49 protein-coding genes and 1 tRNA gene (2 of these 50 cut by a window edge) are annotated in these 57,671 nt (G+C 73.8%); 22 read left to right on the forward strand and 28 right to left on the reverse strand.

The genetic code is table 11. From position 1 onward, the window contains the following. Positions 1-1,237, reverse strand: the 5' portion of a protein-coding gene (locus GA0070214_RS28225; RefSeq protein WP_091269554.1) for a HAMP domain-containing sensor histidine kinase. Its footprint begins 50 nt before the window's first position; 1,237 of the gene's 1,287 nt are visible here — the first part of the coding sequence; its start codon is at positions 1,235-1,237; its stop codon lies off the left edge, out of view. Further along, positions 1,234-1,926, reverse strand: a complete 693-nt coding sequence (locus tag GA0070214_RS28230) for a response regulator transcription factor (protein ID WP_091269555.1) — start codon at positions 1,924-1,926, stop codon at positions 1,234-1,236. The genes GA0070214_RS28225 and GA0070214_RS28230 overlap by 4 nt, the downstream gene beginning before the upstream one ends. Before the next feature lie 103 nt (positions 1,927-2,029). Between GA0070214_RS28230 and GA0070214_RS28235 the strand changes: the two genes are divergently transcribed. From GA0070214_RS28235 to GA0070214_RS28250, 4 genes are all read left to right on the forward strand, one after another. Further along, complete coding sequence (locus GA0070214_RS28235) at positions 2,030-2,503, forward strand: septum formation initiator (RefSeq protein ID WP_091269556.1); 474 nt, start codon at positions 2,030-2,032, stop codon at positions 2,501-2,503. A 118-nt stretch (positions 2,504-2,621) separates the two neighbouring features. Then, the gene (locus GA0070214_RS28240; RefSeq protein WP_091269557.1) at positions 2,622-3,203 is read left to right on the forward strand and encodes a hypothetical protein; all 582 of its coding nucleotides are present in this window, start codon (positions 2,622-2,624) and stop codon (positions 3,201-3,203) included. Positions 3,204-3,405: 202 nt separating this feature from the next. Continuing rightward, positions 3,406-3,798 carry a cupin domain-containing protein gene (locus GA0070214_RS28245; protein WP_091269558.1) on the forward strand — a complete coding sequence of 131 codons (393 nt, stop codon included), beginning with the start codon at positions 3,406-3,408 and terminating at the stop codon, positions 3,796-3,798. A gap of 216 nt (positions 3,799-4,014) precedes the next feature. Beyond that, positions 4,015-5,382: a pectate lyase gene (locus GA0070214_RS28250; RefSeq protein ID WP_091269559.1), complete on the forward strand. Its 1,368-nt coding sequence runs from the start codon at positions 4,015-4,017 to the stop codon at positions 5,380-5,382. 38 nt (positions 5,383-5,420) lie between these two features. Here GA0070214_RS28250 and GA0070214_RS28255 read toward each other — a convergent pair whose 3' ends face one another. Next, positions 5,421-6,608 (reverse strand): threonine synthase, encoded by a 1,188-nt coding sequence (locus tag GA0070214_RS28255; RefSeq protein ID WP_091269560.1) that lies wholly within the window; start codon positions 6,606-6,608, stop codon positions 5,421-5,423. Positions 6,609-6,616: 8 nt separating this feature from the next. Beyond that, positions 6,617-7,651 (reverse strand): DNA polymerase ligase N-terminal domain-containing protein, encoded by a 1,035-nt coding sequence (locus GA0070214_RS28260; RefSeq protein WP_091269627.1) that lies wholly within the window; start codon positions 7,649-7,651, stop codon positions 6,617-6,619. A gap of 118 nt (positions 7,652-7,769) precedes the next feature. Between GA0070214_RS28260 and GA0070214_RS28265 the strand changes: the two genes are divergently transcribed. Then, positions 7,770-8,552, forward strand: coding sequence for an aldo/keto reductase (locus GA0070214_RS28265; protein WP_091269561.1), 783 nt, complete (start codon positions 7,770-7,772; stop codon positions 8,550-8,552). 46 nt (positions 8,553-8,598) lie between these two features. Here GA0070214_RS28265 and GA0070214_RS28270 read toward each other — a convergent pair whose 3' ends face one another. Continuing rightward, positions 8,599-9,738: a glycoside hydrolase family 12 protein gene (locus GA0070214_RS28270; RefSeq protein ID WP_091269562.1), complete on the reverse strand. Its 1,140-nt coding sequence runs from the start codon at positions 9,736-9,738 to the stop codon at positions 8,599-8,601. Between the two features lie 320 nt (positions 9,739-10,058). Between GA0070214_RS28270 and GA0070214_RS28275 the strand changes: the two genes are divergently transcribed. Continuing rightward, positions 10,059-11,165 carry an FAD-dependent monooxygenase gene (locus GA0070214_RS28275; RefSeq protein WP_091269563.1) on the forward strand — a complete coding sequence of 369 codons (1,107 nt, stop codon included), beginning with the start codon at positions 10,059-10,061 and terminating at the stop codon, positions 11,163-11,165. Between the two features lie 127 nt (positions 11,166-11,292). Then, complete coding sequence (gene ctaD, locus GA0070214_RS28280; RefSeq protein ID WP_091269564.1) at positions 11,293-13,050, forward strand: aa3-type cytochrome oxidase subunit I; 1,758 nt, start codon at positions 11,293-11,295, stop codon at positions 13,048-13,050. 364 nt (positions 13,051-13,414) lie between these two features. Here ctaD and GA0070214_RS28285 read toward each other — a convergent pair whose 3' ends face one another. The 4 genes from GA0070214_RS28285 to GA0070214_RS28300 form a co-directional block, all read right to left on the reverse strand. Beyond that, positions 13,415-14,632 carry an MFS transporter gene (locus GA0070214_RS28285; protein WP_091269565.1) on the reverse strand — a complete coding sequence of 406 codons (1,218 nt, stop codon included), beginning with the start codon at positions 14,630-14,632 and terminating at the stop codon, positions 13,415-13,417. Positions 14,633-14,696: 64 nt separating this feature from the next. Then, the gene (locus tag GA0070214_RS28290; RefSeq protein ID WP_091269566.1) at positions 14,697-15,278 is read right to left on the reverse strand and encodes an isochorismatase family protein; all 582 of its coding nucleotides are present in this window, start codon (positions 15,276-15,278) and stop codon (positions 14,697-14,699) included. A 13-nt stretch (positions 15,279-15,291) separates the two neighbouring features. Continuing rightward, positions 15,292-16,578 carry a nicotinate phosphoribosyltransferase gene (locus tag GA0070214_RS28295; protein ID WP_091269567.1) on the reverse strand — a complete coding sequence of 429 codons (1,287 nt, stop codon included), beginning with the start codon at positions 16,576-16,578 and terminating at the stop codon, positions 15,292-15,294. Between the two features lie 16 nt (positions 16,579-16,594). Further along, positions 16,595-19,273 carry a LuxR C-terminal-related transcriptional regulator gene (locus GA0070214_RS28300; protein ID WP_091269568.1) on the reverse strand — a complete coding sequence of 893 codons (2,679 nt, stop codon included), beginning with the start codon at positions 19,271-19,273 and terminating at the stop codon, positions 16,595-16,597. 193 nt (positions 19,274-19,466) lie between these two features. Here GA0070214_RS28300 and GA0070214_RS28305 point away from each other — a divergent pair, with 193 nt between their 5' ends. The 7 genes from GA0070214_RS28305 to GA0070214_RS28335 all read left to right on the forward strand — a co-directional run bounded on the left by GA0070214_RS28305 (position 19,467) and on the right by GA0070214_RS28335 (position 24,838). Continuing rightward, complete coding sequence (locus GA0070214_RS28305; RefSeq protein ID WP_091269569.1) at positions 19,467-21,032, forward strand: hypothetical protein; 1,566 nt, start codon at positions 19,467-19,469, stop codon at positions 21,030-21,032. 115 nt (positions 21,033-21,147) lie between these two features. Beyond that, positions 21,148-21,438 (forward strand): ATP-dependent Clp protease adapter ClpS, encoded by a 291-nt coding sequence (gene clpS / locus GA0070214_RS28310; RefSeq protein ID WP_091269570.1) that lies wholly within the window; start codon positions 21,148-21,150, stop codon positions 21,436-21,438. Further along, a complete protein-coding gene (locus tag GA0070214_RS28315) occupies positions 21,435-21,938 on the forward strand; it encodes a DUF2017 domain-containing protein (protein WP_091269571.1) in 504 nt (167 codons plus the stop codon). Before clpS ends, GA0070214_RS28315 begins: the two co-directional genes overlap by 4 nt. Before the next feature lie 55 nt (positions 21,939-21,993). Continuing rightward, complete coding sequence (locus GA0070214_RS28320; protein WP_091269572.1) at positions 21,994-22,479, forward strand: M67 family metallopeptidase; 486 nt, start codon at positions 21,994-21,996, stop codon at positions 22,477-22,479. A 71-nt stretch (positions 22,480-22,550) separates the two neighbouring features. Further along, positions 22,551-22,886: a MoaD family protein gene (locus tag GA0070214_RS28325; protein ID WP_091269573.1), complete on the forward strand. Its 336-nt coding sequence runs from the start codon at positions 22,551-22,553 to the stop codon at positions 22,884-22,886. Between the two features lie 14 nt (positions 22,887-22,900). Next, a complete protein-coding gene (locus GA0070214_RS28330; protein ID WP_091269574.1) occupies positions 22,901-23,866 on the forward strand; it encodes a PLP-dependent cysteine synthase family protein in 966 nt (321 codons plus the stop codon). A gap of 225 nt (positions 23,867-24,091) precedes the next feature. Beyond that, the gene (locus tag GA0070214_RS28335; protein WP_091269575.1) at positions 24,092-24,838 is read left to right on the forward strand and encodes an MBL fold metallo-hydrolase; all 747 of its coding nucleotides are present in this window, start codon (positions 24,092-24,094) and stop codon (positions 24,836-24,838) included. Between the two features lie 68 nt (positions 24,839-24,906). Here the strand turns inward: GA0070214_RS28335 and GA0070214_RS28340 are convergent, their stop codons facing one another. Continuing rightward, positions 24,907-27,738, reverse strand: coding sequence for a M36 family metallopeptidase (locus GA0070214_RS28340; RefSeq protein ID WP_244167889.1), 2,832 nt, complete (start codon positions 27,736-27,738; stop codon positions 24,907-24,909). Between the two features lie 348 nt (positions 27,739-28,086). On the opposite strand from GA0070214_RS28340, the gene GA0070214_RS28345 reads away from it, so the two are divergent. Continuing rightward, positions 28,087-29,856, forward strand: coding sequence for an LVIVD repeat-containing protein (locus tag GA0070214_RS28345; protein ID WP_091269577.1), 1,770 nt, complete (start codon positions 28,087-28,089; stop codon positions 29,854-29,856). Between the two features lie 55 nt (positions 29,857-29,911). On the opposite strand, the gene GA0070214_RS28350 is transcribed toward GA0070214_RS28345, so the two are convergent. Then, positions 29,912-30,583: a DUF305 domain-containing protein gene (locus GA0070214_RS28350; RefSeq protein ID WP_091269578.1), complete on the reverse strand. Its 672-nt coding sequence runs from the start codon at positions 30,581-30,583 to the stop codon at positions 29,912-29,914. 146 nt (positions 30,584-30,729) lie between these two features. On the opposite strand from GA0070214_RS28350, the gene rph reads away from it, so the two are divergent. Next, positions 30,730-31,458: a ribonuclease PH gene (gene rph / locus GA0070214_RS28355; RefSeq protein WP_091269579.1), complete on the forward strand. Its 729-nt coding sequence runs from the start codon at positions 30,730-30,732 to the stop codon at positions 31,456-31,458. Further along, the gene (rdgB, locus tag GA0070214_RS28360) at positions 31,455-32,072 is read left to right on the forward strand and encodes an RdgB/HAM1 family non-canonical purine NTP pyrophosphatase (protein ID WP_091269580.1); all 618 of its coding nucleotides are present in this window, start codon (positions 31,455-31,457) and stop codon (positions 32,070-32,072) included. The genes rph and rdgB overlap by 4 nt, the downstream gene beginning before the upstream one ends. A gap of 44 nt (positions 32,073-32,116) precedes the next feature. On the opposite strand, the gene hutH is transcribed toward rdgB, so the two are convergent. Genes hutH through GA0070214_RS28390 form a run of 6 tightly spaced genes read right to left on the reverse strand, consistent with a single transcriptional unit; the run spans position 32,117 to position 40,040 of the window. Beyond that, a complete protein-coding gene (hutH, locus tag GA0070214_RS28365; protein ID WP_091269581.1) occupies positions 32,117-33,655 on the reverse strand; it encodes a histidine ammonia-lyase in 1,539 nt (512 codons plus the stop codon). Next, positions 33,643-34,875 (reverse strand): imidazolonepropionase, encoded by a 1,233-nt coding sequence (hutI, locus tag GA0070214_RS28370; protein WP_091269628.1) that lies wholly within the window; start codon positions 34,873-34,875, stop codon positions 33,643-33,645. Before hutI ends, hutH begins: the two co-directional genes overlap by 13 nt. A gap of 44 nt (positions 34,876-34,919) precedes the next feature. After that, positions 34,920-36,272 (reverse strand): formimidoylglutamate deiminase, encoded by a 1,353-nt coding sequence (locus GA0070214_RS28375; protein ID WP_091269629.1) that lies wholly within the window; start codon positions 36,270-36,272, stop codon positions 34,920-34,922. Continuing rightward, the gene (locus tag GA0070214_RS28380; RefSeq protein ID WP_091269582.1) at positions 36,269-37,468 is read right to left on the reverse strand and encodes an allantoate amidohydrolase; all 1,200 of its coding nucleotides are present in this window, start codon (positions 37,466-37,468) and stop codon (positions 36,269-36,271) included. The genes GA0070214_RS28375 and GA0070214_RS28380 overlap by 4 nt, the downstream gene beginning before the upstream one ends. A 55-nt stretch (positions 37,469-37,523) precedes the next feature. After that, complete coding sequence (gene hutU, locus GA0070214_RS28385) at positions 37,524-39,179, reverse strand: urocanate hydratase (RefSeq protein WP_091269583.1); 1,656 nt, start codon at positions 39,177-39,179, stop codon at positions 37,524-37,526. 12 nt (positions 39,180-39,191) lie between these two features. After that, on the reverse strand, positions 39,192-40,040 hold the full coding sequence (locus tag GA0070214_RS28390) for a MurR/RpiR family transcriptional regulator (RefSeq protein WP_091269584.1): 849 nt from the start codon (positions 40,038-40,040) through the stop codon (positions 39,192-39,194). 267 nt (positions 40,041-40,307) lie between these two features. On the opposite strand from GA0070214_RS28390, the gene GA0070214_RS28395 reads away from it, so the two are divergent. Further along, a complete protein-coding gene (locus GA0070214_RS28395) occupies positions 40,308-42,251 on the forward strand; it encodes a trypsin-like peptidase domain-containing protein (RefSeq protein WP_139141922.1) in 1,944 nt (647 codons plus the stop codon). A gap of 24 nt (positions 42,252-42,275) precedes the next feature. On the opposite strand, the gene GA0070214_RS28400 is transcribed toward GA0070214_RS28395, so the two are convergent. Continuing rightward, entirely contained in the window at positions 42,276-43,253 is a 978-nt protein-coding gene (locus GA0070214_RS28400) for an acyltransferase family protein (RefSeq protein WP_167364347.1), read from the reverse strand. 150 nt (positions 43,254-43,403) lie between these two features. Here GA0070214_RS28400 and GA0070214_RS28405 point away from each other — a divergent pair, with 150 nt between their 5' ends. Then, a complete protein-coding gene (locus GA0070214_RS28405; protein ID WP_139141923.1) occupies positions 43,404-45,563 on the forward strand; it encodes a sialate O-acetylesterase in 2,160 nt (719 codons plus the stop codon). An 8-nt stretch (positions 45,564-45,571) separates the two neighbouring features. On the opposite strand, the gene GA0070214_RS28410 is transcribed toward GA0070214_RS28405, so the two are convergent. The 6 genes from GA0070214_RS28410 to GA0070214_RS28435 form a co-directional block, all read right to left on the reverse strand. Continuing rightward, a complete protein-coding gene (locus GA0070214_RS28410) occupies positions 45,572-46,918 on the reverse strand; it encodes an O-antigen ligase family protein (protein WP_091269588.1) in 1,347 nt (448 codons plus the stop codon). Position 46,919: 1 nt separating this feature from the next. Continuing rightward, on the reverse strand, positions 46,920-48,275 hold the full coding sequence (locus GA0070214_RS28415; RefSeq protein WP_139141925.1) for a lipopolysaccharide biosynthesis protein: 1,356 nt from the start codon (positions 48,273-48,275) through the stop codon (positions 46,920-46,922). Next, positions 48,251-49,315, reverse strand: coding sequence for a glycosyltransferase (locus GA0070214_RS28420; protein WP_091269590.1), 1,065 nt, complete (start codon positions 49,313-49,315; stop codon positions 48,251-48,253). The genes GA0070214_RS28415 and GA0070214_RS28420 overlap by 25 nt, the downstream gene beginning before the upstream one ends. Continuing rightward, the gene (locus GA0070214_RS28425) at positions 49,315-50,280 is read right to left on the reverse strand and encodes a glycosyltransferase (protein ID WP_167364348.1); all 966 of its coding nucleotides are present in this window, start codon (positions 50,278-50,280) and stop codon (positions 49,315-49,317) included. The genes GA0070214_RS28420 and GA0070214_RS28425 overlap by 1 nt, the downstream gene beginning before the upstream one ends. Before the next feature lie 57 nt (positions 50,281-50,337). Next, entirely contained in the window at positions 50,338-51,798 is a 1,461-nt protein-coding gene (locus GA0070214_RS28430) for a sugar transferase (protein WP_091269592.1), read from the reverse strand. 190 nt (positions 51,799-51,988) lie between these two features. Beyond that, positions 51,989-53,059 carry an LCP family protein gene (locus GA0070214_RS28435; protein WP_091269593.1) on the reverse strand — a complete coding sequence of 357 codons (1,071 nt, stop codon included), beginning with the start codon at positions 53,057-53,059 and terminating at the stop codon, positions 51,989-51,991. 120 nt (positions 53,060-53,179) lie between these two features. On the opposite strand from GA0070214_RS28435, the gene GA0070214_RS28440 reads away from it, so the two are divergent. The 3 genes from GA0070214_RS28440 (at position 53,180) to GA0070214_RS28450 (ending at position 55,495) form a co-directional block, all read left to right on the forward strand. Then, a complete protein-coding gene (locus GA0070214_RS28440; RefSeq protein ID WP_091269594.1) occupies positions 53,180-54,013 on the forward strand; it encodes an O-methyltransferase in 834 nt (277 codons plus the stop codon). 67 nt (positions 54,014-54,080) lie between these two features. Next, the gene (locus GA0070214_RS28445) at positions 54,081-54,389 is read left to right on the forward strand and encodes a hypothetical protein (protein WP_091269595.1); all 309 of its coding nucleotides are present in this window, start codon (positions 54,081-54,083) and stop codon (positions 54,387-54,389) included. Between the two features lie 65 nt (positions 54,390-54,454). Next, positions 54,455-55,495, forward strand: coding sequence for an expansin EXLX1 family cellulose-binding protein (locus GA0070214_RS28450; RefSeq protein WP_091269596.1), 1,041 nt, complete (start codon positions 54,455-54,457; stop codon positions 55,493-55,495). A 422-nt stretch (positions 55,496-55,917) separates the two neighbouring features. Here GA0070214_RS28450 and GA0070214_RS28460 read toward each other — a convergent pair whose 3' ends face one another. The 4 genes from GA0070214_RS28460 to bcp all read right to left on the reverse strand — a co-directional run. Further along, complete coding sequence (locus tag GA0070214_RS28460) at positions 55,918-56,448, reverse strand: GNAT family N-acetyltransferase (RefSeq protein ID WP_091269597.1); 531 nt, start codon at positions 56,446-56,448, stop codon at positions 55,918-55,920. Positions 56,449-56,516: 68 nt separating this feature from the next. Continuing rightward, positions 56,517-56,600: transfer RNA gene (locus tag GA0070214_RS28465), tRNA-Leu, on the reverse strand. Continuing rightward, complete coding sequence (locus tag GA0070214_RS31605) at positions 56,586-57,485, reverse strand: HNH endonuclease (RefSeq protein ID WP_139141926.1); 900 nt, start codon at positions 57,483-57,485, stop codon at positions 56,586-56,588. Before GA0070214_RS31605 ends, GA0070214_RS28465 begins: the two co-directional genes overlap by 15 nt. Positions 57,486-57,516: 31 nt before the next feature. Next, on the reverse strand, positions 57,517-57,671 hold the 3' end of the coding sequence (gene bcp / locus GA0070214_RS28475) for a thioredoxin-dependent thiol peroxidase (protein ID WP_091269598.1). It continues 316 nt past the right edge of the window; only the last 155 of its 471 coding nucleotides appear in the window; the start codon falls outside the window, past its right edge — the gene reads right to left on this strand; its stop codon occupies positions 57,517-57,519.

Raw genomic sequence — 57,671 nt, forward strand, 5'->3', positions numbered from 1 at the left:
CACCGCCGCCGGGTCCACGGCCCAGCTCCAGCCGGCCGCCGCCGGCCCGGGCGGCCCGGTCGGCGATGTCCAGGCCCAGCCCGGTCGATCCGGCCCCGCTGGCCCCCCGCCGGACCGACCCGGCCGGCAGGCCCGGGCCGGCGTCCGCCACGGTCAGCGCCACCTGCCCGGCGTCCGGCGCGAGCCGGACCGTGAAGGGAGTGCCGTCCGGTGTGTGCGCGAAGACGTTGCCCAGCAGCGCGTCCACGGCGGCGGCCAGCTCGTCGCCGGTCACGCGCACCGGCAACGGTCCGGGCGCGAGGTCGAGCGTCACCCTCCGCCCGGTGTCCTCGGCGAGCACCGACCAGAACGCCACCCGGTCGGCGACCACCGCCGCGGCGTCGCAACCGCCGCCCTCGGCCGCCGTACTGCGCCAGCGCGCCTGCCGGATCACGCCGGTCACCGCCCGTTCCAGTCCGTCCACGGCGGTGGTCAGCCGCGCCGCGTCGTCCGGGTCGCGCAGCGACTCGGCCTCCAGCCGCAGCGCGGTCAGCGGCGTGCGCAGCCGGTGCGACAGGTCGGCCACCTGCTCGCGCTCCTCGCGCAGCAGCACCTGGATCCGCTCGGCCAGGTGGTTGAGCGCGCCCGCGACCTCCCGCAGCTCGGGCGGCCCGGCCGGCACGACCCGGGCGTCCAGCTCGGCGTTGGCGAGCCGGTGGGAGACCGCGCCGAGGTCCGCGATGGGCCGGACCAGGGTGCCGGCCAGCCGGTCGGCGACGGCCAGCCCGACCAGCACGAGGAGCAGGCCGAGCAGCGTCAGCACGAGCCAGGCCCGCGTCACCCCGGCGGTCAGCTCCGCCCGGGGGACGACGGTGCGGATCACCGCCGTTCCCTCCGGCCGGCCCTGCACCGCGATGACCACCTCCCGGCCGGCGGCGGACTCGACGGTCAGGCTCTGCCCGCGCGCGGCGAGGTCCACGGCCGGGGTACGCGCCACCCGCGCGCCCAGCACGCTGCCGTCCGGCAGGAACACGGTCACCTCGCGGCGCGAGCCGGCGGCGAGCTGGTCGACGGTCAGCCGGACCGTGTCCGGATCGGCCGTGCCGACCAGCGGCACCAGGCTCTGGGCGTCGGCGGCGGCCCGGACGGTCGCCCGGTCCGCGGCGACGGTGCGCACCAGCACGGCCAGCGGCACCAGGAACGCGACCATCACGAGCACCCCGACGGCGGCGACCAGCAACGCCAGCCGGCCCCTCACGGGTTGCTCCCCGGCACGTCCAGCCGCACCCCGACACCCCGGACGGTGTGCAGGTAACGCGGCTCCTGGGCGCTCTCGCCGAGCTTGCGGCGCAGCCAGGACAGGTGCACGTCGACGGTCTTGTCCGCCCCGCCGTACGGGATCCGCCAGACCTCGGTGAGCAGCTCGCGTTTGGTGACCACCTGTCCGGGCCGGCCGGCGAGGTGGTGCAGCAGGTCGAACTCGCGGGGAGTCAGCTCGACCGGTGCACCGTCCAGCGTGACCTGCCGGGACCGCGGGTCGATCCGCAGCCCACCGACCACGAGCACCGGATCCGTCGCGGGATCGGCGGCCGAGCGGCGCAGCACCGCCCGCGCCCGGGCGTCGAGCTGGGCCGCCGTGAACGGCTTCACCAGGTAGTCGTCGGCGCCGGCGTCGAGCATCCGGACGATCTCGCCCTCGTCGTCACGGGCGGTCGCCACGATGACCGGCACCGTGCTGACCGCGCGCAGCATCCTCAGCAGCTCGCCGCCGTCCAGATCGGGCAGCCCCAGGTCGAGGACGACGAGATCGGGCCGGTCGTCCAGCGCGTCGCGCAGCCCGTCCAGGGCGGTCGAGGCCGCGGCGACCGCGTGCCCGCGCTCCCGCAGGGCCCGGAGCAGCGGGGTACGGATGGTCAGGTCGTCCTCGATGAGCAGCAGCCGGGCCACGGTTGGCAGGCTAGTCCCTCCCACCGCCCGGACCCGCCCTCGTTAACCCGGCCTTAGCGTTCCCCGGAGCTCGGCACAACCCGGGATCGGGGAGACTCGGGGCATGGGCCGTCGTCCGCTGCTCGCCGCCGCCGGGTGGCTGGCCACCACCGCCGCCGCCACCCTCGTGGGGCTGGCCGCGATCCAACTGGTCGGCTCGGGCATCACCGGCACCCCCGGGGGCGTACGCGACCCGGGGGAGGTGGCCCGCGCACTCGCCTCGCCCACGCCGGCGGCCACCTCGCCGGGCGCGAGCCCCACGGCGGGCGCGACCCCGCCGGCCACCACGGCGAGCCTGCCGCCGGCAGCGAGCGGAGCCGAACGCACCTTCCGGACGGCCGGCGGGACGGCCATCGTCGAGTGCGGGCCGGACGGGGTGCGCCTGGTCTCCTGGTCCCCGGCGCCGGGCTACCGGGTGAAGGAGTACGACCGGGGGCCGGACGAGCACGTCGAGATCCGCTTCGTCGGGGCCGAGGGGGAGCACGAGCTGCGCGTGCGGTGCCGTGGCTCGGAGCCGGTCGCCACCCCGCACGACTGACGTCTTTCCCCAACGCGGTCTTCGTCGATACGCCGCGAGCGGCCACGCCGACCGCCCGTTCCACCGGGCCGTTCTCGCCCGACCCCACGACGCTCGCCTCCTGTGGCAGCATCGCGCGGTGCGTCCCCACCGCCTGTTCGTCGCGGCCGCGATCCTGCTGGCCCTCGCCCATCTGGTCGGGCGCTGGTACGCCCAGCCGCTGCTCCCGGCCGCGCAGGCCCTCGCCTGGTGCGCCCTGGCCGGAGCCGCCCTGACGGCGCCCGACCTGCCCCCGCGCGCCCGGTACGGGCTGGCCGTGGCCGGCCTCGCCGTCGCCGTGGCGGCCCGGCCCGGGCAGAACGACCGGAAGTTCCTCTGGGTCGGGGAGCCGCCGATCGAGCCGGCGTGGACGGGGGACCGGTTGCTGTGGGCCGTGGTCGGGGTCGGGCTCGCGCTGGCCGTGGCCGCCCTGCCGGGGCGGGCGCCGGACCGGCGCCGCACGGCGGCCGCCGTGGTGCTGGGCGGGCTGGCCGTGCTGCTCGCCGTGACCCGTGACTCCGTCACCCTCCTGCCCCCGTACGTGCTGCCGCCCGAGGCGGCCGTCGTGCTGCCGCCGTACCTCGTGCTGGGATTCCTCGCCGCGGCGCTGGTGCTCGCCGGCTGCCGGTGGGCGGATGGGGTGCGCAGACGAGCGCACGGCGCCGCCCGACCTGGGTCGTAACGTCGCCGCGCTCTGGCCGTCTCCCACCACCGCAGCCGTACGGCGGTACGAAAGCGGGGACCTGGCTCGACCGGCCCAGCGTGCACCGGTCTTGTGAGCAGCAGATGCCCGTCCAGAGGGGATCCAAACCCGGCGCGGGTGGGGAATTCCACCATTTGCGAGTCCCGGCGTGAGCGGCGCGGGGACCGGGTATGAGCGGGCCATGGAGCATTTCACGATCGCGACCGTCGCCGAGAAGAGTCCCGACTTCCGCCGCGTGCTCTGGACCGGGCAGCACACCCAGCTGGTGATCATGACGATCCCGCCGGGCGGGGAGATCGGCGAGGAGGTCCACGAGGGCATCGACCAGATCCTGACCTTCGTCAGCGGGACCGGTGAGGCGCGGGTGGCCGGCGAGAAGAAGGAGGTCGTGGCGGGCGACCTGGTGGTCGTGCCGGCCGGCACGAAGCACAACTTCGTCAACACGGGCCCCAACCCGCTCGTGCTGTACACCGTGTACGGCCCGCCGGAGCACGCCGACGGGGCGGTGCACCGCACCAAGGAGGAGGCCGACGCGGCCGAGGAGGCCGGCGAGGACGAGCCGCCCACCTCCTGACCTGCAACATTCCTGCACATCCCAAGCATTGACGCTGATCTCTGCACGGGCCTAGCCTGGGTGGCACGGGAAAGCCCTTTCCTGGGCTCCACTTCCCCGCCACCCCGCTACCGGAGACCGGGCCTCCGGCGGGGCGCACCGACCGTCGCGACCGTGGCCAGGCGTCCGCCCTCCGGCCGTGGCGGTCCACCACCACGTGCCTCAAGGAGGACAACCGTGCAGACCTCACGTGCCCGGCTCCGACGCCCGCTGCTGCTCGCGGCGGGCGCCGGAGCCACCGTGGCGGCCCTCGCCGCCGGGACGGTGACGTCGGCCTTCGCCGCCACCGTCTTCTCCGACACCTTCTCCGACGGCGACGCCGCCGGCTGGTCCAAGTCCGGCGGGACCTGGGCGGTCGCCGACGGGGCGTTCAGCCAGTCCAGCACCGCCAGCGAGCTGGCCCGCCAGTTCGCCGGCCAGACCTCCTGGACCGACTACCAGGTGCAGGCCCGGGTACGCCCGACCGGCTTCGGCTCCTCCAGCGCCCTGGTCGGGCTCGCCGCCCGGGCCAGCAGCAGCACCAAGATGTACCGGCTGGCCCTGCTCGGCTCCGGCCGGGCCGAACTCCAGGCGGTCAACGGCAGCCAGATCACGTCGCTCGGCTCGGCGACGGTCGGCGCGGCCACCGGCACCTGGTACACCCTGCGGATCGAGGCCAGCGGCAGCACCATCCGCGGCTACGTCAACGGCACCCAGATCGGTGGCGGCAGCAACAGCCTCGTGGGCGCCGGCCGGATCGGCCTGGTGACCGCGTACGCCGCCGGCAGCTTCGACGACGTCTCCGTCGACTCCTCGGTCAGCACCCCGACCACGCCGCCGACCAGCACCCCGCCCGGCTCGGCCACCCCGACCCCCACCGGCACCACGCCGCCGCCGGCCTCGTGGCCGACGCCCACCGCCAGCGTCAAGGTGGACGCCACCATCCCGGTCTCCGGCACCTTCGACGGCGGGATGCGGCGCTACTACGGCATCGGCGACGGCGGGCAGAGCGAGAGCCAGGACCCGATGTTCGAGCTGGCCGCCGGAGCCACCCTGCGCAACGTGATCATCGGTGCGCCGGCCGGCGACGGCGTGCACTGCGAGGGCGACTGCACGCTGCTCAACGTCTGGTGGGAGGACGTCGGCGAGGACGCGGCCACCTTCCGCGGCGGCACCACCTACACCGTCGACGGCGGCGGCGCCCGGTCGGCCAGCGACAAGGTGTTCCAGCACAACGGCCCGGGCACCGTCCACATCCGCAACTTCCGGGTGGAGAGCTCCGGCAAGCTCTACCGGGCCTGCGGCAACTGCTCCACCTCCTACCAGCGCCACGTGGTCATGGACAACGTCACGGCCACCGGAACGAAGGTGCTGGCCGGCATCAACACCAACTGGGGCGACACCGCCCGGTTCAGTCGGATCACCATCCTCAACGACCCCAACCGGTCCACCCGGATCTGCGTGAAGTACCAGGGCGTGCCGAAGGGCAGCGAACCGAAGGAGATCGGCGCGGGCGCCGACGGGGTGAACTGCCTCTACTCCGCATCGGACATCACCTACCGCTAGGGCGCTCCGGCGCGGGCCCCCGGCTCCGGGGGCCCGCGTCAGACCGTCGGCAGGCCCGAGACGTCCACCGTCTCCGGGTACTTGATGCCCGCGCCGGTGTTCAACACCACCACCCGCTCGCCGGGGCGGATCCAGCCGCCGGCCCGCAGCTGCCGGGCGGCGGTCAGACAGGCCGCCCCCTCGGGGCAGAGCAGCAGCCCCTCCCGGGCGGCGAAGTCGCGCAGGTCGGCGAGGATCTCCGCGTCGTCAACGGCGATCGCGGTGCCGCTGCTCTCGCGCAGCGCGGTCAGGATCAGCTCGTCGCCGAGCGGGGCGGGCACGGTGATGCCGAACGCCACGGTGTGCGCGTCCTCCCACGGGGTGGCCCGCGGCTCGCCGGCCGCGAACGCCCGAACGATCGGCGCGCAGCCGGTGGACTGCACGGCGACCAGGCGCGGCAGCCGGTCCTCCACCCAGCCCAGCTCGCGCAGCTCGTGCAGCGCCTTGTGGATGCCGATGAGCCCGACCCCGCCGCCGGTCGGATAGATGATCACGTCGGGCACCTGCCAGCCGAGCTGCTCGACGATCTCGTACCCCATGGTCTTCTTGCCCTCCAGGCGGTACGGCTCCCGCAGCGTGCCGGCGTCGAAGACCCGCCCGCCCGACTCGGCGATCAGCCCGGCCACCCACCGGCCGGCGTCGCTGATGAGGCCGTCCACCAGCCGCAGGTCGGCCCCCGCGGCGACGCACTCCCGCCGGCAGATGGTCGGCGCGGACAGCGGCATGGCGATGGTCGCGCCCATCCCGGCCCGGGCCGCGTACGTCGCCCAGGCCGCACCGGCGTTGCCGTTGGTCGGCATGGCGATCCGCTCGACACCCAGCTCCCGCGCCCGGCTCACCCCGACCGCCGCGCCCCGGGCCTTGAACGACCCGGTCGGGGTCAGCCCCTCGTCCTTCACGATCAGGTCCGGGATCCCGATCTCGTGCCCGTACGCCGGCGCGCGCAGCAGCGGCGTCCAGCCCTCGCCCAGCGTGGTCACGAAGCGGGGATCCGCCACCGGCAGCAGCTCCCGGTAGCGCCACAGGTCGGCGGGGCGGAGCCCGAACTGCTCGGGGGTGACCGCCGCGGCCACCGCGGCCAGGTCGTAGCGGGCCAGCAGCGGCGAGCCGCACCCGCACAGGTTCTGCAACTTGTCGGCCGGATGCCGCTCGCCGCAGCGCGGGCACTCGAGGTGCGTCAGGTGCACGGTGCTCCTCAGCTCGGGTCGAGGCTCAGCCAGTGCCGGCTGCGCCGACCCGGCTCGTAGGGGGAGTCCAGGCGCTTGGCCACCACCCCCGGGAGCCCCTGTTCGCGGGCGGTCCGCAGGGCGTCCGCGCCGACCCCCGGGAACCACGGCGGAGTCTGCCAGTGCGGGCCGGTCAGCGCCAGACCGTCGAGCAGCTCCCGGCGCTGCGCGTACGGCACGTCGAGGCTGGTCACCCCCTCCAGCCAGAGCAGGTCGACGGCGAGGAACTGGCCGTCCCGCTTCGTCGGCGGCTTGACCCGCCCGCCCGGGTCGATCCGCACCAGCACGCCGTCCAGCACCGTCTCGACCGGCGCCAGTTCCTCGGCCATCGCCCGCAGCCACGGGTACGCCCCGCTGATGTCCTCGTCCGAGGCGTCGAGCAGCCGCAGCCGGCCGCCGGAGACGTACGCCATGGCCCGCACCCCGTCCCAGCGCAGCTCGTACCCCCAGGCGGCCGCGTCCTTCGGCAGCCCCTTGCCGGAGGTGGTGTGCATCGGGCGGACCAGGTCGGGCATGGGCGTCCAGCCCTCCGGCGCCGGGTCGGTGCGGCGGACCATCCAGTCCCGGCCCCGGCCCCCGGTGGCGAAGAGCACGTACCGCCCCTTCGTTCGCCGGCCGTCCAGGACCACGATCACCTCGTCGTCGCGCCACTTCTCCAGGCGGTAGGTGCCGGTGTCGTGGACGGTCATCCGCCCGCCGCCGTACTCGCCGGCCGGGATCTCGCCGTGGAAGGTGAGGTACTCCATCGGGTGGTCCTCGGTGTGCACGGCCAGGTGGTTGCGACCCGGGTCGCGGGGCAGCCCGCGCGGGACCGCCCAGGAGGCCAGCACGCCGTCGTGCTCCAGGCGCAGGTCCCAGTGCAGGCTGCGGGCGTGGTGCTGCTGGATCACGAACCGGGGCTTGCGCCGCGCGGCCCGCTTCCGCTCCGGGGTCTCCTCCGGCACCGGCTCCGGGGTACGCGCCGCGTCCCGTTTCCGCCGGTACTCCTCCAGCCGGTCAGCCACTCCCGCATTCTCCGGCAGGTCCGGCCCGATCGCCCGGTTCCCGCCTCTTCCGTCCCGTTCGGCCGCCGCTCGGCGGGTCGCCGGCATGGCGGCGGCGATCACGGGTAGAAGCGTCGGTATGGACCTCGACCAGCCCACCGTCCCCCTGACCGGCGACGTCCGGATGCCACTGCTCGGCTTCGGCACCTGGCAGGCCACCGGCAACGCCGGGTACGACGCCGTGCTCGCCGCCCTCGACGCCGGCTACCGGCACATCGACACGGCCACGATGTACGGCAACGAGAAGGAGGTCGGCCGGGCGATCGCGGAGAGCGGGCTGCGCCGCGAGGACCTCTTCATCACCACGAAGCTGCCGCCGGACCGGGTGGGCCGGGAACGGGAGACCATCGAGGCGAGCCTGGCCGCCCTGGGCACCGAGTACGTCGACCTGTGGCTGATCCACTGGCCGCCGTCCTCGCCCGCCGACAGCATTCCCGTCTGGCGCGAGATGCTCGCCGCCCGGGACGAGAACCTGGCCCGGACCGTCGGGGTGAGCAACTACAGCATCAGCCAGATCGACGAGCTCATCCAGGCCACCGAGGAGACCCCGGCGGTCAACCAGATCCGCTGGAGCCCGTCCCTGTACGACCGGCAGGTGCACGCCGCCCACCGGGACCGCGGGGTGGTGCTGGAGGGCTACAGCCCCTTCAAGACCAGCGACCTCGCCGACCCGGTGCTGGTCCGGATCGCCCAGGCGCACGACGTCTCGCCGGCCCAGGTGGTGCTGCGCTGGCACATCGACCACGAGATCGTGGTCATCCCGAAGTCGGTCACCCCGGACCGGATCCGGGCCAACGCCGACGTGTTCGGCTTCTCGCTCACCGCCGAGGAGATGCGCGACATCGACGCGCTGGGCCACTGAGGCGGGGCGCGGCCCGTGCGGACCGCGCCCCGGGATCAGGTGGGCGTCAGGCCCGGGTGCAGGTGCTGCCGTTGAGGGTGAAGCTGCTGCGCGTGGAGAACCCGCCGCTCAGCGTCGCCTGGTAGCCGAAGCTGGTCGAGGCTCCCGGTGCCAGCGTGCCGTTGTAGCTGAGGTTCCGCGCGGTCACCGCGGACCCGCTCTGCGTCACGGTGGCGTTCCACGAGCCGGTGATGGTCTGCCCCGAGGGCAGGTTGTAGTTCAAGGTCCAGCCGTTGACGGTGCTGGAGCCGGTGTTGGTGATCGTCACGTCGGCGGTGAAGCCGTTGTTCCAGACGTTGGTGGCGTACCGCACCGAGCAGGCGGCGTTGCCGGGCGGCGGGGTGTTCGGCGGCGGGGTGGTGGTCGGCGGCGTGGTCGGCGTGCCGCCGCCCGTGTTGACGCTCTGCGAGAACGAGTTGACCGCCAGGCCGACACCGCCCTGCCACGGTTCGAAGCCGGCCTGGATGCTGGTCAGGTACCAGTCGCTGGTGATCGCGCCGCGGTTCTTCGTGTCGTTGATGAACGCCATGGCGTCGAAGCTCAGGCTGGGGATCGCCGACGGCGCCACGTACGAGATGACGTTGTTCGAGCCGTTGCTGCCCCGCCAGACCTCCCAGGTCCGGCCGGCGACGCTCGCGGTGCCGACCACGGAGCCGATCGGCTGGATGGGCCCCTGCCGGTTGAACCAGATCATGATCTCCATCTGGCTCACCCCGTCCTTCTTCGGCGTGGGGTCGAGCCAGATGTCGTAGGCGGCGTCGTAGACCGCGCCGCTGACGTAGGTGTAGCTGATGCTGCTGGGCGCGCTGCTGATGTTCTTCACCTGGATCGGCAGGTTGGTGCCGGGCGAGCAGTTCGTGTAGTGGCAGCCCACGAAGATCGACGGATAGGAGACCGGCGCGCCGCTGGTGTTCCCCACGCCGTCCTGCCGGGTGATGGCGAAGCCGGTCGAGGTCACGTTGATGCACTGCTGCGCGCTGGTGCCCCAGCGGTTGTTCTGCACGACGTACTTCCCGCCGATGGTGGTCGACCCGTACTGCTCGCAGATCTGGGTGTCGGCGGACGCGGTGCCGCCGAGCGTGACGGCGACGATCGAGCCGGCGGCCAGCAGGCCGGCCACCGCGAGGGCCCTCAGTGGACGCTTCATGATGCTCCGATTCGTGGGGGTGGGTGGGTCCGGGAGCGCTCCCACATCTAGACCAACACATTTACATGTCTGAAACTGTCGCGCAACCGCACCGACCACATCGATAGTTCCGGCCACGGTGCGTGAACGTCCGGTGGCTGTCTGCGGCGGCGGCCGGCGCCCGGGTCCCCCGGTCGGGGCGGGATTCCCGCCGGTGGGAGGGCTCCCGGTCGTCGACCGGGCGTCCATGCCAGGGCCGAAGGGCACTTCCACTGGTTGGTTGCGGCGAGTAATGTCTTGCCTCCAACGCGTTCCGAACCCCTCCGGAGGCGTACCCCACGATGGGTGGTTCCCCCCTGCGCATCCTCGTCGTCGGCGCAGGCATCGCCGGTCTCGCCGTGGCCCGAGCGCTGCGCCTCGCGGGATTCCGCCCCGACGTGACCGAGAGGCTGCCGCCGACCGAGCGCGCCGACATCGGCCTCTACCTCCCGGGCAACGCGGCCCGCGCGCTGCGCCGGCTCGACCTCGACGGCCCGGTACGCCCTCTCGGCGAGGTCATCCACCGGCAGCGCTTCCTGGACGCCACCGGCGCGCCGCTCTGCGAGGTCGACCTCGACGCGCTGTGGGCCGGGGTGGGGGAGTGCCGCGCCCTGCCCCGCGCCGAGCTGCACCGGGTGCTGCTCACCGGTGCCGGCGGCGCCGTCCGGCACGGGGCCGAGGTCAGCACCGTCGAGCCGCTGCCCGGCGGTGTCGCGGTCGGCTTCACCGACGGCACCAGCGGCGAGTACGACCTGGTCATCGGCGCCGACGGGCCCCGCTCGGCGGTGCGCACCCTGGCCGCGCTCGGCGGCCCGCCCCGCCCCGCCGGCCAGGTGGTCTACCGCAGCGTGGTGCGCGGCGGCCCCCGGGTGGCCGACTGGACCGCCCTGCTCGGCCAGCGCGCCGGCTTCCTGGTGGTGCCGCTCGGAGCCGGCCGGCTGCACTGCTACGCCGACGAGGCCGGCACCAGCCTGCCGGCCGACCCACTCGCCCGGCTGCACGAGCTCTTCGGCGACTACGGCGGCCCGGTGCCCGAGGTGCTCGCCGCCCTGGAGACGGTGGACGTCGAGCTCACCACGGAGGTCGAGCTCGGGCGCTGGTTCCACGGCCGGGTGCTGCTCGTCGGTGACGCGGCCCACGCCACCGCGCCGACGCTCTCCCAGGGCGCCGCCATGGCGCTGGAGGACGCCGTCGTGCTCGCCGAGTCGCTGAAGGCGGCGGGCAGCGTCGAGGCGGCGCTGCTCGCGTACGAGAGCCGCCGCCGCCCGCGTACCCGCTGGGTGCGGGACCGGACCCGGGACCGCAACCGCACCCGCGACGTGCCGCCGGCGCTGCGCGACCCGTTGCTGCGCGGACGCGGCGGGCGGATCTTCCAGGAGCACTACCGGCTCCTGACCGGCCCGCTCTGAGGGGCGGAAGATCGTAGCCGCCCACCCCACGCGGCGGGGCCCACTACCGGGGACTATCCTCCTTGCGGATGACGGCTGCGCAGATGAACAGCGCGCCAGCGGGACAACCCAGAACCGGAGGCCACTCGTGACCACCGTCGCACCCAAGCCGGTCGTGACCCGGCCCTGGCCGGTCCGCGAGCCGGTCAAGGGGTCGGCCCTCGCGCGGCTGCTGCGCACCACGGACGCGAAGCAGATCGGGATCATGTACATGGTCACCGCGTTCGCGTTCTTCATGATCGGTGGCCTGATGGCCCTGATCATGCGCGCCGAGCTGGCGCGACCGGGGCTGCAGTTCCTGTCGCCCGAGCAGTACAACCAGCTCTTCACCATGCACGGCACGATCATGCTGCTGTTCTTCGCGACGCCGATCGTGTTCGCCTTCGCGAACTACGTGGTGCCGCTGCAGATCGGCGCGCCCGACGTGTCGTTCCCCCGCCTGAACGCCTTCGCCTACTGGCTGTACCTGTTCGGCGGCACCATGGCCACCGCGGGCTTCATCGCCCCGGGCGGCGCGGCCGACTTCGGCTGGACGGCGTACACGCCGCTGAGCACCGCCGAGCACGCGCCGGGCGTCGGCGCGAACATGTGGGTGGTCGGCCTGGCCATCTCCGGTCTGGGCACCATCCTCGGCGCGGTCAACCTGATCACCACGATCCTGACCCTGCGCGCGCCCGGCATGACCATGTTCCGGATGCCGATCTTCACCTGGAACATGCTGGTCACCAGCCTGCTGGCCATCCTGGTCTTCCCGCTGTTGGCCGCCGCGCTCTTCGCGCTCGCCGCGGACCGCCTGATCGGCGCCCACGTGTACGACCCCGCCACCGGCGGCCCGATGCTCTGGCAGCACCTGTTCTGGTTCTTCGGGCACCCCGAGGTCTACATCATCGCGCTGCCGTTCTTCGGCATCATCACCGAGATCATCCCGGTCTTCTCCCGGAAGCCGATCTTCGGTTACAAGGGCCTGGTCGCCGCGACCATCGCCATCGCCGCCCTGTCGATGAGCGTCTGGGCGCACCACATGTTCGCCACCGGCCAGGTGCTGCTGCCGTTCTTCAGCTTCCTGAGCTACCTGATCGCCGTGCCGACCGGCATGAAGTTCTTCAACTGGATCGGCACCATGTGGCGGGGCCAGATCACCTTCGAGACGCCGATGCTCTTCGCGGTCGGCTTCCTGGTGACCTTCCTCTTCGGTGGCCTCACCGGTGTGCTGCTGGCCAGCCCGCCGCTGGACTTCCACCTGCACGACTCGTACTTCGTGGTGGCGCACTTCCACTACGTGCTCTTCGGCACCATCGTGTTCGCCGTGTTCGGCGGCATCTACTTCTGGTTCCCGAAGATGTTCGGCCGGATGCTCGACGAGCGGCTCGGCAAGATCCACTTCTGGCTGACGATGATCGGCTTCCACACCACCTTCCTGGTGCAGCACTGGCTCGGCGCCGAGGGCATGCCCCGCCGGTACGCCGACTACCTGCCCGGTGACGGCTTCACCTTCCTGAACACGCTGTCCACGATCGGCGCGTTCATCACCGGCATCTCGACCCTGCCGTTCATCTGGAACTGCTGGAAGTCGTACAAGACCGGTCCGGTGGTCGAGGTCGACGACCCGTGGGGTCACGGCAACTCGCTCGAGTGGGCCACCAGCTCGCCGCCGCCCCTGCGGAACTTCGACCGGATGCCGCGGATCCGCTCCGAGCGGCCGGCGTTCGACCTCAAGTTCCCGGAGCTGGCCGCCGGCCAGACCCTGGCCGGCCCGCCCGAGGGTGGCGCCAAGCCGCTCACCAGCGAGTCCGACGGTGGCGCCAGCTACCAGGAGGACACCGAGGGCCGGCTCGAGAAGAGCTGACCCAGCCCGAACCAACGACGGGCGCCGCACCCCACCCGGGGTGCGGCGCCCGCCGCATTTCCCGCAGGCCCCTAGGCCGCGCCCTCCCCAGGCCCCGCCCCGGTCGCGTTGATCAAGAAGTTTGCGTCAGGAACCGCCGCGTTCTTGACGCAAACCTCTTGGTCAACCCATGCGTGAGCTGTCGAGCACCAGGCCGGGGAGGTGGCGCTCTCCCAGCGCTGCCGAACACCCCCACCTCGCCGAGCTGGCGCACGCCCCCTCGCCCCGCGGCGTTGATCAAGAGGTTTGCGTCAAGGGTCGGCCCGGATCTGACGCAAACCTCTTGGTCAACCCTGTGGGGAGCGGGGTCAGGGGGCAGTGTGGGTCAGGGAGCTGTGGGGGTCAGCTCGGGTTCCGTGGTCGGTAGCGGGGCTCGGTCGCGGCGGTGGCGGAGCTCGATCGGGAGGACCGCCAGGGCGACCAGCACGCCGATCGCGCCGGTGACCGCGAACCCCCAGGCCGGCGCCGAGGCGTCGATCACCGCGCCGGCCAGCGGCGCCCCCAGCGCGATGCCGACCGTGACCGCCGAGCCGTGCAGGCCCATGGCCTCGCCGCGCACGCCGGCCGGGGCCAGCCGGCTCACCGCGTCCGAGGTCGAGGCGATGGAGGGCGCGCAGAGGGCGCCGGCCGGGATGAGCGCCAGGCAGAGCAGCCACCAGTGCGCGCCGCCCAGCCCGACCGGGATGGTGGTCACGCTCAGCGCCGCCACGAGGGCCAGCGGGGAGAGCGAGCGGGTGACCGCCCCGTACGCGAAGCCGCCCACCAGCGAGGCGACCGCCCACATGGCCAGGACGGCGCCGGTCCAGCCGACCTCGCCGCCCTCGCGCAGCACGGCGACCACGGCGACGTCGGTGCCGCCGAGCACCAGGGTGGCGGCCAGGCTGACCGCCAGCACGGCGAGCAGCCGGGGGGTGAGCCACTCCCGGCGGGGCACCTTGCGGGCCGGGCCGGCCGGCTCGTCGGCGGCGCGGGTGGGCGGGTCGAGCAGCCAGAAGCAGATGCCGGAGGCGACGATCCCGGCGCCGACCGCCCACATGGTGAGCCGGGGCGACACGGCGGCGGCCATGGCCACGGCCAGCGCGGGGCCGACCATGAACGACAGCTCCACCGACATCGAGTCGAGGGCGTACGCGGGGCGGCGCCGCTCGGCCGGCACCAGCGCGGCGACCGACTGGCGGACCACCGAGAAGACCGGCAGCGCGAACAGGCCGGCCAGGAACGCGGTGGGCAGCAGCACGGGGTACGACAGCGTCGGCGCGCTGGCCCAGAAGACGCCCTCGGCGAGCGTGGTGAGCAGCAGCACCGGGCGCAGCCCGCGCCGGTCGACCAGCCGGCCGAGCAGCGGGGAGCCGAGCGCGGCGCCGACGGTGGAGGCGGCGCCTACGAGCCCCGCCGCGCCGTAGCCGCGACCGAGGTCGAGCACGACGTGGAAGGTGAGCGTCACGCCGGTCGCGGTGAGCGGGATGCGCGCCAGCACCGAGATCAGCAGCAACGACCGGAGACCGGGCAGGGCGAGCGCCTCCCGGTAAGGCTTCAAGTTCACGACGGTCCGTACCTCCGGCCGACATCCTCGACCGGGGGTACGACAGCCGCAACCAATTACCTGCTCAAGCGGCCCTGATCACAGGTTCGCCGACCATGGTCACCCCGGCGCCGTCGAAGGCCCGCAGCGCCACGTCCAGCGTGTCGGGCGCCACGGCCGCGGTCAGGTCGAGCAGCACGGTGGTCCGGAAGCCCTCCCGGGCGGCGTCCAGCGCGGTGGCCCTGACGCAGTGGTCGGTGGCGATGCCGACCACGTCGACCCGGTCGACGTCGTGCCGGCGCAGCCAGTCGGCCAGGCACTCGCCGTCCTCGGCATGCCCCTCGAAACCGGAGTACGCGGCCGCGTGCTCGCCCTTGTGGAAGATCGCCTCGACCCGGCCGGTCGCCAGCTCGGGATGGAATTCGGAGCCGGCCGTGCCCACCACGCAGTGCCGGGGCCAGGAGTCGACGTAGTCCGGCGGGTCGCCGAAGTGCGCACCCGGGTCGACGTGGTAGTCCTTCGTCGCGACCACGTGGTCCCAGCGCTCCGGCTCCGCGTCGAGCAGCCGGGAGATGCCGGCGGCGACCCCCGCCCCGCCGGTCACGGCCAGCGAGCCGCCCTCGCAGAAGTCGTTCTGCACGTCCACGATGATCAAGGCGTTGGCCATCGGATCGGTCCTCTCAGCTCGCGGGTACGACGGTCACCGGAACGGCCGGGTCCCCGCCGGAGAGCTTGAGCCCCTCCCACGGGATGGAGATCAGGCACTGCCGCAGGTGCTCCCGGGACTCGTCGAGGGTGGGTCGCGCCACCGGCTCGCCCTCGACGACGTACGAGCGCTGGAGCAACCGGTCGTTGGGCTGCCGGTCCGGCACCCCCTGCGGCACGATGACCTCCTCGGTGGCGGTGCCGGTCGGCTTGTGCCGGCGCACGGCCACCTTGCGGCCGCCGATCGTGGCCTTGTGCTCGGAGCGCTTGACCACCGGGCGCCCCTCCACCTCGACCAGCTTGTAGACCAGGCCGGCGGTGGGGGCGCCCGAGCCGGTGACCACGGCGGTGCCCGCGCCGTACATGTCGACCGGCTCGGCCGCGAGCGAGGCGATGGCGTACTCGTCGAGGTCGCCGGAGACGATGATCTTCGTCTCGGTGGCGCCGAGCGAGTCGAGCAGCTCGCGGGACTGCTGGGCGATCACCGCGAGGTCGCCCGAGTCGATCCGGACGGCGCGCAGGTCCGGCCCGGCCACCGCGATGGCGTTGCGGATGCCCTGGCTGATGTCGTAGGTGTCGACCAGCAGCGTGGTGTCCTTGCCCAGCGTGGCGACCTGCGAGGCGAACGCGGTCCGCTCGTCGTCGTGCAGCAGCGTGAACGCGTGCGCCGCGGTGCCGGCGGTCGGGATGCCGTAGCGCTGGCCGGCGGCCAGGTTGGAGGTGAACCGGAACCCGGCCAGGTACGCGGCCCGGGCGGCGGCCACCGCGGCCTCCTCGTGCGCCCGGCGGGAGCCCATCTCGATCAGCGCCCGGCCGCGGGCGGCGGTGACCATCCGGGCGGCCGCGGCGGCCACCGCGCAGTCGTGGTTGAGCACCGACAGCACCAGCGTCTCCAGCACCACGCACTCGGCGAAGGTGCCGGAAACGGTGAGGATCGGGGAGCCGGGGAAGAACAGCTCGCCCTCGGCGTACCCGTCGACGTCGCCGGTGAAGCGGTAGTCGGCCAGCCACTGGGCGGCGCGGTCGTCCACCACGTCGGTGCGGCGCAGGAAGTCGATCTCCTCGGGATCGAAGCGGAAGTCGCGGATCAGGTCGATCAGCCGGCCGGTCCCGGCGACCACGCCATAGCGCCGGCCGGCCGGCAGCCGCCGGCTGAACACCTCGAAGACGCAGCGACGGTCGGCCGTGCCGTCCCGCAGGGCGGCGCTGACCATGGTCAGCTCGTAGTGGTCGGTCAGCAGCGCGGGGCGAAGGGTGCTCACCGCCTCAGCCTAGAGTTCAGGCCGGACTCCCGCCGTCGTGGCCCGGCATCGACCGCAGCGCGGCCCGCAGTTCCGCGCGGCCGGCCACACCGAGCTTGCTGTAGACCCGCTGGAGGTGGTTCTCCACCGTGCGGGTGGAGAGGAAGAGCCGCTCGGCGATGGCTCGGCTGGTCACGCCGTCGGCGGCGAGCCGGGCGACCTCCCACTCCCGTTCGCTCAGGGTGGGGCGGAGCAGCCGCAGCGCCGGCGTGACCACCTCGTCGCAGCGGCGGAGCAGCTCGGCCAGGCGCTCCCGGGCCGGGCCGGTCGCGCCGGCCCGGCCGCCGCGCATCCGGTGCAGCGCCATCGCGGTCGCCTCGGCCGCGTAGACGGTCAGCTCCCGGGCGGCGAAGCCGTCGGCCACGGCGAGCAGGTCGTCGGGGGAGCCGTCGACGGCGGCGCGGGCGTACCGGGCGACCAGCGGCGGCAGCACCCCGTCGACCTGCTCGGAGAGCTCGGTGAGGCGCTGCGCCACGGTGCGCCGGCCGCCGTCGGTGCAGGTCGGCCCGACCGACGCGGTGGCCTGGTCGTAGCGGACCAGGTCGAGCAGGACCAGCAGCTCGTGGCCGGCCAGGCCGTCCTCGCGCAGCCGGTCGGCGAGCGCCGAGAGGTGCTTGGTGGCCGCCGGCAGGTCACCGACCACCGCGTGCACCGCGCCGCGGGCCTGCTCCAGCCAGGGGTAGAGCACCGCCATCCCGGGCGCGTGCGTCCGGTCCGCCTCGGCCATCGCCTCCGCGGCGTGGGTGGCGTCGCCGCGCAGCGCTGCCGCCTGGGCGCGCTCGGCGTGCGCCAGGCCGGCGTAGACCCGGCTGGTGGCGAGCACGGCGCAGGCGCCCAGGCTGGTTTTCAGCGCCTCGTCGCCGCGCCCGCGCAGCCGCGCCGCGTACGCCTGGAGGATGGCCAGGTAGCCCGTGCCGAGCCGGAAGTCCCCGGCGCCGGCCAGGTCGGCGAACTCGTCGGCGACGATCGCGTCGATGCCGGCCAGGTCGCCGGAGAGCGCGAGCCGGGTGCCCCGGGCCAGCTCCATGGCGAGCTGGAGGTAGGGCATGTCGCCCCGCCAGTGCGCCGCCTCGGCCTGCACCCGGGCGATCGCGGTGGCGCTGCGCCGGTACTGGCCCTGCGCGGCCTGAAGGTGCGCGAGGGTGCACCGGGCCAGCTCGCGCGCGGCCATCGGGGCCGCCGGCCGGTCCAGCACCGCCTGGGCCAGCCGGACCGCGGTGTCGGTGTCCAGCCGGTGCAACCGCATGATCGCCTCGAAGGCGCGGACCCGGGCCCGGTCGGCCGGGTCGGTCAGCTCGGCGCCCCGGGCGGCGATCTCCTCCACCGTGGACTCGCGGCTGAGCCCCCAGTAGCTGACCATGCCCCGGGCGGTCAGCCACCGGCCGCGCCGCCGGTCGTCCTGGATCGCCCCGCCCACCTGGTCGAGCACCGCGATCGCCTCGTCGGGCCGGTCGGCGAACATGAGGATGGTGGCGAGCAGCTCCGCCGCGTCCGAGCCGCCCTCGCCGTCCAGCGCCGCCCGGGCCAGCCGGGTGGCGAGCGGCACGTCGTACCGGCCGAAGGCCTGGGCGGCCGCGTCGAGCAGCAGGGCCGGATCCTGCGCCGTGCCCGAGTCGAGCCGCCAGACGGCGACCCGCAGCAGGTCGTCGCGGCGCCGCTTGCCCACCCGTTCGAGCAGCCCGGCCAGGGTGGCCTGGAGTCGGCGGGTGCGGCTGACCGGGCACCGCCGGCGCATCACCTCGCCGTAGAGCGGATGGGCGAGGCGGACGTTCAGCCGCCGGTCGTCGTGCACCATCGAGATGAGGCCGCGCTCCTCGGCGGTCTCCACGTCGGCCGGGTCGACCGCCTGCTCCAGCAGGTGCAGGCCGAGCGGCTCGCCGAACGCGACGAGCTCGACCACCGCCCGCACGCCGGGCGTGAGCTGGCCGATGCGGGTGTCGATCAGCTCGGTGAGGCTGGGCGCCAGCTCCAGCCGGCCGGTCCACTTCCAGATCCCGTACGTCTTGCTCAGCTCGTCGCCGCCGGAGGCGGCCAGCACCAGCTCGCGCAGCAGCAGCGGGTTGCCGGCGGAGAGCCGGTGCAGCCGCTCGGACGAGCCGGCGTCGACCGGCCCGCCCAGGATCGCGGCGAGCAGCCCGGTGGTCTCACTCGGGCCGAGCGGCCCCAGCTCGACGAGGTCGACCAGGTCGTCGGTCCACAGGGCACGGATCGGCAGCGGGATCTGCTCGCCGTTGCGCAGCGTGCCGAGCACTGTGGCGTTCTCGGAGCGGGCGATGAGGTGCACGAGCGCCGCCGACGGTGGGTCGAGCAGGTGCGCGTCGTCGATCGCCAGCACGATCGGCCGGCCGGCGGCCTGCTCCTGGAGCACGTCGACCGCCCAGCGCAGGACGCCGGCGGGGGAGAGGCCCTGCGGCTGCTCGGCCGGCAGCACCTGGACCAGCCCACCGAACGGCAGCGCGACGGTCGTGGCGCTGGCCGCCACGGACCAGATCGCGTAGCGGTCGGTGGAGAGGGCGGCCACCCCCTCGCGCAGGAGCCGGCTCTTGCCCACCCCGGCGCTGCCGCTGAAGAGCAGCCCGCGTCCCTCCGCACCGCCGGCCGCCGACAACAGACGGTCGAGCTCAGCCGTGCGGCCGACGAACTCCCACCGACTCATCGGTGCAGCATATCGATGGTGTTCCCTCCGCGTGTACACCGTCACGCAGCGAAGTTGAGTAATCTGTTGATTACCCCTGAGTAGCGGAGGTGTTCGGTGTCGGATCTCCGACAGCCGTAGGCTTCCGGCATCCCCTTTGACCAGGGAACCTCCACGCGACCGACCGCAACCGGTCGCCCTACTGGGAGGCCTGATGAAGCCAGGTCCACTCCCCTCGGTCGACGTGCCCGATCCGGGCGCGTCGGCCGAGGCGCCCCGGTGCGCGTCGCTGCCGACCCGGCTCGGCGTGACCGAGCCGGGGCCGGACGAGCCGCTGGGCGTCGTGGTGACCGGGCCGGCCGGCGCCGGCCGCCGCGAGCTGCTCGCCGGCCTGCTCGACCTGGACCCCGGGATGCTCGCCGTGCCGGCCGGGAGCCACCTGCTCGTCCAGCACGCCAAGGTGCCCACCCGGGCCGCCTACGTGCCGGGCTACCGCCAGCCGCACTCCTACGGCGCCGACCCGCTCGCCGCCGGGCCGGCGCTGGCCCGCCCGCCCCGCCGCGTGGTGCTGAGCCTGCCGGATCCGCTGCTGCGCCACTTCGCCGTGCTCGACACGCCGGACAGCGGCACCCTCGGCGTGGCCGGCGGCCGGGTGCTGCTCGACGCGACCGGCCGGGCCGGGGCCCTGCTCTTCGTGATCTCCGCCGACCAGGCGTTCAGCGCGGCCGAGCTGCACCTGCTCGCCGAGGTGGCGCGCACCCGGGTCGAGGTGTTCTTCGCCGTCACCCCCGGCGTGGCTGGCTGGGCGGCGCCGGCGGACGGCACGACGACGGAGGACACGGGGGCGTCCGGGTCGTCGGCCGGCCGGTCCGGCCCGCCCGGCCCCGCCGCCCGCCGCTACGACGCGGTGGAGGTCTCCGTCGCGGCGCACCGGGCCGCGCTGCTGGCGGCGGTGCCCGCGCTCGCCCAGGCCCGCTGGTTCCCGGTCCGCCAGAGCGAGCACTCGGTGCTGCGCCGCGCGCTGGTCGGCTGGGCCGCCGACGAGGGGCTGCGGCGGGCCAGCTCCCGCCCGCCGGAGCCGCCCGGCGCGCACGGCCGGGTACCCGTGGTGGCCGGCTCCGACCCGGCCGACCTCACCGAGCGGATCGACCGCCAGGCCCGCTCCTGCGCCCAGCGGATCCGCCAGCACCTCGCCCTGGAGCTGGCCAACATCCACCTCCGGGTGGTGCAGGAGATCGTCTTCGGGGTGGGCTGCGCCGGCCTGCCGCAGCTGCTCGACCGCGAGATGGAGGCTTTGTCCCTGCTCGCCACCGCGCAGTGCGACGAGGCGGTCCGGGGCATCGTCGACGACGCGGCCGCCCGGGTCTTCGGCGCGCCGCTCGCCGAGGGGGTGCGCCGGCGGATCGCGCACGCCGTCCGCTGGGGCCTGGCCGACCATCCGGACGGCCGTGAGCTGGACCGCGTGCTTCTCGTCACCAGCACCGCCGGGGTGGCCGGGCTGGCCGGCGCCGGCGCTCTCGACGCCCTCGCCGGCTACCCGGGCGGGGAGCGCGACGAGACGCTCCCGCCCGTCGGGGTGGCACTCAACGGCGGGTGCTGGCAGCACTGGCGGGTGCCCGGCAACGCCGACCCGAACGTGGCCCGCTCGTGGGCGCAGCGGGCGCTGCGCGAGGTCGAGCTGGAGCTGTCGCGCCAGGTGTCCCGTCGCTTCGAAGTGATCCGCCTCTCGCTCGGCGCGGTCCTCACCGATGCTGTCGACCACGGCATCCTGCTCGCCTGAGGCCGGGGCCGCCGCGCCGCCGCCGGGCCCGCCGCACGCGGCCCGGCCGGGTGATCCCGACCGCCGCGCCGTTCCGGTTCATCGGTTCCCCGGATCCGGTGGCACGATGGGGGGCATGGCGGCTCCACAGGTTGCGCCGGTCGAGACGCCGGACACCGAAGAGGTGCCGGTCTCCGACCGGCCATGGGTGACCATCGTCTGGGACGATCCGGTCAACCTCATGACGTACGTGACCTGGGTGTTCCAGAAGCTCTTCGGATACAGCCGGGAGAAGGCCGAGCAGCTCATGCTGGACGTGCACCACAAGGGCAAGGCGGTCGTCTCCAGCGGCGCCCGGGAGCGGATGGAGCACGACGCGTCGCAGCTGCACGCGTACGGCCTCTGGGCGACGGTGGACCGGTCATGAGCATGTTCCGCCGCCAGGGCGACCGCTACGTGGCCATCTTCGCGGTGGACGAGGTCCGGGTGCTGCGCAAGGTCGCCTCCGAGGTGGTCGGCCTGCTCACCGACGGCTTCGACCACGACGACCCGGTGGTCGGCCGGCTCTTCCCCGAGGTCTACCCGGACGACGCGGCGGGCAGCGCCGAGTTCCGCCGCTACACCGAGGGCGACCTCAAGACCGCCAAGATCGACCAGGCGGGGGCGATCCTCGCCGCGCTGCCCGACGGCGACAGCGGCGGCGACGTGCGGCTCGACGCCGAGGCGGCCGAGGCGTGGCTGCGCGCGCTCAACGACGCGCGGCTGGCCATGGGGGTCCGGCTGGAGATCAAGGACGGCACCGACCTGGGCGAGGAGCTGGACGACGCGGTCGCCGAGGACCCCACCTCCTCCCGCGTGTTCCAACTATCGGTCTACGCGTACCTGGGTTATCTCCAGGAATCCCTGCTCAACGCCTTGATCGACTGAGCCGTGACGGCGGCCACCTCGCGGGCCGGGACGGCCAGGGGCTAGGCTTGGCGGCGTGCTGAGCATCGACCGGTCGATCATCGACGCGATCGTGGCCCACGCGCGTCGGGACCACCCGGACGAGGCGTGCGGCGTGGTCGCCGGTCCCGCCGGCAGCGACACTCCCACCCGGCTCATCCCCATGGACAACGCCGCCCGCTCCATGACCTTCTACGAGTTCGACTCGATGGAGCAGCTGCGGGTGTGGCGGGAGATGGACGACCGCGACGAGGAGCCGGTCGTCATCTACCACTCGCACACCGCGACGGAGGCCTACCCGTCCCGCACGGACGTCTCCTTCGCCGGGGAGCCGGGGGCGCACTACCTGCTCGTCTCGACCCGTGAGCCCGACACCGAGGAGATCCGCTCCTTCCGGATCGTCGACGGCGTGGTGACCGAGGAGCCGGTCGAGATCGTGGCTGCCGTGGACCCGCACGCCGTCCAGTCCTACATGTTCGGGCAGAGCCCGGCGACGGTCGACTACGAGTGTTCCGACCGCTGATCCTCCAGCGCCGGCACACCCTTTCTTCTTCCCGTCACCTGGCACGACCCGAACAAGGAGCACGAGACATCATGGCCATCGAGGTTCGCATCCCCACCATCCTGCGCAGCTACACCGGCGGCGCGAAGGTCGTCGAGGGCAGCGGCGACACCCTGGGCGACCTGCTCGCCGACCTGGACTCCCGGCACGGCGGCCTGCGGGCCCGGCTGGTGACCGACGCGGGCGCGCTGCACCGGTTCGTCAACGTCTACGTCAACGACGAGGACGTCCGCTTCCTCGGCGCGCTCGACGCCAAGCTCAACGACGGCGACAGCGTCACCATCCTGCCGGCCGTGGCCGGCGGCGCGTTCGGCTTCGCCGCGGCGGCCGCCATCGCCGGTCACCGCGCGGCCGTCGCCGCCCGCTGAGGGCGGCCGGCGGCATGGCACGGTACGACAGCCTGCTCGACGCGTGCGGGGGCACGCCCCTCGTGGGGCTGCCCCGGCTCTCGCCGACGGTCCCCGACGGGGCGCCGCCGGTGCGGCTCTGGGCGAAGCTGGAGGACCGGAACCCGACGGGCAGCATCAAGGACCGGGCGGCGCTGTTCATGGTCCGGGCCGCCGAGGAGGCCGGCCGGCTCCGCCCGGGTGACACCATCCTGGAGCCGACCAGCGGCAACACCGGCATCTCGCTGGCCATGGTGGCGAAGCTGCGCGGCTACCGGCTGGTCTGCGTGATGCCGGAGAACGTCTCCACCGAGCGGGTCCAGCTGCTGCGGATGTACGGCGCGGAGATCATCTTCTCGCCGGCGGCGGGCGGCTCGAACCAGGCCGTCGCCACCGCCAAGCAGATCGCCGCCGAGCACCCGGACTGGGTGATGCTCTTCCAGTACGGCAACGAGGCGAACGCCCGGGCGCACTACGAGACGACCGGGCCGGAGCTGCTGCACGACCTGCCGACCATCACCCACTTCGTGGCCGGCCTGGGCACCACCGGCACGCTGATGGGCACCGGGCGCTACCTGCGGGAGAAGGTCGACGGCATCCAGGTCGTCGCGGCCGAGCCCCGCTACGGTGAGCTGGTCTACGGGCTGCGCAACATCGACGAGGGCTACGTGCCCGAGCTGTACGACGCCACCGTGCTCTCCCGGCGGTTCTCGGTGGGCACCCGGGACGCGGTGCTGCGGACCCGGCAGCTCGTCGAGGTGGAGGGGATCTTCGCCGGCTTCTCCACCGGAGCGATCCTGCACGCCGCCCTCGCGGTGGCGCACGAGGCGGTCCGGGACGGCCGCCGCGCCGACGTGGCCTTCGTGGTCGCCGACGGCGGGTGGAAGTACCTGTCGACCGGGGCGTACGGCGGCACCCTCGCGGACGCCGAGGACGCTCTGGAGGGGCAGCTCTGGGCCTGACGGCGCCACGGTCGGTTCGGCCCGCGTACGGCGCGGACCGGACCGACCGTGCCCGCCCGGGACCGGACGCGTGCGGGTGTCACGTTGATGACAACTTCCGGCAGATGATTCTTGCCCGACCGGGCCGACGCGTAGGCTGCGCAGCGTGGCGAACGCGTCGGTAGAGATCATCGGCGGGGCGACCGCCGGCGTGTCGACTACCAAGCGTGAGATCGAGGCGACCGGATGCGACTGACCGTCCTCGGCTGCGCGGGCAGTTTTCCCGGGCCCGAGTCTCCCTGCTCCGCCTACCTCATGGAGGCCGACGGGTTCCGCCTCCTGATCGACTTCGGGGTGGGGTCGCTCTCCACGCTCCAGCGCTACGTCGGGCTGCACGCCCCCGACGCCATCCTCCTCACCCACCTGCACTGCGACCACATGTTCGACGCGGTGTCCTACGTGGTGGTGCGCCGGTACGCCCCGGACGGCCCCTACCCGCCCCTGCCGATGTACGCCCCGTCCGGCGCGCCGGACCGGATCGCCAGCGCGTACGGGCAGGAGGAGGGCTCGGTGGAGGACGTCTACCAGTTCTACGGCCTCCAGCCGGGCACCTTCCCGATCGGGCCGTTCACCGTGACCGTCGACCGGATGAACCACCCGGTCGAGACGTACGGGGTGCGGCTGGAGCACGGCGGGCGGGTCTTCTGCTACTCCGCGGACACCGCACCCTGCGACGCGCTGCTGCGCCTGGCCCAGGACGCCGACGTGTTCCTCTGCGAGGCCAGCTACATGGACGGGGTGGAGAACCCGCCGGACCTGCACCTGACCGGCCGGGAGGCCGGCGAGGCGGCGACCAAGGCGGGGGTGGGCCGGCTGCTGCTCACCCACCTCGTCCCCGCCTGGGGCAGCGAGTCGCACACCGTGGAGTCGGCGGCCGGCGCGTACGGCGGACCGCTCGAGGTGGTCCGCGCCGGCGCCTCCTACGAGGTCTGACCACCTGTCCCGAGCACGCCGGAGGGAGCGCCCCGGGCCGGGACGCCCCCTCGGGAGTGGCGGCGGTGCTACGACCCGGCGACGAACCGGAAGTAGGTGCGGTACTGGAATCCGTTGTCCAGGGTCAGCACGAATTCGCGGCAGGTGCCGGCCCAGGCCGGGTCGGTCTTCCACGGGTAGTTGTACTGGCCGTTGGCGTTCACCGAGAGGTGTGAGCCGCCGGGGTTCTGCGCCGCGACCGGGGTGGGTCGCGGGGTGATCGCGCCGTCGGGCCCGACGGTCCGGAGGGTGTCGCAGTCGACCAGCCGGGAGTACGGCGAGCCGCTGGCGAGGATGTCCAGGCCGCGGTTGCTGGCGAGCTTGAACTTCATCGGTACGGCGTCACCGGCGACGACGGTGTTGAGCGCCGGCTGGGCCGAGCGGCCGACGAAGTCCCCCCGGCAGGACGGGTGGGTGTCGAAGGCCTCGGTGTTGTCGTCGCGGGCCGTGGTGCCCTGCACCGCGCTGTAGCCGAGACCCCGGCGGGCGAACGAGCCCCAGATGATGCAGGCGTTCTCGCCGCCGGTCAGCGCCGCGTCGGCGGCGATGATGGCGTTGCGGCCCGTGACGAAGCCGGGGCCGCAGCCCTGCATCTTGAGCCCGTCGATGACGAGCTGGAGGGCCAGGTTGTTGCCGCCGGTGTTCCACGGCTCGTAGACGGCCGGGTTGAACCCGTGCCGGTCGATCAGGTTCCAGGTCATGTCCCACAGGACCGACGCCCACGCGTGCCCGATGCCGTGCGGCACCGCCAGGGACGTCCCGTTGAGCCAGCCGCCCGTCTTGATCCCGTCGTAGGTGAACGGCTGGATCTCCATGTTCCGGGAGTACGGCCGCGGCCGGATGCCGGCGCCGTGCCGGTCGTCCTGGAACAGCACGTACGGGCCCATGCCGCGCTGCCCGTCGGCCGTGTCGAACGTCGGGTCGAGCAGCGTCGTGACCGCCATGAAGTCACTCCAGCCCTCGCCCATCTGCTCGTTGCCCGTCAGGCAGTTGACCGTCGGGCCGCCGGTGAGCCGGTTGGAGATGCCGTGCGTGTACTCGTGGATGATGACCCCGGCGTCGAGGTCACCGTCGCGGATGCCCGGGTGGTTCGGGTGCTTGCGCACCGACCCGGTGGCCTCGCCCGCTTCGATGGCAGCCTTGATCGCGTTGCCGTCGGCCTGGGTCACGGCGACGGCCGGAATGGTGACCGGCGCGGATGTCATGAGCCCGGTCAGCACCGGGGCGCTGCCGGTGGCGTTGTGGGCGACCACCAGTGCCTTGGCGCCGAGCGACTGGGCGACCTGGGCCCGCTGCAGGTAGGTGCAGGCCGTGGTGCCGCCGTCGACCACGCTGATCCACCCGCCCGACGGCGGGGTGGCGGGGTAGGTCGCCGTGGTGCAGCCGGTGCCCGCGTACACGAGGCGGTGCCCGGCCAGGCCGGCCGTGGTCGGTGCCGGCGTGAACCGCGCCCAGGACGCGTCGAAGGAGCCGACGCCGTCCACGACGACCTGGTTCGGGCTGCCGAACTGGGTGCCCGGCCACAGGTACATCTGCATGCGCGGTGCGCCGACGCCGTCCACCGCCGGGGTGGAGAAGTTGGCGTTGTTGGTGCCGCGGCCGTCGGCCGCCTCCGCCCGGACGTAGTCGCCGCCCGCGCCGCCCCGACCGTAGTTGTTCGCCTGGAAGTTCCCCGACACCTCGTCGAAGCCGTACTGGTAGGTGACGTCGTGGATGATGTTGTTCCAGTAGAAGAGGTTGTCGGTCGCGGCGTCCCGGTAGTTCTGGGCGTGCTCGCCGAGGTCGAGCGGGTGGTCGAAGGTCAGGTTCGCGCCGCCGTCCGGGCTGCTGCCGAAGTCGGGCGCGTTGTTGTCGTCCTCGTCGTGGTAGGCGTGGACGTTGTTGCCCTGGGTGGTGGTGTGCTCGGCCCCCGCGGCGCCGTCGACGTCGTGCCAGCCGTACGGCGAGGCCGTCCCGTCGGCCGGGTTGGTCACCAGGGTCCGCGCTGCGTCGTTCGGGCTCTCGGCCGGGCCGGCGAAGACCCGGTAGCTGGAGCCGTCCGGCACGGGGTTGCGCGACCCGAAGGCCGCGCTGTTCAGCGTCGTCGAGCGTCCCGGCGCGCTGCGGTCCAGGTTGTCGGCGACCTCCTTGACGTCCTCGTGGATCGTCCAGTCGTCGGCCTTGAGCAGCTTGCCGCTCTGGGCGTCGACGGCCGCGTTCCACAGGTGGGTGTCGGTGGAGTCGTCGATGACGAGTTGCCAGGCCAGGCGGAGCCCGTCGGCGGTGGGCTGCCAGCCGAGCTTGGCGGGGATGGGCTGGTCGGAGATGCCGGCGCCGGAGACCACCGTGCGCTGGGCGGTGCCTGCGCTGCGGCTCATCACCCTCGGGTCAGCCGGATCGGGCAGATCCAGGGCGTCCGCGGCGGCGTGCACCGCCTCGACCGCGTCGAGCGTGGCGGCGCCGGAGGCGTTGTCGGCCAGCCCGGGGACCAGGGTGTCACCGACGAACACGACGCTGCCGTCGCGGGCGATGTTCACCGTGGCGGTGGCGCCGAAGACCTCGAGGTCCTTGTAGCGCTGGGCCAGGTTGACGTGGGTGACGCCGTTGTGGCGGCTGGTGTAGCTGGAGGCCACCGCGAGGTCGGCCAGGTCGGTGGCGCGTACCCCGTGATCGGCGGGGTGTGCGCGCAGGTAGGACGTGGCGATCTCGTTCGGTGTGCCCTGGTTGGGGCCGGTGAGGAAGGTCGGGTTCGCGGGGGCGGCCTTGTCCGGCTCCGCTGCGGCGGGCTGCGCGGTCAACGTCGTCATGGACGCGACCAGGGTGGTGGACAGCAGCAACGTGGCATTGCGGCGAACACGGGACGGGCGTGAGGGCAGGGGCACCGCTGCTCCTTTCGACGTCGGAGAAGACAGCGTCAAGCGCCGATCCGTCCGCACAGGCGGTCACTTTCTGTGCGCAAGCCGGTGCGGATCGAATTGCATCGACGCTACGGGGCGGCTCGCCGGCGGTTCATCCGACGAGTGGCGAAAGATCGGCCCTCCAGGTTCGACGCATGTCGTGACCTGCGGATCACGGGAAGGTAAAGCACAAAAACTTGCCTTCGCAAATATGTACATACGCCGCACTGGCCTCTTGACCTGCGGATCAGCGTCGGTACGGTCCTTACTCACACGACGCGCCGTGCCTGCCATGTGGACGTTGCGTCAGGTCCTTCGAACGGAAGGCATCGCATGACACACCACCTCAGTCCAAGGTCACGTAAGGGCCGACAAGCGCTCGGCCTCATCGCGGCCGGCGTGCTCCTGGCCGGCGCGGTGCCGGGTACGGCCTCGGCGGCCGAGCCCGATCCACGAATCGGACTCGGCGCCGGCTGGCTCGACGCGCAGTCGGCGATCAGCAATCTCGAGCAGGTCGCGCACCGCGACAAGCCTGCGGGCATGGTCGACCCGGCGAACCCGGGCAACGGCGGGTTCTACAACTCGGACTTCGCCTTCGGCGGCGGGTACGCGTTCACGGGCAACTACAACGGGTTCAACATCTTCGACGTCTCGGCGCCCAGCGACCCGCAGCTGGTCACCAGCGTCGTGTGCCCGGGTGGGCAGGGTGACATCTCGGTCCACGACAACCTGCTGTTCATGTCGGTGGAGGAGACCCGCGGGCGGGTCGACTGCGGCACGAACCCCAGCGTCGGCACCCGGTTCCAGGGCGTCCGGGTCTTCGACATCAGCGACGTACGCAACCCGGTGCAGGTCGCGGCGGTTCAGCTCTGCCGCGGCTCGCACACGCACACCGTGGTGACCGACCCCGACGACGCGAGCAACGTCTACGTCTACGTCTCGGGCACGACCTCGGTGCGCCCGGCGACGACGATGGCCGGTTGCAACAACAACCCCGCGAACGGGAAGGACCCCTCGCGTTGGCGGATCGACGTCATCAAGGTGCCGGTGGCGGCGCCTGAGCAGGCCGCCGTGGTGAACCAGCCGCGGCTGTTCACCGACCCGGAGACCGGCCGGATCGACGGCCTGCAGAACGGGCCGGTGACGCCCCGGCACCCGTCCGGGTCGAACTGGTCGCCCACGCCGAACACCAACGCCTGCCACGACATCACCGCGTACCCGGAGATCGGGCTGGCTGCCGGCGCCTGCCAGGGCAACGGCATCCTCATCGACATCTCGGACCCGGCGAACCCGCGCCGGATCGACGAGGTGTCCGACCCGAACTTCGCGTACTGGCACTCGGCGACGTTCAACAACGACGGCACCAAGGTGATCTTCACCGACGAGTGGGGCGGGGGCAGCGGTGCTCGCTGCCGGGACACCGACCAGCCGGAGTGGGGCGCCAACGCCATCTTCGACATCGTCGACCGGAAGATGACGTTCGCCAGCTACTACAAGCTGCCGGTCCCGCAGTCGCTGCAGGAGAACTGCGTGGCGCACAACGGTTCGCTGATCCCGGTGCCCGGCCGCGACATCATGATGCAGGCCTGGTACCAGGGCGGCATCTCGGTGTTCGACTTCACCGACTCGGCCCACCCGCGGGAGATCGCGTTCTTCGACCGCGGGGCGGTCAACCCGAACTCGCTCGTGCTCGGCGGGTTCTGGTCGGCGTACTGGTACAACGGCAGCCTCTTCGGCAACGAGATCGCCCGCGGCCTCGACGTGTTCAAGCTGACCCCCAGCGAGCACCTGTCGAAGGCGGAGATCACGGCGGCCGAGGAGGTCCAGCTCGGCCAGTTCAACGCCCAGGGCCAGCCGAAGATCACCTGGACGCCGAGCTTCGCCCTCGCCCGTGCGTACTACGACCAGACGGTGCGTGCCGACGCCATCGGTCACCCGCTGAAGTCCCAGGTCGACAAGTTCCTGGAGCGGGCCGAAGGGTATGCGGCCGAGGGCAAGCGGTCCGCCGCCGCCGCTCAGCTGCGGGCACTGTCCAACAAGCTCGGCGCGCCCGAGCACCAGACGTTGAAGAAGGCCGTCCTGGACCTGGCGGACACCCTCTGACCCGTCGCTCAGTGAAGGGCACCTCGGATCGAGGTGCCCTTCACCCTGTCCGGGGTCAGCCCATCTTGGCCAGCATCTCCTGCATCCGCTGGATCTCGATGCTCTGGTCCGCGTTCACCTCACGGGCGAACTGGTCGGTCGCCGGCTCGACGCCGCCACCCGAGGCGTAGAGCTCCTCCACCATGCTCAGCGCGCCCTGGTGATGGCGGATCATGAAGGTGAGGAAGAGCCGGTCGAAGTCGCCGTTGCGGGCCTGCTTGAGCTGGTCCAGCTGCGCGGCGGTGAGCATCCCCGGCATGAGCTCGTGCCCGGCATGGCCCGCGTTCGGGCCGGTGGTCGGCACGCTCCGCTCCGCGAGCCACCGCTGCATCCGGGTGATCTCGTCGCGCTGCGACACGTCGATCCGTTTCGCCAGCAGCGTCACGTCCGGGTTGGTGGTGCGGCCCGGCAGCAGCGCGGTCATCTCCAACGCCTGCGCGTGGTGCGGGATCATGCCCTGGATGAACAGGGTGTCGGCCGCCTTGAACCCGGGCGGCGAGACCTGGGCCAGGTCGTCCCCCGACAGGGATCTGCCCGGTTGCCCCGGCGCCCCCGGCTGCACGACGTGGCCGCTCGGCGGACGGTACGCCGGATCGTCACCGCCGGCCCAGACGGCGAAGCCCACCCCCGAACCGACGGCGACCGTGGCGACGACTGCTGAGACGATCACGCGGCGCGACAGGGGCATGTTCCTGACCTATCCGGGATTCGGCTGCGCGGAGATGAAGGTCATCCTGCCTCATTCCCGCAGGCTGAGGGAAGCCGTCCGAAGCCGCGAGCGATCGTTGGGGCACCGCGCAGCGCTTCGATCACCGCACCGCATAGGGTGCAGGCATGGCGCGACCTGACGGGCGGCGGCCCGACCAACTCCGACCGGTGACCCTGACCAGGGGCTGGAGCACCCACCCCGAGGGCTCGGTGCTCGTCGAGTTCGGCGCGACCCGGGTGCTCTGCACGGCCAGCGTGACCGAGGGCGTGCCCCGCTGGCGCAAGGGCTCCGGGCTCGGCTGGGTGACCGCCGAGTACGCCATGCTGCCCCGGGCCACCAACACCCGCTCGGACCGGGAGAGCGTCAAGGGCAAGGTCGGCGGCCGGACCCACGAGATCTCCCGCCTCATCGGCCGCAGCCTGCGTGCCTGCGTCGACCTTAAGGCGCTCGGCGAGAACTCGGTGGTGCTCGACTGCGACGTGCTCCAGGCCGACGGCGGCACGCGGACGGCCGCCATCACGGGCGCGTACGTGGCGCTGCACGACGCGGTGACCTGGCTCGCCGAGCGCAAGGCCCTGGCCGGCAAGGTGGAGAAGGTGATGCACCGGTCGGTGGCGGCGGTCAGCGTCGGCATCATCGCCGGCGAGCCGCGACTCGACCTGTGCTACGAGGAGGACGTGGCCGCCGAGGTCGACATGAACGTGGTCTGCACCGGGACGGGTGACTTCGTCGAGGTGCAGGGGACGGGCGAGGCCGGCATCTTCGCCCGGGAGCAGCTCGACGCCCTGCTCGACCTGGGCGTGGCGGGCTGCCTGGAACTGGCCGACGCGCAGCGGAAGGCGCTGAACTCATGAACACCGTGCTCCTGGCCACCCGCAACCGGAAGAAGCTCGTCGAGCTCCAGCGGATCCTCGACGGCGCGCTCGGCGCCCACCGGATCGCCCTGCTCGGCCTGGACGACGTCGAGGAATACCCGGAGCTGCCCGAGTCCGGCCTGACCTTCGGCGAGAACGCGCTGATCAAGGCCCGGGAGGGCTGCCGGCGGACCGGCCTGCCGACCATCGCCGACGACTCCGGCCTGGCCGTGGACGCGCTCAACGGCATGCCGGGCGTGTTCAGCGCCCGCTGGGCCGGTTCGCACGGCGACGACCGGGCCAACCTCCAGCTCGTGCTGGACCAGATCGCCGACCTGCCGGACGAGCACCGGGGCGCCGCCTTCGTCTGCACGGTGGCCCTGGTGCTGCCCAGCGGCAAGGAGCACCTGGTCGACGGCCGGCAGGCGGGCCGGCTGCTGCGCGCCCCGCGCGGCGACGGCGGCTTCGGCTACGACCCGATCTTCCTGGGCGACGGGCAGGAGCGGACCAACGCCGAGCTGACCCCGGAGGAGAAGGACGCGGTCAGCCACCGCGGCAAGGCGCTGCGCGAGCTGGCCAAGCTGGTCGCCAAGGTGCTCCCGCCCGCCGCCTGACGGCACGTGGTGGCGGTGCCCGGCCGGGCACCGCCACACCCCGGTCAGCTCAGCGGGCCGACCTCGCGCTCGATCGCGGCGCGCAGCTCGGGCCCGCGCACGACCTCCCGCGCCGCCTCCATGAGCGGGGCGAGGAACACGTCCGGCCCCGGCTCGCCGGCCACCTCGCCGAGCGCGGCCAGCGCGGCCCGGCCGGCCGGCGACGGGGCCAGCGGCGCGCGGAGCTGGAGCCCGCGTACGGCGGCCAGCAGCTCGACCGCGAGCACGCTGGTCAGGTTGTCCAGCACGGTGCGCAGCTTCTTCGTCGCCGCCCAGCCCATCGAGACGTGGTCCTCCTGCATGCCGCTGGTGGGCAGCGAGTCGACCGAGGCGGGGGCGGCGAGCCGGCGGTTCTCCGCGACGATCCCGGCCGCCGTGTACTGGGCGATCATCAGCCCCGAGTTGACCCCGGCGTCGGGGGAGAGGAACGCCGGCAGCTCCCGGGAGCGGGTGACGTCGAGCAGCCGGTCCACCCGGCGCTCGGCGATCGCGCCCACCTCGGACGCGGCGATGGCCAGATAGTCGGCGGCGAAGCCGAGCGGCGCGCCGTGGAAGTTGCCGGTCGACTCGACCCGCCCGTCCGGCAGGACCACCGGGTTGTCCACCACCGACAGCAGCTCCCGCCCGGCCACCACCTCGACGAAGTCGAGGGTGTCCCGAGCCGCCCCGGCCACCTGCGGCGCACAGCGCATCGAGTACGCGTCCTGCACGGCGTGCGCCAGGTCGTCGCGGTGCGAGTCCATGACCGCCGAGTTCTGCAGCAGCTTGTGGATGTTCGCGGCCGAGGCGGCCTGGCCCGGGTGCGGCCGGATGGCGTGCAGCTCGGGCAGGAACGGCCGCTCCGAACCGAGCATCGCCTCGATGGCCAGCGCGGCGGTCACGTCGGCCAGGGCGAACAGGTGCCGGGCGTCGTGGATGGCCAGCAGCAGCATGCCCAGCATGCCGTCGGTGCCGTTGATCAGCGCCAGCCCCTCCTTGGCGGCCAGCTCCAGCGGCTCCAGCCCGACCCGGCGCAGCGCGTCGCCGGCCGGGATCCGGTCGCCGGCCGGGCCGAGCACCCAGCCCTCGCCGAGCAGCACCAGCGCGCAGTGGGCGAGGGGCGCGAGGTCGCCGGACGCGCCGAGCGAGCCGTGCTCCGGCACCCACGGGGTCACCTCGTGGTTGAGCAGGTCCACGAGCGCCTCGGCGACCACCGGGCGGACCCCGGAGCGGCCGAGGGCGAGCGAGCGTACCCGCAGCAGCATCATGGCCCGCACCACCTCGCGGGGCATGGGCGCGCCCACCCCGGCGGCGTGCGAGCGGATCAGCGCGTGCTGGAGCTCGGCCCGCCGCTCGGGCGCCACGAACGTGTTGGCGAGCGCCCCGAACCCGGTGGAGACGCCGTACACGGGGCGGCCGGCGGCCTCGATGCCGTCCACGATGGACCGGCTGGTCGCCATCGCCTCCACCGTGGCGGGGTCGAGGACCACCTTGGCGGTGCCGCGGGCCACGGCGAGCACGTCGGCGGGGGAGATTCCGGTGGGCTGGATGACTACGGTCGACATTGCGGCACTCCGTTGTGCAGAACCTGGCGGATCAAGGGCACACCGGGCCGGTAGGCCAGGTGCAGGTGGGACGGGGCGTCGAGGATCATCAGGTCGGCCCGCGCGCCCCGCGCGAGCCGGCCCACGTCGGTGCGGCGCAGCGCCGCCGCCCCGCCGGCGGTCGCGGCCCAGACCGCCTCCGCCGGGGTCATCCGCATCTCGCGTACGGCGAGGGCGAGGCAGAAGGGCATCGACGAGGTGTACGACGACCCGGGGTTGCAGTCCGTCGCGAGGGCCACGGTGACACCGGCGTCGAGCAGCCGGCGAGCGTCCGGATACGGCGACCGGGTCGAGAACTCCGCGCCGGGCAGCAGGGTGGCGACGGTGGTGGTGTGCAGGCCTTCCGGGCACATGCAATCGACCCGGTGCGACGCGAGCGCGTCGATGTCGGCGTCGGTCAGGTGGGTGCAGTGGTCGACGCTGGCCGCGCCGAGCTCCACCCCGAGCTGCACGCCCGGCCCGGGGCCGAGCTGGTTGGCGTGCACCCGCACGCCCAGCCCGACGGCCTGCCCGCAGGCGAGGATCGCCCGGGCGTGGTCCACGTCGAAGGCGCCCCGCTCGCAGAACACGTCGATCCAGCGGGCGTGGGGCGCGGCGGCGGCCAGCATCGGCCCGCACACCAGGCCCACGTAGTCGTCGGGGCGGTCGGCGTACTCGGCGGGGACCACGTGCGCGCCGAGGAAGGTGGTGTCCTCGGTGAACTCGGCGGCGATCCGCAGCGAGCGGGCCTCGTCGGCGACGGTGAGCCCGTATCCGCTCTTGATCTCGATGGTGGTGGTGCCCTGCCGCATGGCCTCGCCGTGCAGCCGCCGGACGGTGGCCCGCAGGTCGTCGTCGGAGGCTGCGCGGGTCGCGCCCACGGTGGTGCGGATGCCGCCACCGGTGTAGGGCTCGCCGGCCATCCGGGCGGCGAACTCGGCGGCCCGGTCCCCGGCGAAGACGAGGTGGGCGTGGCTGTCCACGAAACCGGGCAGCACGGTTCCGCCCTCGGCGTCGATCCGCCGGTCGGCAGCCGGCGCGTACCGGGCCGGCCCGACCCAGGCCACCTGCCCGTCCTCGACCAGCAGGGCGGCGTCGCGGCGGATGCCCAGCGGCCCGCCCTCGCCGCCGACGTCGTTGGTGACCAGCTCCCCGATGTTGTCGACCAGCAGGCTGCCGGTGTTGCGCGGCGCCGGCCGCACCGGGTCGCCCGGGCGGACCGGTCGGTGCTGCCAGGTGTCCGGGCTCACGCGGTCACCTCCCGGATGGCGTGCTCCAGCTCCGCCGGGACGTCAACGGTCAGGTGCCGGCCGTCGGCCACCACCGTCCGCCCGTCGACCACCACGTGCGTCACGTCCGCGGCGGTGGCCGCGAAGAACGCGCCGACCGGCGGCACCCCGGCGGTCCGGGCGCTGTCCAGCCGTACCGTCACGAGGTCGGCCCGGTCGCCGACCGACAGCCGGCCGGCGTCGCCCCAGCCGAGCGCGGCGTGCCCGCCCACGGTCGCCGCGCCCACCAGCTCGGCGGCGCGGAAGTGCCCCCGCTTCCGGGTGCGCAGCCGCTCGTCCAGCTCCACGGCGCGGGCCTCCTCGAAGAGGTCCACCACGGCGTGGCTGTCGCTGCCCAGGCTGAGCGGGCTGCCCGCCTCGGCCATCCGCCGGGCCGGCCCGATCCCGTCGGCCAGGTCGCGCTCGGTGGTGGGGCAGAGGCACACGCCGGTCCGGCTCTCCCCGAGCAGCGCGACGTCGGCGCTGGTCGGGTGGGTGGCGTGCACCGCCGTGGTGTGCCGGCCGAGCACCCCGTGGTCGGCCAGCAGCCGGGTCGGGGTGCACCCGTGCACGGCCCGGCAGGCGTCGTTCTCGGCGGGCTGCTCGGAGAGGTGCACGTGCAGCGGCACGCCGTTGCGGTCGGCCCAGCCGGCCACGGTGGCGAGCTGCTCGGCGGGCACCGCGCGCACCGAGTGGATGGCCGCGCCGACCCGGACGTGCTCGTCCTCGGGGCGGAACGCGTCCACCCGCTCCGCCCAGCGCAGCGCGTCCCCGTCGCCGAACCGGCGCTGCGTCCCGGCCAGTTCCGCGCCGTCCACGCTCGCGGTCAGGTAGGCGGTGTCCAGCAGGGTGAGCCGGATCCCGGCGTGCGCGGCGGCCTCGACGAGCGCGGCCGACATGGCGTTCGGGTCGGCGTAATGCTTCCCCTCCGGGCCGTGGTGCAGGTAGTGGAACTCGCCGACGCAGGTGATCCCCGCGAGGGCCATCTCGGCGTACGCGGCCCGGGCCAGGGCCAGGTAGGAGTCGGGGTCGAGCCGGGCGGCCACGTCGTACATGACGTCCCGCCAGCTCCAGAAGTCGCCCCGCCCGCCGTGGGTGCGCCCGCGCAGCGCCCGGTGGAAGGCGTGCGAGTGGGCGTTGGCCAGGCCGGGCAGGGTGAGCCCGGGCAGGCGGGTCGCGTCGCCGAGCACCTCGACCCCGGCGGCGGGCGCGCCACCGCCGACCAGCGGGGTGACCGCGGTGATCCGGCCGTCCTCGGCCTCGATGAGCACGTCGGGGGTGGGCTCGGCGTGGTCGGGCAGCCAGGCGTACTCGGCCAGCCAGCGGGTCAGCGGCATGCCAGCTCCTCCAGCACCCGGGCCAGGGCGGTCACCCCGGCCGCGCAGTCGGCGTCGGTGGCGGACTCGGCGGGGGAGTGCGACACCCCGGTCGGGTTCCGCACGAAGAGCATGGCGGTCGGCAGGTGGGTGGCCAGCACCCCGGCGTCGTGCCCGGCCCCGGTGGGCAGCACCGGGGCGTCGAGCAGCGCGGCCAACCGGCCGGCCAGCCCGCCGTCGAAGGACACCAGCGGGGTGGCCGACTCCTGGGTGCAGGTCAGCTCGGTCCCGTCCCGCTTCGCCCGCTCCGCGGCCTTGGCCCGGACCGCCTCGACCAGGCCGTGCAGCGTCTCCGGCTCGGCCGCCCGGGCGTCCAGCCAGCCGGTCACCTTCGACGGGATGGCGTTGGTGGCGTTCGGCTCGACGGCCACCCGGCCCACGGTGGCGTGCGCGTCGCGCAGCCGGGCCTCCTTGTTCGCCGCGAGCACGGTGAACGCGTAGGTGAGCATCGGGTCGCGGCGGTCGGCCATCCGGGTCGTACCCGCGTGGTTGCCCTCGCCCGCGAAGTCGAAGCGCCAGCGGCCGTGCGGCCAGATGGCGCTGGCCACGGCGACCGGCGCACCGAGGTCGACCAGCGCGCGGCCCTGCTCGACGTGCAGCTCCACGAAGGCCGCGAAGCGGCCGAGCAGGCCGGGGTCCGCGCCCGCCGGCCGGTCGCCCAGCGCCTCGGCGAAGCTCACCCCCGCCGCGTCGCGCAGCCCGGCCGCGCGCTCCACCGCCATCTCGCCGGTGAGCAGCCGCGACCCCAGGCAGGGTACGCCGAACCGGCCGCCCTCCTCCTCGACGAACGCGGCCACCGCCACCGGCCGGACCGGGGTGACCCCGGCGGCCCGCAGCTCGTCCACGGCCAGGAACGCGCTCACGATGCCCAGCGGCCCGTCGTAGGCCCCGCCGTGCGGCACCGAGTCGAAGTGGCTGCCGGTGAGCACCGCGTCCCCGGCCACCGGGTCGCCCCACCAGGCGAACAGGTTGCCGTTGCCGTCCTCGGTGACCGGCATGCCGCGCTGGGCGGCCTGTTCCCGGAACCACGCGCGCAGCGTGAGTTCCGGCTCGGTGAGCGCGTAGCGCAGGTAACCGCCGCTGCCGGCGTCCCGCCCGACGGGCGCCAGCTCGTCCCACAGCTTGCGGAACCGGACGGCGAGATCACTCACGCTGCACTCCGGTTGTTCGCGACCGCGGGGCTCCGCTGCGCTGCACTCCTCGCGCTCACGCCGCGCCCTCCGTCATGGGGACGCGGACGCCCGTGCGGGCGGCGACCTCGCGGGCGTCGTCGTAGCCGGCGTCGACGTGCCGGATGACGCCCATGGCCGGGTCGTTGGTGAGCACCCGCTCGATCTTCTGCCCGGCCAGGGCGGTGCCGTCGGCCACGCAGACCTGCCCGGCGTGGATCGACCGGCCGATGCCCACGCCACCGCCGTGGTGGATCGACACCCAGGACGCCCCGCTGGCCGTGTTGACCAGCGCGTTGAGCAGCGGCCAGTCGGCGATCGCGTCGGAGCCGTCGGCCATCGCCTCGGTCTCCCGGTAGGGGCTGGCCACGCTGCCGCAGTCCAGGTGGTCCCGGCCGATCACCACGGGCGCGCTCAGCTCGCCGGAGGCGACCATCTCGTTGAACCGCACCCCGGCCTTGTCCCGCTCGCCGTAGCCGAGCCAGCAGATCCGGGCCGGCAGGCCCTGGAAGGCGACCCGCTCGCCGGCCATCCGGATCCACCGGGCCAGGGACTCGTTCTCCGGGAACAGGTCGAGGATGGCGCGGTCGGTGGCCGCGATGTCCTTCGGGTCGCCGGAGAGCGCCGCCCAGCGGAACGGGCCCTTGCCCTCGCAGAACAGCGGCCGGATGTACGCCGGCACGAAGCCGGGGAAGTCGAAGGCCCGCTCGTAGCCGCCGAGCTTCGCCTCGCCGCGGATCGAGTTGCCGTAGTCGAAGACCTCGGCGCCGGCATCGAGGAAGCCGACCATCGCCTCGACGTGCTTGGCCATCGAGGCCCGTGCCCGGTCGGTGAACTCGGCCGGCTTCGTCGCCGCGTAGTCCCGGGCGTCGGCCAGCTCCACCCCCTCCGGCAGGTACGACAGCGGGTCGTGCGCGCTGGTCTGGTCGGTGACGATGTCGATGGCGACGCCCCGGCGCAGCAGCTCCGGGAAGACCGTGGCGGCGTTGCCGACCACCCCGACGCTGAGCGCCCGGCGGTCCCGCTTGGCGGCGAGCGCCCGCTCGACGGCGTCGTCCAGCGAGTCGGCGATCTCGTCCAGGTAGCGGTCGTGCGCCCGCCGCTCCAGCCGGCTGCGGTCCACGTCGACGATGAGGCAGGCGCCGCCGTTCATGGTGACCGCCAGGGGCTGCGCCCCGCCCATCCCGCCGCAGCCGGCGGTCAGCGTCAGCGTCCCGGCCAGGCTGCCGCCGAACCGCTTCTCGGCAACCGCGGAGAACGTCTCGTAGGTGCCCTGGAGGATGCCCTGGGTGCCGATGTAGATCCAGGAGCCCGCGGTCATCTGCCCGTACATGGTCAGGCCGAGCGCTTCGAGGCGGCGGAACTCCGGCCAGGTGGCCCAGTCACCGACCAGGTTGGAGTTGGCCAGCAGCACCCGGGGCGCCCACTCGTGGGTGCGCATGACGCCGACCGGGCGGCCGGACTGCACCAGCATGGTCTCGTCCTCGCGCAGGTCGGTCAGCGTCCGGACCAGCGCGTGGTACGACGGCCAGTCCCGGGCCGCCTTGCCGGTGCCGCCGTAGACCACCAGGTCCTCGGGGCGCTCGGCCACCTCCGGGTCGAGGTTGTTCATCAGCATCCGCAGCGCGGCCTCCTGCGGCCACCCCTTCGCGGTGCGTGCGGTGCCGCGGGCGGCGCGGACGGGCTGGTGCATCTCGTACTCCTCTCAGCCGAGGAACAACTGGCGACGGGCGGCGGACGACTCGAAGGCCTCGAGCCGGGACTGGGTTTCGGCGGGGGTGGCGTCGCAGATCGCCTGGAGCACCACCATGGCCAGGGTCATGGGAGCGGTGTGCAGGTCGAAGACCAGATCGGTGCCGACGGCGGCGGGGAGCACCACCTCGGCGTGGTCGGTGGCCGGGCTCACCGGGGAGTCGGTGATGGCCACGACGGTCAGCCCGGCGTCGCGGGCCTCGCGCAGCGCGTCCAGGGTCTCCCGGGGATAGCGGGGCAGCACGAAGGCGAGCAGCGCGGTCGCCCCGGCCGCGGCGGCCTGTTCGAGCCGGTCGGCCAGGAGGCTGCCGCCGTCGTCGAGGACCCGCACGTCCGGGTGCACCTTCGCGGCGAAGTACGCGAAGTACGCCGCGAGGGGTGCGGCGGCGCGCAGCCCGAGCACCGGCAGCGGGCGGCTGGCCGCGAGCAGCTTGCCCACCTCGGCGATCCGGCCCGCGTCGGCGAGCTGCCCGGCGAGCCGGTCGAGGTTGCCCATCTCGGCGTGCACCGCGCGCTGGAGGGCGTTGCCCGCCTCGGCCGGGTCGGCCGCGCCGGTGGCGGTCAGCTCCCGCAGCCGGCGGCGCAGCGCGGGGTAGCCGTCGTGCCCGAGCGCCATGGCGAACCGGGTCACCGACGGCTGGCTGACCCCGGCCAGCTCGGCCACCTCCGCCGCGGACAGGTACGCCGCCGCGCCCGCCTGCTGGACCAGGCAGTGCGCGATGCGGCGCTGGGTCGGGGTGAGCCGGACGCCGTGGAAGAGGTCGAGCAGGCGGTCCGTCGGTGCCGCACCGCTTTCATTCACGGACTGACTCTATGCATGAAAACTTTCAGGGCGCAAGCTTCGCGCGGCTCGGACCCCTTCCCCGGACCCACCGGTGCGGGCCGCCCGGGCAGTGGTCACGCGGCGACCGGAGGACGAACGGGCGGGCATCGTCTCTGTACTATCCGCACGGCGGATAAGCAGAGGAGATATGGCATGCAGCCGGTTGGTCCGTACAGGTTCACCGAGGTGATGGGCGTTTGCCAGGTGGGCAAAGCCTGGTGGGCCGTCGACGGGCAGGATCGGCTGGTGACCGTCGCGGTGCTCGACCCCGCGGCCGCCCAGGATCCGGCCTGGCGTCAGGCGTTCTCCGGCATGGCGGAGACGCTGGCCGCCCCCGGCGGCAGCGGTCGGCCCTACCTGTCCGCCGACTTCACGGCCAAGGCGCCCTGGGTGGCGTACATCGCCGACGGCGGGCCGGGCGCCGAACACCTCTTCTTCGCGCTCGGCCAGGAGATCCGCAGCGAGCAGGCGGCCGAGGACAGCACGGTGGCGATGCTCCAGGTGCCGACCGAGCAGCAGTCGCAGCCCGCCCCGTGGGCGTTGCAGGGCGACCCGCGGCAGGCGCAGCCGGTCTCGCCCCCGCCGCAGCAGACCCCGCCTCCCGCGCAGCAGACGCCTCCTCCCGTGCAGCAGACGCCGCCGTTCGCGCCGCAGGTGCCGGCCCAGCCGCAGCAGCACGCCATGCCCGCGCCGCCTGTCTCCGCGCCGCCGCAGCAGGTTTCCGCACCGCCCCAGCAGGTGTCGGCCCCGCCTCAGCAGGTGTCCGCGCCCCCGGTGTCCGCGCCGCCCCAGCCGGCGTACCCGCACACCGCGCAGCCGGTCAGTGCCCCGCCCGGTGACCCGTTCAGCTCGCCGGTCCGGCGGATCCAGCCCTCGCCGCCGCGTCCGCCCCGGCAGACCGGGCTCTGGACCGCGCTCGCGGCGCTCCTGCTGGTCGCCGCGGTGGCCGGCGGGGTGGGCGCCTGGGGTCTCTCCGGCGACGGCTCCGACCGGCCGGCGACGACCCCCACGGCTGCGTCCAGCGCCTTCCCCAGTGCCGCTCCGGTGAACCCGGGCCTGAAGCCGTGGGCACAGGCGGCGCTGCGCAGCCCGGAGGAACGCGCACTGGCGACGGTCGGGCCGTCCATGGTGTTCGTCGAGGTCACCTTCACCGGGTACGTCCGCAACAAGCAGGACAACGCCCTGCTGCGCAAGACCCCGATCACCTTCGCCCGCCGGTGCAGCGGATTCGTGGTCAACTCGGACGGACACGTCCTGACCAACACCCAGTGCGTCCGCCCCACCCAGGACATCCTCCTCGGCAACGCCCTGGGCGCCCTGGCCAACGCGATGGTCGCCGAGCGCACCCTCCCGGCCAAGGACGTCGCCGCCTTCACCCGCACCCGGATGAAGACGGCCGCCTTCACCGGCACGGCGCCCGGCACGGAGCCCGACGCCAAGCTCTACGGCCAGCTGAACGTGGCAAAGGGCGACGTCACGGACAGCCCGGCGATCCCGGGGGCGGTCGTCCAGTCGCTCGCCCTCGACGCGGGGAACCTCGCCCTCGTCAAGCTCGACCAGGGCAACCTGCCCGCCGCGGAGCTCAACCCCTCCGCCACCATCGCGGCGGACACCTCGCTGCTCATCCTCGGCTACAACACCACCGACACCAGCTACCGGTCCGCCACCTACACGGTGGCGTCCAAGGCGGCGACGGTGACCGGGGTGGACGCCCAGTCGCCCGTGCAGGCCTTCCGCATCAACGACGACCTCGGGCTCTACTCCCGGGGCGGGATCGCCATCGACCCGAGCGGCCGGGTGGTGGGCGTGCTGGACAACGACATCCTCCGGCCGGACAAGGCGAACCGGCTGGTCGTGCCGGTGTCCACCATGGCCGGACTGCTCTCCACCGCCGGCGTGCAGAACACCCTCGGCGACGCCGACAAGGTCTACCGCAGCGGCCTCGACGCCTACTTCGCCGGCCAGAACTCCACCGCCGCCGATCGCTTCGGCGAGGCGGCCGAGGCGTCGCCGGCGAACCTGCTGGCCCAGGTCTACCGCCAGGCCGCCATCGACAGCGGCGGCGGCGAGAGCTCCGCCGGCACGCCCGGCTGGGCGGTTCCGGTGCTCGTCGCGGCGGCGGTGGCGCTCGTCGCCGGGCTCGTGCTCCTCGTCATGATCCTGCTGCGGCGGCGCACCACCACGGCCTGACGCCGCCGCGCGTGGCGCAGCCGGTCAGCGACGCCCGGGGCCGTCCGTGCCGAGCAGGAACGGGCTGGCCGGCGTGCGGAGCGCCACCAGCGCGAACGCCCAGGGCAGCAGCAGGGCGGCGGCCAGGTGCGGCCAGCCGCCGCCCGGTGGCGTGTGCAGCACCCAGAGCACCGCGGCGTGACTCAGCACCACCGCGATGCCGCAGGCGGAGAGCCGGTTGACGGTGCGGGCCGCGCCGGGCGTCGTCCGGCGGTCCAGCTCCTCGGCCAGGGTCACCAGCCCGGCACTGATCAGGACCGCGGTGACCACGCCCAGGACCGGGGTGCCGAAGTCACCGGCCTTGAGGTCCAGCGGGGCGCTCAGGCCGGTGACCACCAGGCCGGCGCCGACGGCGAGCAGGATAGCCGCGACCGGCGCGGACAGGTGCGGGCGCAGCTGACGCAGCAGCCGCCCCGCGAGCACGAAGACCAGGCAGGCCGGCACCAGGAAGGCCCCGAGCGGCCCGGCGGTGACCACCTCCGGCGCCAGGTACGCGACCGCGAGCCCGGTCAGGGCGAGGGCCCAGGCCGCCACCGGGAACCGCTCCACCGCGCGGTACGCGAGCGCGAGCAGGAAGAGGACCGAGACGAACCAGAAGGCCGAGAACGGCCGGACCGCCGCACTGCCGCCGTAGAGCGCGTTGCGGAACGCCCCCTCGGCGACCTCGCCCGTGGCCGCGTCGGCGGCCAGGAGCGCCGCGAACAGCAGGACGAACCAGACGACGTACGGCAGGCCGAGCGACCGCCACCGCTTGCGCAACTCGCCGGCCATGGGCCGGCCGGGCGTCCAGAAGTAGCCGGTGAGCACGAAGAACAGCGGCACGTGCCACGGGTAGACGGCGGCCCGGGTGACCGGATCGGTCCACACGTGACCGACGACCACCGCGGCGATGCCGACGATCCGGAGAAGGTCCACACCGGCGGAGCGGACGCCCACCGGTGCCGTGGTGCTCGTTGCGGCCATGGCGCGCATCATGGCAGACGCCGACGGCCGGGCACGTCCCCACCCGGTCCGGAGGACGGTCGTACCCCTGACGGGCCGCCCATCGCATAACCTTGCCCGCGACGCTGGCTGAACGGTCTGGAGGTCCGACGGGTGCTCTCAGCTCCCTCCGTGAGGCAGCGCCTGCGGTCCGTGCCGCGTACGGCGTGGATCGCCGCGGGAGCGACCGTGCTGCTGCTCGCGTCGATCGCCGTGGCCGCCTGGCCGTCGGACCGGTCCGGAGCGCCGGCGGGGGCGTGGTCCGCGCCGGGGGCGTCCCGGCCGCAGACGCCCGCCGTGCCGGTGGACGGCACGAGCTGCGCGGCGAACGTCGCCGGCATGGCGGGTTTCACCCCGGTCGCCGCCCTGGACCTGCCGGCGCGGGCGAACGGGCGCGCGCCGGCGTACACCTTCGACCGCACGGCGGCCGTGGCGGCCGGCTTCGACCGCGTCGGCTACTGCCTGGAACTGAACGGCCCCGCCGGACCGCAGTGGGTGTGGACCGCCATGGAGCCGTTCACCACCGACGCCCGGCGGCTCGCCCCGCCCGCCCGGGGAGGGCCGATCGTCCAGCAACGGGTCAACGACGTGGAGGTGGCCACCAACGTCGCGGGAGTGACCACCGGCACCGGCCTGCCCGGCTACCTGGAGATGTGGCCCAACAGCTACGGCCCGCGGGGCACCGGCCAGATCGCCGGGGCCGCGGCGGATCGCTACGACGCGGACGACGACGTCCAGCCCGCGCTGGCGTACGGCTCGTTCCAGGTGCACCTCGTGGCCGGGACCCGGCCGGCGACCACGCCGCCGCAGACCGTGCTGGCGGTCAACGGCTTCACGTCGCCGTCCGGCCCGCTCGCGCTGGGCATCGGCCCGGCGCCGACCGGCAACCCGGACTGGACCTTCGCCGGCAACGCCGCTGGCTTCACCCAGCGCCGGCTGACCGTCTACGCCCGCTCCTCGGTCCTCACCGTCACCCGGCACCCGGCCGACCGCCAACTGTTCCCGCGGGACGCCGGGAACGGCGCCGTGGTCGAGGTGGCCGGGAAGTTCACCGATCCCCGGGTTACCGCCGTGCAGCTCAAGGTGACCAGCGGCGCGGACGGCTGGGACTACGGCGCCCTGGCCACCCACGGCGGCACGTTCTCGCTCCGGCACCGGATCACCGCCGCCCTCCGGGAGTACCGCTTCGAACTCCGGGTGCTCGGCGACGGGGTGGCCCGCCGGGCCGGCCTCTGGGAGGGCGTCGTCGCCGGCGACGTCTACGTCATCCAGGGGCAGTCCAACGCGGTCGCGGGGATGCAACGTGGCTCGGCCGCGGCCGAGGAGTCGCCGTACCTGCGCAGCTACGGCTCACCGGTGGCCGACGGCGCCCGGTCCGGGGCGGCCCGCGGCTGGAACTACGCCGTCGGTGACCTGACCCAGCAGCCGGGCTCCGTCGGCCAGTGGGGCATCCGGATGGCGCACCGGATCTCGGACACCTACCAGGTGCCGGTGGCCGTCATCAACGGCGGCGAGAACGGCCGGCCGATCGGCTACTTCCAGCGGGTCGACACCCGGCCGAACGACCTGCGCACCAACTACGGCCGGCTCCGGCAGCGGCTGGCGGCCGCCGGTGTGCTCCGGAACGTCCGCGGCGTCCTCTGGTACCAGGGCGAGGCCGACAACGACAACGCCGCCGCCCACGTGGCCGGCTTCACCGCGCTGCTGCAGGACTGGCGGGCGGAACTCGGCGGCCCGGACACCCGCTACTACGTCTTCCAGGTGCGTACGTCCCCGTGCGGCAACGGCCGCTCGGGCCGGCTGCGCGAGGCGCAGCGCCGGATGGGTGACAGCCTCGGGGTGACCGTGCTGTCGACCAACGGGCTGTCCGGTCAGGACGGTTGCCACTTCGGCTGGGAACAGGGCTACCGCGAACTGGGCGACCACGCCTTCGCCGTCGTCTCCCGGGACCTGTACCGGGGACCGGGCGACGGGGTCGCGCCGCCGAACCCGCGCTCCGCCTCCTTCGCCGACGCCGGCCGGACCGCGGTGGTGGTCCGGCTCCGCGCCGACGATCCGCTGACCGTGCAGCCCGGGGTGGCCGCCGACTTCCGCATCGAGGGCAGCGCGGTGAGCGTCACCGACGTGGCGTACCGGCCGGACGGGCAGCTGGTGCTGACCCTGTCCGCGCCGGCCGTCGGGGCGACCGGGGTGAGCTACCTCGGCCACCCGGGCGCGGGGCCGTGGATCGTGAACGCCGCGGGCGTGGGCCTGCTGACCTTCCAGGGACTGCCGATCGCCGCGTCCGGCTGACCGCGTGGTCAGCCGGCGCTGCCGGCCGTCGTCCTCCGGCGGGCGGCGAGCGCACGCAGGCCGGCGAGGCCACCCGGCCGGTCCACGGCGTCCACCGGCCCCGGAGCGGCGAGCGCGTCGCGCGGGCTGCCCGCCGCGCGGATCAGCATGAGCAGCAGGAAGATCCAGGACAGCCCGTCCACCGACAGCGGGTTCCAGACCACCTCGGTGAGCGAGTAGACGAGGAAGAGGACGACGGGCGCCTTCGCGGTGAACGCCCGCCCGTCACGGACCCGGCCGTGCAGCAGCGCGGTCGCCCAGAGACCCCAGATCACCAGCGCGAGGAAACCACCGGCGAAGATGGCCAGCACGTAGCCCGAGTGGAAGAAGTGGGTCGGCGCCTCGCCGATGTCGCGCAGGTGGTACCACTTGGAGACGCCCACGCCGGTCACCTTCCGGTCCGCGATGTGGTCGCGGGCGTGGACCCAGATGTTGCCCCGGTTGCTGAGCGTCGAACGGTCGGCGCTGTACATCAGGTAGGTGGCCGCGGCCCCGAGAACCACCACCAGCCCGGCGGAGAGCACGAGGGGGATCCGCTCGAACCGGCGCCACCGCTCGACCAGGTAGCTGCCGGCCAGCCACGCGCCCCCGACGGCGAGCGCGAGGTAGCTGGTGCGCGAGCCGGTGGCCACGATGACCAGCAGGCAGAGGGCCGCCGTCGCGAACAGTTCCCGCCGCCGCATCGCGCAGAGCGCGGCGACCAGCGTGAACGTCGCGACCATGGCGACATAGTTCTCCGACTCGAAGAAGCTCTTGAACAGCGCCCCGGCCACCGAGCACTTCTCCAACTGCCCGCCCGTGCAGGTGCGCCAGGCGCTCGTCCCGGAGAAGAGCGTCGGGATCGTCAGCAGCGCGAGCACGGCGAGCCCGGTGTACGCCAGGGCGCGGGTGGTCACCGCCGTCCGCGCGGCGACCAGCAGACCGGCGAGCAGGAACAACCCGGCCGCCGCGTACGAGACCAGCCGGGAGCCGTACAGGCCGGCGCCGACGATCGCGTCCACGGCGAGGCACCACAGCAGCAGCGCGCCGACCGTCCACCAGGCCAGCCGCAGCCAGCCGTCGGACGGGCCGCGCAGGTCCCGCCCGCCGCTGCCGACCACCCAGGCGAGCAGGCCCAGCACCAGCAGCCCGATCAGCGCGGAGCTGTGCTCGCCGGCCAGCACCGGCGCGGCGTTGGCCAGCACCACGAAGCCGACCAGCGCGAGCGCGGTGCGGCTGTCGCCGAAGGCGGCGGCGATCTTCCGGCGCGTGGCCACCAACCAGGCGGCCGTCGCGACGCCGCCCACCGTGAGGAGCGAAGCGAAGAGGACGGTCAACTCAGGCCCTTTCCATGGTGCTGGTCGGTTCCCGTCGGGGCGTGCGGTCGCGTCGCACGGCGGCCACGACGCACCCCCACAGCAGCACGCCGAGGAGCGCGTCGCAGACGAGGCTGGAGGCCACCGCGCCCTGCCAGCCGTACGCCGGGATCAGCCAGACGTTGAGCCCGGCGTTGACCACGCCGACCGCGATCTGGCAGACGGTACGCCGGCCCTGCAGCCGGCTGCCGGAGAGGGTGTCCGCCGCGAGGTAGTGGATCGCCTTCAGCACGAGCAGCGCGGCCAGCCCCTGGAGCGCGGTCGTGGCCGCCGCGTAACCGTCGCCGAAGACGGTCGGCATCAAGCCGGAGCAGGCCGCCAGCAGCAGGGCCGCCGGCACGCTGAACGCCAGGTACCGGGGCAGCAGCCGGCGGGTCAGCCGCAGGGCCGAGCGCGGGCCGTCCCGTCCGGCCTCGAAGAAGCGCGGGTACGCGACCGCCGCCATGGCCCGCCCGGGGGTGTACGCGAAGTCGACCACCCGGTAGGCGGCGGCGTAGATGGCCGCCCCCTCCGGGCTGCCGAGCTTCGACAGCATCACCTTGTCGAGGTCGTTGTAGACGCTCTGGGCCGAGAGGCCGACCGCGAAGAGCAGCCCGGCCCGGACCTGCCCGAAGGCGCCGCCGGCCGGCGGCAGGCCCGCCCCGCGCAGCCCGTACGCCAGGACCAGCAGGCAGATCACCGTGGACAGCAGCGCCGAGGTGACCGCCCAGCCGTGCAGGGTCACCGGACCGGCCGCGAGGACACCGAGGGTCACCGCGGCGGCCAGCCGGCACACGTGCAGCACGGCGGGGATCACCGAGGCCACGAAGACCTTCCCGCGCGCCTGGACGGAGGCGGCCACGGCCTCGATGAGCCGCCAGGCGACGAGGTCGGCGACGGCCAGGGCGGCGACGTCGACCGGGTCGACCTGGGCGGACCAGACGGCGGCGCCCGCGGCGGTCACCAGAACCGACGCGCCGACGCCGAAGGTGACGGTCAGCACGAGGCCGCGGGCGAGATGCCGGGCCCAGGCCGCCGGCGCGTCGGCGTGGCTCTGGAAGATCAGGCTCGGTACGCCGGCGGACGCGAACGGCGACACCACCGCGATGAGCGCGGTGACACCGACGAAGAGCCCGTACTGGCCGATCGGCATCTCGCGGGCCAGCAGGACGAAGAGCGCGCCCTGGGCGAGGGTGCGCAGCAGGGTTCCGGTGAGGAACTTCGCGGCCTTGCCCAGGAAGCCGTCGCCCGGTCCGGCGGCGGGCCGCGACGGTTCCTCCCGGCCGGTCCGGTCGGTGCTGGTGTCGGCGACGGTCATCGGGTCGACGTCTCCACCCACCGGCGGCTGACCTCGGCGGGGTCCAGGATCGCCGACCGCGCCCGCCAGGCCTTCTCGAAGTCCGCGTGGCTCGGGCGGTGGTCGCCCGCCACCGCCAGGACCGCGTCGGCGAGTGCCCGCGGCGTCGACCGGGCGGCCAGCACGCCGGGTACGAGGGTCGGGACCAGCTCGTCCAGCGCGGGCACGGGCAGGGCGGCGACCGGGAGGCCCGCCTCGGCCGCCTCGATCAGGCTCAGCCCGAAGGTCTCGGCGCGGGACGGGTGCACCAGGACGTCGGCCTCCGCGAGCAGGGGCCGGACGTCCGCGACCCGGCCCAGGAAAGCCACCCGGTCCGCCACCCCGAGCTGCCGGGCCCGGCTCGCCAACAGGTCACGTTCCTCGCCGTCCCCGGCGAGGGTCAGCCGATACCGCTCGGGCAGCAGGGCGAGTGCGGCCAGCGCGTCCCCGTGGTTCTTCAGCGGCCGCAGCGCGCCGGTGGTCACGAGCCGGACGGCGCCGGACCCGACCGGGCGGGGCGGGACGAACCCGCCGACCGGCAGCGGGTTCGGGATGGTGGTCACCGGCTGGCCGGGTGCGAGGTCGCGGACCGTCCGGGCGACTCCCTCGGACACCGCGACCACGAGGCGCGGCCGCAGTGCCGCGGTGCGGGCGACCCGGGCCAGCGCCCGGACCCGCCGATCGGCGGCCAGCCGCGCGGGCAGCACGGAGTGCTCCCAGGCGACGAAGCCGCGGCCGGAGCCGGCCAGCGCCGCGCCGACCGGCACCGTGGCCCACAGCCCGCTGGACACGATCACGGTCTCGGCGGGCAGTGCCCGCAGCCGGCGTCGCAGGGGCGGAACGGCCTCCACGAGGCGGGTGATCCGGCTGCTCACCCCCAGCCGGTCGACGTCCAGGTCGTCGATGCCGGGTGGGACACCCCGGGACAGCACGGTCGCGGAGACCGGCACCCCGGCCGCCCGCAGGCTCCGCATGAGCAGAACGGCGGCGCGCTCCATGCCGTAGTAGGGCTCCAACTGGGGGAGCACGAAGTGCATACGCATCAGTGGGACCCGTCCGGCTGCCGCGGAACGGCGACCTCGGTGGCCGTGCGCGAGCGCCGCATCGCCACGCGCTCGAGGGTGGCACGCGGCACCATACCGAGCGCGGCCAGCGCGGCGTTCGGCACGGAGGGCGCCGAGTTCCGCCGGATCGCCCGCACCATCTCGCGTACCCCTTCCCAGTCGCGGGCCTGCAGGGCGTACCGGAGGGTCTGCGCGGCGATGAAGTCCGCGAACGTCTCCCGGGCCCAGACGCCCTCCCAGCGACGGGCCCACGCCCACGACGTACGCCAGTCGGCCCCGGCGGAGATCGACCCGGGGCTGCCCACGGTGTAGACGGCCGTGGCCTCCGGCACCTGGGTGATCCGCGCGCCGGGCAGGCGGGCGACCCGGACCAGCCAGTCCCAGTCCTGGTGCCGGGGCAGCGTCTCGTCCCACCGGCAGGCGGCGGCCAGCTCGCCCGTCGTGAGCAGGGTCGAGGTGGGCAGCGACTGCCGGCCGATCCCGAGCCGGCGCCGACGGAAGAGATAGTCCTCGGGCAGCGCCCCGTCGGCGATCAGTGTCGCCGGAGCGGCGGTCGGTAGCGGCTCACCGCCGGCCTTGCGTTGCACGATCCGGGACGACACCACCGGCCGCCGGCCCTCCGCGGCCAGCCGCTCCAGCACCGGCACCTGGGCCGCGAGCTTGCCGGGCAGCCAGGCGTCGTCGTCGTCGAGGAACGCGACGTGACTGCCCGGCGCGGCGTGCGCGACGCCGAGGTTGCGCGCGTACGAGCCCCGGCGCCCCCCGCCCGTGCAGACCACCTCGTCCACCTCGCCGCGCAGGTCGCGCACGGTGGCGGGCACGTCCGCGAGGTCGCAGACCACCACGACGCGCACGGAGACGGCACGTTGGGCGCGGGCGCTGCGCACCGCCTCGGCCACGCTGGGCCGGCCCGTCGTGGGAATGACGACCGAAACGTCCGGCAAGAAGATCTCCAGGTAATCAGGGACGGGACGTGCGCGGCAGGGTGAGGCGCCGGTCGGTCAGCGACCGCCGGCGCGGAACACCTCGGCGACCGTGCGCAGCAACACCTTGGCGTCCAGCCACAGCGACCAGTTCTCGATGTAGTAGTTGTCGAACCGCGCGCGGTCGGAGATGGGCGTGTCCCCCCGCAGGCCGCTGACCTGCGCCAGGCCGGTCAGGCCCACCGGCACCCGGTGCCGCATGGCGTACGTCGGGTATTCGGCGGAGAACTTCTCCACGAAATACGGACGTTCCGGCCGCGGGCCGACCACGCTCATGTCGCCGCGCAGGATGTTCCACAGCTGCGGCAGCTCGTCCAGCGACGTACGCCGCAGGAACCGGCCGATCGGGCCGACCCGGCGGTCGTGCGCGATGGACCAGTTCGTCTGCGACTCGTGCTCGTCCACCGGCCGCATGGAGCGGAACTTGATGATGTCGAACGGCACGCCGTGCCGGCCGATCCGCTCCTGCCGGAAGAAGATGCCCGGACCGCCGTCGATGAGCACCGCGATCGCGCACAGCAGCAGGACCGGGCTCAACAGGAGCAGCGCCACCAGGGCGAACACCACGTCGGAGGCGCGCTTCAGCGCCCACCGGGGGCCGGAGAGCGTGGTGTCACCGACCTTCACGATGGGAATCGCGCCGATGTGGTCGCCGCCGTGCGACCGGGAACCCCACAGCCGGGGCACCGCCCACAGGTCACAGGCCGCGTTCACCGGACGGCGGAGCACCTCCATGAGCACCGACTCCTCGCAGTCCGGGTCGGCGATGATGAGCACGTCGCACTCGACGATCCGCACCAGCTGCTCCAGCTCGTCGAGGCGACCGATCAGCGGGTGCGCGGCCGGCCCGGTGCGCGACGAGGCGTCGACGCAACCGACGAAGCGCAGGCCGTACTGGGGGTAGCGGCGGAGCAGGCGGGCGAGCTCCACGGCGGTGGGGCCGCCGCCGATGATGATGGTGTTGTGCTCCACCCACCGGCGCTTGCGGGCGATGGTGGCGAACTCCCGGGTCACCACCCGGCCGACGATCACCAGCCCCGCGGCGACTCCCACCCCGCGGGTGAAACCGAGGGCGTACTCGGCGGAGTCGTGACGTACGGCGGCGATCATCGCGACGACGGCGGCCGAGGCCAGCAGCCGCCCGCAGAGGCTGGGCAGCTCGTCCAGGATGCTCACGTGACGCCGTGCGTGATAGAGCCCGCCCGCGGCGAAGAAGGCGACCGTGAGGCCCGCCATCACCAGGGTGCCGCGCCAGTACTGATGCGTGACGAGCAGCGGAGTGAGCAGCGCGGCGACGTCGACGGGCGCCGTCATCATCCACGCCCGCAGACCCCTCGTGCGGCGGGACGCACGGGAGCCGGCGTAGGGCAGCACCGCCGTCACGTCCAGTCCGGGGCGCCCCGCCGCGCCGGGCTGCTCGGGCGGCCGTGTGGTGGGGATCAGCGGCACACCGGAGCGGCCCTCGTCGTCACCCGTCATCCCGGGTATCCCTTGTGGACACTCGGCGTGCTCCGCCGTCATGGCGGTCTGCTGGCCCGTCGCCGGTTGCCATGGCATTGTTGGTCCTTCCCCCGTGGCGCCCACGTCCCGCAGTGCCGACAGGACGGGGCGATCGCAGGATACGGTCGCGTCCCGTCCGCCGACAGGGCCACCCGGGCAGACCCGGGTCCTACTTTCCGGCGGCCGTGATTTCCGACACCGCGTCCCGGCGCACCGCGTCGTAGAACGTGCGGGCCCTGGCGGTGTCCGGGAACACCACGCTCTCCGTGCCGACCCGACCGGTGCCCTTGGTGGGGCTGGTGTAGAAGGCCAGGTTCGAGCCGCGGAGGCTGCGCAGGTCGGTCGCCATGTCCAAGAGGGACATGCCCTTGTCGACCGAGACCGACGAGGTGGAGGCCTTGACGAAGTCGTTCAGCTTGCCCGGGTTGGTGAGGATGCCGCCGGAGGCCGCCTTGTCGAGAATCGCCTTGATGACCTGCTGCTGGTGGCGGATCCGGGCGAAGTCGCCGTCCGGGAACTGCTTGCGCTGCCGGGAGTAGTCCAGGGCCGTCTCACCGTCCATGTGCTGCACGCCCTTGGCGAACTTCCGGAACGGCGGGTGGATGGAGGTGAACTCCCGGTCGGAGACGATGTCGATGCCGCCGAGCGCGTCGATGATCTCCTTGAACCCGGCGAAGTCCACGATGGCCACGTGGTCGATCCGCACCTTGGTGAACTGCTCCACGGTCTGCACCATCAGGGGCACCCCGCCCCAGGCGTACGCGGCGTTGATCTTCGCGTCGCGGTCACCGTGCTGCCCGTCCTTCGAGCGCGGCACGTGCACCCAGGTGTCCCGCGGGATGGAGATCAGCTGCGCGCTCTTCCGGCCCTTCGGCAGGTGGGCCACGATGATGGTGTCCGACCGCGAACCGCCGGTGGTCTCCGGGTCGCGCGAGTCGCTGCCCAGGATCATGATGTTCATGGCGTCAGCCGCCGCGACCGGCGGCCGGGCCTCCTGCGGCACACCCTCGAAGGCGTCGACCCGCTCGATGTCCGACTCCACCGACCGCAGATAGAGGGCCGCCGCTCCCACACCGCCGCCGCCGAGCAGGACCAGCACCAGCAGGGTGATCAGCACGATCCGCCGGCCACGCCGCCGGCGCGGAGCCGTGGCGGAACCCGGCTCGGCACCTCCCGGCTCCACTTCGGAGATGCTGGTTGACTCGTGCGGCCCGGCCACGGTCCGCTGGCGATCTGACATGGGCGCGATGCTACTGACTCACGCTCCGTCACGCCGACCCTCGTCCGACCGGTCAACCTCGGTCACCCGTTCGGCGCTTTCCTCCTCGACCGTTGCCGCGAACCTGGTACAACGTCGGGGGTGGATGCAACGAAGCTCCGCCGGGCCATCGCCCGGACCCGGCTCGCGCCGGTCGCCGCCTTCCCCAAGCGCCTGGCCCGGGTCGCCCGGCACGACGCCCGGGTGCTGCGCACCTCCGCCCGCTGGCTGCTCACCTCCCGGGAGCACCACAACTACACCTACGAGCTGACCAAGCTCAGCCGGCACCACCTCGCCTGGTTCGTCAGCGTCGTCTGCGACGTCCCCGTGAAGCAGGTGCGTGTCTGGTTCGCCGAGATCGAGGGCGACGACAAGCTCCGCGCCCACATCGAGAACGCCACGGCCGCCGCCTCCCGCCGCGGCCTCGCCGACCGGCAGGTCCGCTACGCCCGCCGCATCGGCTGGTACGCCATCGCCCGCGCCCGCAAGCCCGCCCACGTCGTGGAGACCGGGGTGGACAAGGGCCTCGGCAGCTGCGTCCTGGCCGCCGCCCTGCTCCGCAACGCCGCGGAGGGCCACCCCGGCCGGCTCACCTCGCTCGACATCAACCCCGAGGCCGGCTACCTGGCCCGGGCCACCCCGTGGTCCGACGTCGTCGACCTCGTCATCGGCGACTCGGTCGCCTCGATCGGCGCCCTGGAGCGCCCGGTCGACCTCTTCCTGCACGACAGCGACCACAGCCGCGTGCACGAGCGCAGCGAGTTCGAGGCGGTCGAACCGAAGCTCGCCCCCGGCGCCGTGCTGCTCACCGACAACGTCACGGCCACCAACGTCCTCGCCGAGCACGCCGAACGGACCGGCCGGCGGTTCCTCGCCTACCGGGAGACCCCGGCCCGGCACTGGTACCCGGGTGACGGCATCGGCGTCGCCTGGTGAGGGGCTTGTCGCGGCTCGTCGCGGGATCGATGATGGTCGCAACGGGCAGGTCGACGAAGGAGCCGAGATGCAGGTGATCCACCAGCCCCGGGTGGCCTGGGACATGGCCCGCGTGATCGGCGGGGCGGTCCTCGACGAGGAGCTGTTCGCCTGGCTCCGGCACGAACTCGGCACCCTGCTGGGCAAGCCCGCCGAGCAGGCGCTCACCGAGAGCCGGGACCGCGTCCACCGCACCGGCGACGCCCGGCTGCCGGTCGAGACCGGACTGTGGCGGGTCCGGATCGAGGACGCCCTGCGACAGCGGCCCGACCTCGGTGGCGAACTCGCCGCCCTCACCGCGGTGGCCGTCGGCCTGCTGACCGCCCGGCGGCCCTGAGCCCGTCTTAGCTTTCACTTAGCCCGCTTGTCCGGCGCCCCACCGGTCCGGCAGCATCGACCGGCGTGACCGACGGCAGCGCTCCCCGCCGCCCCCTGCCCACCCGGGACGAAGCCCCGCCCACCCGGGCCGGCCGCCGCCGCGCCCCGGCCGGCCCGCGCCGCTGGCTCGCCGCCGGTGGCCTCGCCGCGCTCGCCGCCGTGGTCGGCGTGACCCTCGCGGTACGCGGCGGCGCCGCCCCCGCCTGCGCCGCCCCACCGCCCCGCGCCCTGCCCGCCGGGGTGCACGCCGGGGTGCACGCCGGGATGCTCGCCGCCCCACCGCTCGGCGGCACCGTCCACAGCGGAAAGGCCACCTTCTACGACTCGAAGGGCGCCGGCGGCAACTGCTCCCGGCCCGCCGCACCCGCCAACCGGCTCTACGTCGCCCTCGGCCCCAGCGAGTACGCCGCCGGCGCGTCCTGCGGCGGCCACCTCGACGTCACCGGCCCCAAGGGCACGGTCCGGGTCCTCGTCATGGACCAGTGCCCGGAATGCGAACCCGGCCACCTCGACCTCTCCGCCGAGGCCTTCGCCCGGATCGCCGACCCGGTACAGGGCGTCGTCAAGGTCAGCTACCGCGCCGTGGTCGACCCGCCACTGCCCGGCCCGCTCACCTTCCGCATCAAGGAGGGCGCCTCGCAGTGGTGGTTCGCCGTCCTGATCGGCGACCACGGCAACCCGCTGCGCGCCGTCGAGGTGCGGCAGGGCGGGTCCTGGCGCGCCGCCACCCGCCAGGACTACAACTACTGGCTCATCCCCGCGGGCGCCGGCCCCGGGCCGTACACCATCCGGGTCACCGACGCGTACGGCCACCGCGCCACCGCCACCGGCATCCGGATGCTCCCCGGCCAGGTCCAGCGCAGCACGGTCCGGATGTACGGGGCGGGCGCCGGTTCCCCGGCCCGTTCGGCGAAGCCCAGCCGCTCGCCCACGGCCCGGCCCAGCCCCCGACCCAGCGTCTCCGCCACCCCGTCTCTGAGCACGTCACCCGGCAGTCCCGCGGTCCTGGACGCGGCTGCCGGCGCACCGGCCACCGCCGCCCCGGTTCCCGCCGCCTGCGGCTGACCGTTCCCCGCACCACCGCGCCGCGCCGCGCCTGGCCTGGCTCGGCCTGGCTCGGCTCGGCCCGGCTCGGCTCGGCTCGGCCCGGCTCGGCTCGGCTCGGCCCGGCTCGGCTCGGCCCGGCTCGGCTCGGCTCGGCTCGGCTCGGCTCGGCCTGCCTCGGCTCGGCTCGGCCTGCCTCGGCTCGGCTCGGCCTGCCTCGGCCCGGCCCGGCCCGCCTCGGCCCGGCCCTACGGGGGCTGTCTCTGTGGCCGCCTGTCGAGCTGATGTCGTGAACGAATCACGACGGCCGAGTCGTTGCCGACGTCAACTCGACAGCGGCTGCCAAACCCTCCCGAGGGCGCGCGCTTCGTGCTGGGGCACCCGCACCGGTTGGTCAGGGCTGGAGGTCGACCACCCCTGCGGGCCCGCATCCGGGGCGACGGTCAGGCCACGGGGGCGCCCAGGTCGAGCCACATGAAGACCTCGTCCCGGTCGTCGCCCGGGGCGAGACGCAGGGCGCCGGGCAGCCGCCCGACCTCCCGGTACCCGAGACGCTCGTAGAACCCGCACAGGCCCAGCCCGTCCCGCACGGTCACGTGCAGCGCCGCCAGGCCCAGCTCCCGGGCGATCCGCTCGGCCTCACGCATCAGCGCCGCGCCGTAGCCGCGCCCCTGCGTGCCGGGGTGCACCATGACCCGCTTCAGCACCCGCCAGTGCGCCTTCAGGTGGAACCGGTTGTCCCCGATGATCAGCACGCCGGCGAGGCGATCCCCCTCGTACGCGGCCAGCAGCCGGTCCGGCCCGTCGGCGATCGCCGCGAAGGTCGCCGCGGCCATGGGCCGCACGTCGGCCTCGGTCACCGGGGCGACGAAGCCGACCGCTCCGCCGGCGTTGGTCACGTCCACCCAGAGGGCGATGATCTGCTCGCGCAGCTCAGGGGTGAGGTCGGGGTCGAGGACGAAGCGCAGGGTCACGCCCGCCATCCTGCGCGAGACGACGCGACGCCGACCCGGGTTCGTGATCCTCACGACATCGGGTTAAGTGCGGGAGAGGGGAGTCGAACCCCCACGTCCTTTCGGACAATAGGACCTAAACCTATCGCGCCTGCCTGTTACGCCACTCCCGCAGACCCGCTGAGTCTAGTGCGTCGGGACTCGAGCGTGATGAGCCCAGCCTCCCGGAGGATCGCCTGGACGGTGCGATGGCTGATCGCCGGGCGGCTGCCCGAGGCATCGGTCAGCGCCTCGGCGATTTTCCGAGAGCCGGCCTCAGGGTGTGCGAGTGCAAACCGGATGACGGGGTCCCGGAACCGGTCCTGGACCGGCCGGTCACGGACCCGCGGTGGCGGTGTGACGGTTCCCGTTGCCTCAAGACGTCGCCGCAGCCTGCTCACGTGGTCTCTTGTGCAGCCGAGAAGGCGAGCGACCTCCACGGTGGTCATGCGGCCGGCACTGACCTCGCCGACCAGAGTTTCGACCTCCGGCAGGGACCCGCCGTCGGAAGCGAGGCGGGCCGAGGCGTGCGGCGGGGTGGACGCGCCGGCCTGCGTTCGCGCCCGCCCGGCGTAGGTCGAGGTCTGGCTGTGGCAGTTGGGACACAGCAATCGCAGGTTGGGTTGTCGGTTGTCGAGCCGGTCGCCGTTTACGTGGTCGACCTCGAGGATGAGGGGAGAGCCCTGCCACCTCGGGCCGAGACCACAGATGGCACATTGTTCCGGCACGCCGACGGCGGCCAGGGCGCGCCGGAGTCGGAACCCGGGTGTTCTCGCCGCGTCGGGCGGCAGCCGGACCAGAATCTCGGACGGTGGCTGCCGAGGACCCTGCATTCCGCGGCTGTGTCCCTGGCCCGTGAAGTGGGAGGTGTCGACGCCGAAGCGCCTCAGCTGCCGGCTGATGTGGGCGTGCGAGCCGCCGCTCATCGGCACACGCAGCAGCCGCAGCACTCCCGCGATGCTCCGTGCCTCCGCGGCCGCGGCAGCAAGGGTTTCGGGGGAGTACTTGTAGCGAGGCATGTGCCGACGGTAACGGCGGCCCCCGACAGGCTCAGTCGAGGCCGAGATCGCGGCGCAGCTTGGCGACGTGTCCGGTGGCCTTCACGTTGTAGAGCGCCCGCTCGATCTTCCCGTCCTCGTCGACGACGAAGGTCGAGCGGATCACGCCGGTGACGGTGCGGCCGTACATCTGCTTCTCGCCGAACG

It is taken from the genome of Micromonospora chaiyaphumensis (genome assembly GCF_900091435.1).
GTDB classification, from domain to species: Bacteria; Actinomycetota; Actinomycetes; order Mycobacteriales; family Micromonosporaceae; genus Micromonospora; species Micromonospora chaiyaphumensis.

Excerpts from the sequence above, each read along its gene's own strand:
- hutH (WP_091269581.1), bottom strand. The coding sequence starts at position 33,655 with ATGTCGACCGTAGTCATCCAGCCCACCGGAATCTCCCCCGCCGACGTG.
- GA0070214_RS28430 (WP_091269592.1), bottom strand. The coding sequence starts at position 51,798 with ATGACGGGTGACGACGAGGGCCGCTCCGGTGTGCCGCTGATCCCCACC.
- rph (WP_091269579.1), top strand. The coding sequence starts at position 30,730 with ATGGCGCGACCTGACGGGCGGCGGCCCGACCAACTCCGACCGGTGACC.
- GA0070214_RS31605 (WP_139141926.1), bottom strand. The coding sequence starts at position 57,485 with ATGCCTCGCTACAAGTACTCCCCCGAAACCCTTGCTGCCGCGGCCGCG.
- GA0070214_RS28245 (WP_091269558.1), top strand. The coding sequence starts at position 3,406 with ATGGAGCATTTCACGATCGCGACCGTCGCCGAGAAGAGTCCCGACTTC.
- GA0070214_RS28270 (WP_091269562.1), bottom strand. The coding sequence starts at position 9,738 with ATGAAGCGTCCACTGAGGGCCCTCGCGGTGGCCGGCCTGCTGGCCGCC.
- GA0070214_RS28435 (WP_091269593.1), bottom strand. The coding sequence starts at position 53,059 with ATGTCAGATCGCCAGCGGACCGTGGCCGGGCCGCACGAGTCAACCAGC.
- GA0070214_RS28305 (WP_091269569.1), top strand. The coding sequence starts at position 19,467 with ATGAAGCCAGGTCCACTCCCCTCGGTCGACGTGCCCGATCCGGGCGCG.
- GA0070214_RS28335 (WP_091269575.1), top strand. The coding sequence starts at position 24,092 with ATGCGACTGACCGTCCTCGGCTGCGCGGGCAGTTTTCCCGGGCCCGAG.
- GA0070214_RS28420 (WP_091269590.1), bottom strand. The coding sequence starts at position 49,315 with ATGCGTATGCACTTCGTGCTCCCCCAGTTGGAGCCCTACTACGGCATG.
- rdgB (WP_091269580.1), top strand. The coding sequence starts at position 31,455 with ATGAACACCGTGCTCCTGGCCACCCGCAACCGGAAGAAGCTCGTCGAG.
- GA0070214_RS28235 (WP_091269556.1), top strand. The coding sequence starts at position 2,030 with ATGGGCCGTCGTCCGCTGCTCGCCGCCGCCGGGTGGCTGGCCACCACC.
- GA0070214_RS28330 (WP_091269574.1), top strand. The coding sequence starts at position 22,901 with ATGGCACGGTACGACAGCCTGCTCGACGCGTGCGGGGGCACGCCCCTC.
- GA0070214_RS28290 (WP_091269566.1), bottom strand. The coding sequence starts at position 15,278 with ATGGCCAACGCCTTGATCATCGTGGACGTGCAGAACGACTTCTGCGAG.
- GA0070214_RS28445 (WP_091269595.1), top strand. The coding sequence starts at position 54,081 with ATGCAGGTGATCCACCAGCCCCGGGTGGCCTGGGACATGGCCCGCGTG.
- GA0070214_RS28350 (WP_091269578.1), bottom strand. The coding sequence starts at position 30,583 with ATGCCCCTGTCGCGCCGCGTGATCGTCTCAGCAGTCGTCGCCACGGTC.
- GA0070214_RS28400 (WP_167364347.1), bottom strand. The coding sequence starts at position 43,253 with ATGGCCGCAACGAGCACCACGGCACCGGTGGGCGTCCGCTCCGCCGGT.
- GA0070214_RS28345 (WP_091269577.1), top strand. The coding sequence starts at position 28,087 with ATGACACACCACCTCAGTCCAAGGTCACGTAAGGGCCGACAAGCGCTC.
- hutU (WP_091269583.1), bottom strand. The coding sequence starts at position 39,179 with ATGCACCAGCCCGTCCGCGCCGCCCGCGGCACCGCACGCACCGCGAAG.
- GA0070214_RS28300 (WP_091269568.1), bottom strand. The coding sequence starts at position 19,273 with ATGAGTCGGTGGGAGTTCGTCGGCCGCACGGCTGAGCTCGACCGTCTG.
- GA0070214_RS28265 (WP_091269561.1), top strand. The coding sequence starts at position 7,770 with ATGGACCTCGACCAGCCCACCGTCCCCCTGACCGGCGACGTCCGGATG.
- GA0070214_RS28315 (WP_091269571.1), top strand. The coding sequence starts at position 21,435 with ATGAGCATGTTCCGCCGCCAGGGCGACCGCTACGTGGCCATCTTCGCG.
- GA0070214_RS28275 (WP_091269563.1), top strand. The coding sequence starts at position 10,059 with ATGGGTGGTTCCCCCCTGCGCATCCTCGTCGTCGGCGCAGGCATCGCC.
- clpS (WP_091269570.1), top strand. The coding sequence starts at position 21,148 with ATGGCGGCTCCACAGGTTGCGCCGGTCGAGACGCCGGACACCGAAGAG.
- GA0070214_RS28325 (WP_091269573.1), top strand. The coding sequence starts at position 22,551 with ATGGCCATCGAGGTTCGCATCCCCACCATCCTGCGCAGCTACACCGGC.